General features: G+C 64.3%; 50 protein-coding genes and 2 tRNA genes (2 of these 52 cut by a window edge). 29 read left to right on the plus strand and 23 right to left on the minus strand.

Annotated features, from left to right (window positions below):
- The 3 genes in view from HCZ97_RS04210 to HCZ97_RS04220 are tightly spaced (at most 4 nt apart) and all read right to left on the minus strand, a layout consistent with a single transcriptional unit that may run on beyond the window.
- Positions 1-157, minus strand: the 5' end (the start) of a protein-coding gene (locus tag HCZ97_RS04210) for an ABC transporter ATP-binding protein (RefSeq protein ID WP_167687428.1). 779 nt of this gene lie to the left of the window's left edge; the window shows 157 of its 936 coding nt (coding positions 1-157); it begins with the start codon at positions 155-157; its stop codon lies beyond the left edge, outside the window.
- Positions 154-1,344, minus strand: a complete 1,191-nt coding sequence (locus tag HCZ97_RS04215) for an ABC transporter permease (protein WP_254871337.1) — start codon at positions 1,342-1,344, stop codon at positions 154-156. The genes HCZ97_RS04210 and HCZ97_RS04215 overlap by 4 nt, the downstream gene beginning before the upstream one ends.
- A gap of 4 nt (positions 1,345-1,348) precedes the next feature.
- A complete protein-coding gene (locus tag HCZ97_RS04220) occupies positions 1,349-2,260 on the minus strand; it encodes an ABC transporter substrate-binding protein (RefSeq protein WP_368484318.1) in 912 nt (303 codons plus the stop codon).
- Between the two features lie 694 nt (positions 2,261-2,954).
- On the opposite strand from HCZ97_RS04220, the gene HCZ97_RS04225 reads away from it, so the two are divergent.
- The 5 genes from HCZ97_RS04225 to HCZ97_RS04245 all read left to right on the plus strand — a co-directional run bounded on the left by HCZ97_RS04225 (position 2,955) and on the right by HCZ97_RS04245 (position 9,141).
- Positions 2,955-4,256: an integrase arm-type DNA-binding domain-containing protein gene (locus HCZ97_RS04225; RefSeq protein WP_167687430.1), complete on the plus strand. Its 1,302-nt coding sequence runs from the start codon at positions 2,955-2,957 to the stop codon at positions 4,254-4,256.
- Between the two features lie 218 nt (positions 4,257-4,474).
- Positions 4,475-4,774 (plus strand): AlpA family transcriptional regulator, encoded by a 300-nt coding sequence (locus tag HCZ97_RS04230; RefSeq protein ID WP_217701724.1) that lies wholly within the window; start codon positions 4,475-4,477, stop codon positions 4,772-4,774.
- Complete coding sequence (locus HCZ97_RS04235; RefSeq protein WP_217701725.1) at positions 4,771-7,458, plus strand: hypothetical protein; 2,688 nt, start codon at positions 4,771-4,773, stop codon at positions 7,456-7,458. Before HCZ97_RS04230 ends, HCZ97_RS04235 begins: the two co-directional genes overlap by 4 nt.
- Before the next feature lie 604 nt (positions 7,459-8,062).
- Positions 8,063-8,662 carry a recombinase family protein gene (locus HCZ97_RS04240; RefSeq protein WP_167687433.1) on the plus strand — a complete coding sequence of 200 codons (600 nt, stop codon included), beginning with the start codon at positions 8,063-8,065 and terminating at the stop codon, positions 8,660-8,662.
- Positions 8,659-9,141, plus strand: a complete 483-nt coding sequence (locus HCZ97_RS04245; RefSeq protein WP_167687434.1) for a hypothetical protein — start codon at positions 8,659-8,661, stop codon at positions 9,139-9,141. Before HCZ97_RS04240 ends, HCZ97_RS04245 begins: the two co-directional genes overlap by 4 nt.
- Here HCZ97_RS04245 and HCZ97_RS04250 read toward each other — a convergent pair.
- Entirely contained in the window at positions 9,132-10,052 is a 921-nt protein-coding gene (locus HCZ97_RS04250) for a hypothetical protein (RefSeq protein ID WP_167687435.1), read from the minus strand. The two genes, HCZ97_RS04245 and HCZ97_RS04250, sit on opposite strands and share 10 nt — an antisense overlap.
- Positions 10,053-10,419: 367 nt before the next feature.
- On the opposite strand from HCZ97_RS04250, the gene HCZ97_RS04255 reads away from it, so the two are divergent.
- The 3 genes from HCZ97_RS04255 to HCZ97_RS04265 are packed head-to-tail and all read left to right on the plus strand — an operon-like array spanning position 10,420 to position 11,773.
- Entirely contained in the window at positions 10,420-11,145 is a 726-nt protein-coding gene (locus HCZ97_RS04255; RefSeq protein WP_167687436.1) for a hypothetical protein, read from the plus strand.
- Positions 11,145-11,405, plus strand: a complete 261-nt coding sequence (locus HCZ97_RS04260) for a hypothetical protein (RefSeq protein ID WP_167687437.1) — start codon at positions 11,145-11,147, stop codon at positions 11,403-11,405. Before HCZ97_RS04255 ends, HCZ97_RS04260 begins: the two co-directional genes overlap by 1 nt.
- Complete coding sequence (locus HCZ97_RS04265) at positions 11,405-11,773, plus strand: hypothetical protein (protein WP_167687438.1); 369 nt, start codon at positions 11,405-11,407, stop codon at positions 11,771-11,773. The genes HCZ97_RS04260 and HCZ97_RS04265 overlap by 1 nt, the downstream gene beginning before the upstream one ends.
- A 20-nt stretch (positions 11,774-11,793) precedes the next feature.
- On the opposite strand, the gene HCZ97_RS04270 is transcribed toward HCZ97_RS04265, so the two are convergent.
- Together HCZ97_RS04270 and HCZ97_RS04275 are read right to left on the minus strand one after the other, a co-directional pair.
- Complete coding sequence (locus tag HCZ97_RS04270) at positions 11,794-12,696, minus strand: hypothetical protein (RefSeq protein ID WP_167687439.1); 903 nt, start codon at positions 12,694-12,696, stop codon at positions 11,794-11,796.
- 182 nt (positions 12,697-12,878) lie between these two features.
- A complete protein-coding gene (locus tag HCZ97_RS04275; protein WP_167687440.1) occupies positions 12,879-13,568 on the minus strand; it encodes a hypothetical protein in 690 nt (229 codons plus the stop codon).
- A gap of 644 nt (positions 13,569-14,212) precedes the next feature.
- On the opposite strand from HCZ97_RS04275, the gene HCZ97_RS04280 reads away from it, so the two are divergent.
- Positions 14,213-15,688 carry a reverse transcriptase domain-containing protein gene (locus HCZ97_RS04280; RefSeq protein ID WP_167687441.1) on the plus strand — a complete coding sequence of 492 codons (1,476 nt, stop codon included), beginning with the start codon at positions 14,213-14,215 and terminating at the stop codon, positions 15,686-15,688.
- Positions 15,689-15,789: 101 nt separating this feature from the next.
- Here HCZ97_RS04280 and HCZ97_RS04285 read toward each other — a convergent pair.
- Both HCZ97_RS04285 and HCZ97_RS04290 read right to left on the minus strand, forming a co-directional pair.
- Positions 15,790-15,864 (minus strand) — tRNA-Asn (locus HCZ97_RS04285).
- A 135-nt stretch (positions 15,865-15,999) separates the two neighbouring features.
- Positions 16,000-16,911: an MBL fold metallo-hydrolase gene (locus tag HCZ97_RS04290; RefSeq protein WP_167687442.1), complete on the minus strand. Its 912-nt coding sequence runs from the start codon at positions 16,909-16,911 to the stop codon at positions 16,000-16,002.
- Positions 16,912-16,950: 39 nt separating this feature from the next.
- On the opposite strand from HCZ97_RS04290, the gene HCZ97_RS04295 reads away from it, so the two are divergent.
- Complete coding sequence (locus HCZ97_RS04295; RefSeq protein WP_167687443.1) at positions 16,951-18,246, plus strand: ATP-binding protein; 1,296 nt, start codon at positions 16,951-16,953, stop codon at positions 18,244-18,246.
- A 33-nt stretch (positions 18,247-18,279) separates the two neighbouring features.
- Here the strand turns inward: HCZ97_RS04295 and HCZ97_RS04300 are convergent.
- Positions 18,280-18,355: transfer RNA gene (locus HCZ97_RS04300), tRNA-Ile, on the minus strand.
- A 294-nt stretch (positions 18,356-18,649) separates the two neighbouring features.
- Between HCZ97_RS04300 and purM the strand changes: the two genes are divergently transcribed.
- Positions 18,650-19,693, plus strand: coding sequence for a phosphoribosylformylglycinamidine cyclo-ligase (gene purM / locus HCZ97_RS04305; protein WP_167687444.1), 1,044 nt, complete (start codon positions 18,650-18,652; stop codon positions 19,691-19,693).
- Positions 19,690-20,259, plus strand: coding sequence for a phosphoribosylglycinamide formyltransferase (purN, locus tag HCZ97_RS04310; RefSeq protein WP_167687445.1), 570 nt, complete (start codon positions 19,690-19,692; stop codon positions 20,257-20,259). The genes purM and purN overlap by 4 nt, the downstream gene beginning before the upstream one ends.
- Before the next feature lie 270 nt (positions 20,260-20,529).
- On the opposite strand, the gene HCZ97_RS04315 is transcribed toward purN, so the two are convergent.
- The gene (locus tag HCZ97_RS04315) at positions 20,530-20,919 is read right to left on the minus strand and encodes a helix-turn-helix domain-containing protein (protein WP_167687446.1); all 390 of its coding nucleotides are present in this window, start codon (positions 20,917-20,919) and stop codon (positions 20,530-20,532) included.
- Between the two features lie 117 nt (positions 20,920-21,036).
- Between HCZ97_RS04315 and HCZ97_RS04320 the strand changes: the two genes are divergently transcribed.
- Both HCZ97_RS04320 and rnd read left to right on the plus strand, forming a co-directional pair.
- Positions 21,037-22,146 (plus strand): NADH:flavin oxidoreductase, encoded by a 1,110-nt coding sequence (locus HCZ97_RS04320; protein ID WP_167687447.1) that lies wholly within the window; start codon positions 21,037-21,039, stop codon positions 22,144-22,146.
- A gap of 176 nt (positions 22,147-22,322) precedes the next feature.
- A complete protein-coding gene (gene rnd, locus HCZ97_RS04325) occupies positions 22,323-23,480 on the plus strand; it encodes a ribonuclease D (protein WP_167687448.1) in 1,158 nt (385 codons plus the stop codon).
- Between the two features lie 101 nt (positions 23,481-23,581).
- Here the strand turns inward: rnd and HCZ97_RS04330 are convergent, their stop codons facing one another.
- Positions 23,582-24,049 (minus strand): hypothetical protein, encoded by a 468-nt coding sequence (locus HCZ97_RS04330; RefSeq protein WP_167687449.1) that lies wholly within the window; start codon positions 24,047-24,049, stop codon positions 23,582-23,584.
- Between the two features lie 168 nt (positions 24,050-24,217).
- Between HCZ97_RS04330 and HCZ97_RS04335 the strand changes: the two genes are divergently transcribed.
- Positions 24,218-24,622, plus strand: coding sequence for a SufE family protein (locus HCZ97_RS04335; RefSeq protein WP_167687450.1), 405 nt, complete (start codon positions 24,218-24,220; stop codon positions 24,620-24,622).
- A 33-nt stretch (positions 24,623-24,655) separates the two neighbouring features.
- Here HCZ97_RS04335 and HCZ97_RS04340 read toward each other — a convergent pair whose 3' ends face one another.
- The 3 genes from HCZ97_RS04340 to HCZ97_RS04350 all read right to left on the minus strand — a co-directional run bounded on the left by HCZ97_RS04340 (position 24,656) and on the right by HCZ97_RS04350 (position 26,609).
- Positions 24,656-25,153, minus strand: coding sequence for a hypothetical protein (locus tag HCZ97_RS04340; protein ID WP_167687451.1), 498 nt, complete (start codon positions 25,151-25,153; stop codon positions 24,656-24,658).
- Positions 25,153-25,794: a DUF1638 domain-containing protein gene (locus HCZ97_RS04345; RefSeq protein ID WP_167687452.1), complete on the minus strand. Its 642-nt coding sequence runs from the start codon at positions 25,792-25,794 to the stop codon at positions 25,153-25,155. The genes HCZ97_RS04340 and HCZ97_RS04345 overlap by 1 nt, the downstream gene beginning before the upstream one ends.
- Positions 25,795-25,901: 107 nt before the next feature.
- On the minus strand, positions 25,902-26,609 hold the full coding sequence (locus HCZ97_RS04350; RefSeq protein ID WP_167687453.1) for a B12-binding domain-containing protein: 708 nt from the start codon (positions 26,607-26,609) through the stop codon (positions 25,902-25,904).
- 177 nt (positions 26,610-26,786) lie between these two features.
- On the opposite strand from HCZ97_RS04350, the gene HCZ97_RS04355 reads away from it, so the two are divergent.
- Positions 26,787-27,875: a PA0069 family radical SAM protein gene (locus HCZ97_RS04355; RefSeq protein ID WP_167687454.1), complete on the plus strand. Its 1,089-nt coding sequence runs from the start codon at positions 26,787-26,789 to the stop codon at positions 27,873-27,875.
- A gap of 177 nt (positions 27,876-28,052) precedes the next feature.
- Here the strand turns inward: HCZ97_RS04355 and bmt are convergent, their stop codons facing one another.
- From bmt to HCZ97_RS04370, 3 genes are all read right to left on the minus strand, one after another.
- Complete coding sequence (gene bmt / locus HCZ97_RS04360; RefSeq protein ID WP_167687455.1) at positions 28,053-29,069, minus strand: betaine--homocysteine S-methyltransferase; 1,017 nt, start codon at positions 29,067-29,069, stop codon at positions 28,053-28,055.
- A gap of 34 nt (positions 29,070-29,103) precedes the next feature.
- Positions 29,104-30,975, minus strand: coding sequence for a phosphatidylglycerol lysyltransferase domain-containing protein (locus HCZ97_RS04365; protein ID WP_254871349.1), 1,872 nt, complete (start codon positions 30,973-30,975; stop codon positions 29,104-29,106).
- A 233-nt stretch (positions 30,976-31,208) separates the two neighbouring features.
- Positions 31,209-31,520 carry a DUF1476 domain-containing protein gene (locus tag HCZ97_RS04370; protein WP_167687457.1) on the minus strand — a complete coding sequence of 104 codons (312 nt, stop codon included), beginning with the start codon at positions 31,518-31,520 and terminating at the stop codon, positions 31,209-31,211.
- 179 nt (positions 31,521-31,699) lie between these two features.
- Here HCZ97_RS04370 and purC point away from each other — a divergent pair, with 179 nt between their 5' ends.
- The 7 genes from purC (at position 31,700) to HCZ97_RS04405 (ending at position 41,954) form a co-directional block, all read left to right on the plus strand.
- The gene (gene purC, locus HCZ97_RS04375; RefSeq protein ID WP_167687458.1) at positions 31,700-32,458 is read left to right on the plus strand and encodes a phosphoribosylaminoimidazolesuccinocarboxamide synthase; all 759 of its coding nucleotides are present in this window, start codon (positions 31,700-31,702) and stop codon (positions 32,456-32,458) included.
- Between the two features lie 11 nt (positions 32,459-32,469).
- Positions 32,470-32,700, plus strand: coding sequence for a phosphoribosylformylglycinamidine synthase subunit PurS (gene purS, locus HCZ97_RS04380; RefSeq protein ID WP_167687459.1), 231 nt, complete (start codon positions 32,470-32,472; stop codon positions 32,698-32,700).
- 383 nt (positions 32,701-33,083) lie between these two features.
- Entirely contained in the window at positions 33,084-33,752 is a 669-nt protein-coding gene (gene purQ / locus HCZ97_RS04385) for a phosphoribosylformylglycinamidine synthase subunit PurQ (protein ID WP_167687460.1), read from the plus strand.
- Between the two features lie 318 nt (positions 33,753-34,070).
- Positions 34,071-35,162 (plus strand): hypothetical protein, encoded by a 1,092-nt coding sequence (locus tag HCZ97_RS04390; protein WP_167687461.1) that lies wholly within the window; start codon positions 34,071-34,073, stop codon positions 35,160-35,162.
- A gap of 140 nt (positions 35,163-35,302) precedes the next feature.
- Entirely contained in the window at positions 35,303-37,081 is a 1,779-nt protein-coding gene (locus HCZ97_RS04395; protein WP_167687462.1) for an ATP-binding protein, read from the plus strand.
- A gap of 31 nt (positions 37,082-37,112) precedes the next feature.
- Entirely contained in the window at positions 37,113-38,447 is a 1,335-nt protein-coding gene (locus HCZ97_RS04400) for a sigma-54 dependent transcriptional regulator (protein WP_167687463.1), read from the plus strand.
- A 765-nt stretch (positions 38,448-39,212) separates the two neighbouring features.
- Complete coding sequence (locus HCZ97_RS04405) at positions 39,213-41,954, plus strand: ribonuclease E/G (RefSeq protein ID WP_303048691.1); 2,742 nt, start codon at positions 39,213-39,215, stop codon at positions 41,952-41,954.
- A gap of 119 nt (positions 41,955-42,073) precedes the next feature.
- Here the strand turns inward: HCZ97_RS04405 and HCZ97_RS04410 are convergent, their stop codons facing one another.
- Together HCZ97_RS04410 and katG are read right to left on the minus strand one after the other, a co-directional pair.
- A complete protein-coding gene (locus HCZ97_RS04410) occupies positions 42,074-42,304 on the minus strand; it encodes a sulfurtransferase TusA family protein (protein WP_167687465.1) in 231 nt (76 codons plus the stop codon).
- A gap of 113 nt (positions 42,305-42,417) precedes the next feature.
- Entirely contained in the window at positions 42,418-44,583 is a 2,166-nt protein-coding gene (gene katG, locus HCZ97_RS04415) for a catalase/peroxidase HPI (protein ID WP_167687466.1), read from the minus strand.
- 389 nt (positions 44,584-44,972) lie between these two features.
- Between katG and HCZ97_RS04420 the strand changes: the two genes are divergently transcribed.
- The 4 genes from HCZ97_RS04420 to HCZ97_RS04435 all read left to right on the plus strand — a co-directional run bounded on the left by HCZ97_RS04420 (position 44,973) and on the right by HCZ97_RS04435 (position 49,729).
- Entirely contained in the window at positions 44,973-45,722 is a 750-nt protein-coding gene (locus tag HCZ97_RS04420; protein ID WP_167687467.1) for a cytochrome c biogenesis CcdA family protein, read from the plus strand.
- Between the two features lie 88 nt (positions 45,723-45,810).
- Positions 45,811-47,010 (plus strand): hypothetical protein, encoded by a 1,200-nt coding sequence (locus HCZ97_RS04425; RefSeq protein WP_368484319.1) that lies wholly within the window; start codon positions 45,811-45,813, stop codon positions 47,008-47,010.
- A complete protein-coding gene (locus HCZ97_RS04430; RefSeq protein WP_167687469.1) occupies positions 47,007-48,368 on the plus strand; it encodes a cytochrome P450 in 1,362 nt (453 codons plus the stop codon). Before HCZ97_RS04425 ends, HCZ97_RS04430 begins: the two co-directional genes overlap by 4 nt.
- A 170-nt stretch (positions 48,369-48,538) precedes the next feature.
- Positions 48,539-49,729 (plus strand): DUF2254 domain-containing protein, encoded by a 1,191-nt coding sequence (locus HCZ97_RS04435; protein ID WP_167687470.1) that lies wholly within the window; start codon positions 48,539-48,541, stop codon positions 49,727-49,729.
- Between the two features lie 349 nt (positions 49,730-50,078).
- Here the strand turns inward: HCZ97_RS04435 and HCZ97_RS04440 are convergent, their stop codons facing one another.
- The 4 genes from HCZ97_RS04440 to HCZ97_RS04455 form a co-directional block, all read right to left on the minus strand.
- On the minus strand, positions 50,079-51,395 hold the full coding sequence (locus HCZ97_RS04440) for an HlyC/CorC family transporter (RefSeq protein WP_167687471.1): 1,317 nt from the start codon (positions 51,393-51,395) through the stop codon (positions 50,079-50,081).
- A 78-nt stretch (positions 51,396-51,473) separates the two neighbouring features.
- Positions 51,474-52,487, minus strand: coding sequence for a tyrosine recombinase (locus HCZ97_RS04445; RefSeq protein ID WP_167687472.1), 1,014 nt, complete (start codon positions 52,485-52,487; stop codon positions 51,474-51,476).
- Positions 52,487-54,358: a hypothetical protein gene (locus tag HCZ97_RS04450; protein ID WP_167687473.1), complete on the minus strand. Its 1,872-nt coding sequence runs from the start codon at positions 54,356-54,358 to the stop codon at positions 52,487-52,489. Before HCZ97_RS04450 ends, HCZ97_RS04445 begins: the two co-directional genes overlap by 1 nt.
- Positions 54,348-54,536 carry a hypothetical protein gene (locus HCZ97_RS04455; protein ID WP_167687384.1) on the minus strand — a complete coding sequence of 63 codons (189 nt, stop codon included), beginning with the start codon at positions 54,534-54,536 and terminating at the stop codon, positions 54,348-54,350. Before HCZ97_RS04455 ends, HCZ97_RS04450 begins: the two co-directional genes overlap by 11 nt.
- A gap of 29 nt (positions 54,537-54,565) precedes the next feature.
- On the opposite strand from HCZ97_RS04455, the gene HCZ97_RS04460 reads away from it, so the two are divergent.
- Together HCZ97_RS04460 and aroB are read left to right on the plus strand one after the other, a co-directional pair.
- A complete protein-coding gene (locus tag HCZ97_RS04460; protein WP_368484322.1) occupies positions 54,566-55,171 on the plus strand; it encodes a shikimate kinase in 606 nt (201 codons plus the stop codon).
- Positions 55,168-55,850, plus strand: partial view of a 3-dehydroquinate synthase gene (gene aroB, locus HCZ97_RS04465; RefSeq protein ID WP_167687475.1) — the 5' portion only. It continues 451 nt past the right edge of the window; 683 of the gene's 1,134 nt are visible here — the first part of the coding sequence; it begins with the start codon at positions 55,168-55,170; its stop codon lies beyond the right edge, outside the window. The genes HCZ97_RS04460 and aroB overlap by 4 nt, the downstream gene beginning before the upstream one ends.

Raw genomic sequence — 55,850 nt, forward strand, 5'->3', positions numbered from 1 at the left:
GTTCTTCAAGCCGGTTGATCATGCGCAAAAGCGTCGTCTTTCCCGATCCCGAGGTACCGACGATGACGGTGATCGTGCCCGTTTCGGCCGTCATGGTCACGCCATCGACGGCATCCGTGTCGCCGTAGGTCTTGGTCAGGGTATCAATCTCGATCATGGGGTGTCCTTCGGGATCGGTCGGGCCAGTTCGACGAGGATGTCCATGACAATGGCCGAGGTCAGCGCCAGCGCGACCGTCGGCAGCGCGCCCAGCAGGATCAGGTCGGTGGCTGTCTGGTTGAGCCCCTGGAAGACGAATGTACCCAGGCCGCCGCCACCGATCAGGCCTGCAATCACCGCAAGGCCGATGTTCTGCACCAGGACGATGCGCAGACCGGTGAGAATGACGGGAAGGCCAAGAGGCAACTCGATCTTCAGAAGGCGCTGCGTCGGCGTCATGCCCATCCCGCGCGCGGCGTCGCGGGCGGCGGCCGGAGCCGAGGCCAGGCCAGCGACCGTGTTCCCGACGACCGGCAGAAGCGAATAGAGGACCAGCGCCAGGAAGGCGGGGGCGAAGCCGATCCCGGCGATGCCGATCGCCTGCGCCCCGGGCAGGCTGTCGCCGACCCAGCCGAGGATGGGGATCATCAGGCCGAACATGGCGAGCGACGGAATGGTCTGCAGCAGGCTGAGCACCGGCAGCACGCTGCCGCGCAGCCGCGCGCGGCGGTGACACAGGATGCCGATGGGGAAGCCGATGACGGCGGCCGTGGCGAGCGAGCCGAAAGCCAAAGCCAGATGGCGCAGCATCGCGTCGGCGAATTGCGCGCGGCGGCTGGCGTATTCCTGGAAGATCGACAGCGGCGCAAGCGCGCCCGACCAGAGGATCAGCGCCAAAGAGCACAGCACCGCGGCCAGCAGTCCGGCGCGGGCCAGCGGCCCCGGTGCCAGTTGTGTCAGCGCGTCAGCCATCATCAGCGTCAGGATCAAAAGGAGGCACCAGAAGCCCATGGCGGGGGAGACGCGGGCATAGGTGCTGTCGGCACTGTCCAGCAACGCCGGGCCGCCCTGCATCAACAGCCACAGAATGCCTGCCAGGCCAAGAAGCGCGCCACTGAGCCGCAGGTAGTGCCGCCCGGCCGGGATGCCGAGCACGAGGCCCAGTGCGACCGCAGCAACGCCAGGCAGGGTCTCGGCAGGGCTAGCGATGCGCCAGGCCATCACGCTTTCGCCCGCCACGATGCGGTTCGCGGCGATGGTCATGAACGGGATCAGCAACGCGGCCATCCCGAGGACAGCAAAGAAGACGCCTGGCGGGTAGAACCCCCGCCAGGCCTTCGATGTGGATTGTCCTGCGGCGATCAAGCGATCAATCCAGCACGCCACTTTGCGTCAGGTAATCGCGCGCCACGGCCTCGGCCGGCTCACCGCCGACCTGGATGCGGCCGTTGAGCTCCTGCAAGGTCTTCATGTCGAGGGCGCCGAAGATCGGGTTCAGCACCTCCGGGATTCCCGGATATTCTTCCAGCACCTCGGCGCGGACGATGGGTGTCGGCTCGTAGACTGGCTGCACGCCCTTGTCGTCCTCCATGACGACAAGGCCCGTCGCTCCGATGCCGCCATCGGTGCCGTAAACCATCGCGGCGTTGACGCCCGACGTGCCGCGCGCGGCGGCCTGGATCGTCGCCGCCGTGTCACCGCCCGACAGGATCACGGTCTGGTCTTCCGACAGATCGAAGCCGTAGGTTTCCTGCATGGCGGGCAGAACAGCCGGGGAGGAGACGAACTCGGTCGAGGCGGCCAGCTTCACATCGCCGCCGTTCGAAATCCAGGCGCCGAAATCGGACATGGTGGACAGGTCGTTCTCTTCCGCCAGCGGGCCCGTGACGGCGATCGCCCACGTGTTGTTGGCCGGCGCGCTGTCCAGCCAGGTGACGTCGTTGGCTTCGGCGTCAAGCTCCGCGGCGCGGTCGTGCGCTTCCTGCGGGTTCTTCCAGACATCGCTGTCGGCTTCATTGAAGAAGAAGGCCGCGTTGCCGGTGTATTCCGGGTAGATGTCGATTTGCCCGGCCAGAAGAGCTTCGCGGACAACCTGCGTGCCGCCCAGCTGGAGCCGCCGCTCGACGGGCATTCCGGCATCTTCCAGCGCGAGGGCTATGATGTTTCCAAGGAGGCCACCCTCTGTGTCGATCTTGGAAGAGACGGTGATATCGGTCTGAGCCTGAGCGGTGGCAGCAAAGGCTGCGAACAGTCCTGCGGCGGGGATGAGGAGTTTCTTCACGGATAAGTTCCTTCCGGTGGGATAAGGGCATGATGCCATTCGGCGGGAGTTCTTAAGGGATGATAGCTTACGTAAGCCGCCTGCCAACCTCTTAGGCATCAGTTCAATGGCTTGGACTGCTCTTCAGGGTGTTCCGGCAGTGTGGGAAACAGAATGCGTAAGGCCAAGAGCTTCAGTGGGCGGTTCAATCGAGAGCGATAGGGGGATCGAGAGCGATAGGGGGAGGCTCTGGGCGCCCAATGATCTCGGTGCATGCGCCGTCGAGGGCTTTCGCTGCACGGGCCCGCGCATGCTCAAGGCTTGAAGCTAAAGGACACATCGACGCGAGCTTCAGGCGTGCCGCGCTGTAGGAGACAAGGAGTGGTCAACAAGATCCGGCCTCCAAGACTGGAGACGAGCGGCCCGCATTTCAGAAAAGTGTGTTACAGTGCCGTGTGACAATGCACTTGCTAAATTCAGCAAATACCATGGTTCGCATTGATATAATTGGTGAAATGGCTCCGGCGGTAGGGATCGAACCTACGACCAATTGATTAACAGTTCTTAGGGCTAGACGACTGTTGGGCGGCTTAGGTAGTCTATATGCAAGCAAAACAAGAACTTGAGACGTTCACCCACTAGCATAGACGGGCGCGAAAAGATACTCGGTGGCGCGCCGAGCCTTACGTCAGCCTTACGTCAGACCGGAGAGCCCATGTCAATTTACCCCTCCAAGGTGCGCCTGACCGACCTCATGGCCGCCCGTTTCCCCTTCCTGCCGTCTGGGCAGAAGTTCATCGCAGACACCGACCAGCCGGGCCTCTACCTGAAGGTTGGCAAGACGGCCAAGAGCTGGGTTGTCCAGACTGAGGTGCGGGTTCTGGACGAAAAGCTCAAGAAGAAGCGCAAGACGGTGCGCCGCGCCTTCGGGGGCTTTCCCGAAATCGGCGTGAAGGAGGCCCGGGGGCTGGCGAAGGGCGAGCTGGCAGCGATCCTTGAAGGCGAGGGGCTGACCAAGCCGGATGCGGGCGTGACCCTCGGCAGGGCATGGGACCTCTACCGCGCGCACCTTGAGAAGACCGGCAAGAGCCCGGCGACGGTCTACAGCTACCGCAACGCGATCGAGGCTGAGCACCTTCTGGGCATCTGGCAAGATACCCCTTTGGGCGAGCTTGCCACGGCAGAGGGTGCGGCCCGGGTCGCGGCGCGGCATGACGCAATCAGCCGCCGAGAGACTGACCCGAAACATGGAGGCACCTACGCGGCAAACGGGGCGATGCGGACCCTGCGTGTGATCTACAACTGGGCACTGGAACGGGGATATGTGAAGCCAGACCCGGACGGCTGGACCCCGACGCGGCAGGTCACGTTCAACCGTGAGGAAGCCCGCGAGAGCGCGATGAGCCGCCGGGATTTGCCGGACTGGTGGAAGGCCTACCTCGGGCTGGACAACCGTGTGCGCGCCGAGTTCCAGCTTTTCCTGCTGCTCTCCGGCAGCCGGGCGGGTGCCATCGCGACGGCTCGCTGGGAACACGTCGATGTAGCGGGCCGGAAACTCCACATCCCGACGCCCAAGGGCGGCAAGGCGAAGGCATACGACATTCCGCTGACCCGGCCTATGATGGCCTGCCTCGCCCGTGCGCGCCGCGCTGCCCGCATCTTCCAGCCCATCCACGCCCGTGAGTGGATCTTCCCCGGCGACCCGTCAAAGGTGAAGCGCGGTGGCGGGGCCTTCGCCGGGCACATGTCGCTCTATGCCACGACCGAGAAGAAGTTGCCTTGCAGCGGGCACGGCCTGCGGCACACCTACCGCAACGCATGTATCTGGGCTGGGGTGGAGGAGGCGCTTTCCAAGAAGCTGATGAACCACAGCCAGCGGGGCGATATTCACTCTGGCACCTATGGCAGCCGAGAGGGCGTCTGGCCGGACCTCCTTGATGCCCAGGAACGGATCAGCGCGACCGTGATGGAGTTGCTTCGGCAACAAGAAACTGCAACTAGACGCAAAGCCGCTTAGACGGCTATAACCTACCTATCAAACGCCGACGCTCACACAGATGAAGGCGCTGTGTGCGTGTCGAGGATGAAGGGCAACTCAGCCCCTACAGCGTGACCCCCGTGGTTTGGCCGCCTAAGGCAGAGGGGAGCGTTGATTGGGGTAGAAGCGGCGCCAAGCCTTTCTCCAAACGGCGACAACCCCGAAGCGGGGCTGTCGCATCTTGTCTGCGCAGCTCCGTGCCGCTGGAGAAGTCGCAGATGGAAAACCCTTCTGAATTCGCTAAGCTGATTGCGCGCGAGGTGGCCGCCGAATTGGCGGACGGCTACGCAACCGGGCGCTATGCACCGCCCTCTGAATACCTCAACACATCGCAGGCCGCCGCCTTCCTCGGGCTCACCGAGGCGGGAATGGAGACCATGCGCAAGGAGGGGCGTGGCCCGAGCTTCGTGCGCGCATCGCAGAAGCTCGTGCGCTACCGGGTTCAAGACCTCCGCCACTGGATGGAGCAGCACCTCATCGAGCATGGGGGGCAGTGATGAAAGATCAGAAAATGGAAACCCCCGGTGCAGGGCAGCACACCGGGGGCAAAGGTCAGGACAGGTCCGTCAACCACACCATCAACGGGGATAGTATAGCCCCGAATGTACCCGGAGCCGACCCCGAAGGTTTGTTGCCTAACCGGGACAAGGTGCTTGAGGCTCTGCGCTTCCTGCACCGTGGCGAAGCAGTCATGCTCAACGCGAAGACGGCGCAGGGAATGTCAGGCCGCCTCCATGCCGACCTTGCCGAGGCTGCTGACTGGGCCGTTGAACGGAATGGTGCCGGCGGGCTGAATGTCTATGTGAGCGCGGCCCGCATCCGCGACGGCTTCTCTGGCCGGAAGGCAGGGGACGCGGATGTGGTGGGCTCGCGGTGGCTCTGGGCTGACCTTGACCCGGACAAGAAGGACCCGAGGCCCATTGAGGTGAAGCGGGCGGAGCTGCTGGACAGGCTGACGGTGAAGCGCCCGGCGGGGGTGCCCGCGCCCACGGCAGTCATCGACAGCGGGGGCGGGTTCTGGGGCCTGTGGCTTCTGGACGAGGAGCTGCCGCCGGATGCCATCCGCGCACGCCTGCACTGGCTGGCGAAGAAACTGGGCGGAGACCATACCACCGACCCGTCGCGGATCATGCGCCTGCCCGGAACGGTCAACTGGCCCGACGATGCCAAGCGAGCCGCCGGTCAAGTTCCGGCTCTGGCTGCGTTCAAGTCGAGGTCTGGTGCCGCGCACCCGGCCAGCGCCTTCGGAACGGTAGAGGAAGGCGACATGCCCCCTTGGGATGCCGAGATGCCTGATGTGGACTGGGACCGCCTTCCGCGCTTCGACAGCCCGGCGGACATTCCGGGCGTGTCCGACAACATCCGCGCCCTGATCGCGCGGGGCGAGGACCCCGACGAACCCGGCAAGCACCCCTCCCGGTCTGAGGTCCTCTTTGCAGCCCTCTGTGCGATGGTCCGTGCTGGCCTGTCCGACGATGTGATTGCCGGGGTGGCAACGGACCCGTCCTTTGAGGTCTGTGCCCACCTCTATGACCCGAAGGGGCGGCAGCTTTCGCCCGACCAGAGACGGCTCACGGCGAAGGTCAAGAAGGACGTTCTGCGTCAGATCGCCAACGCCCGGGCGAAGGTCGGGGCGGGCGACGCAGGGCTGGTTCGGCCTGACGTGCTGGTGGACTACAACCGGCTGCACGAGATGCTCGACAATGCGGAGGCCGCGCTCCTTGCCTCTGGCCTGCCGCTCTACCAGAGCGCGGGCGGTGTTGTGACCCCCGTGCGCCACAACGGCGGAGCCCTGCGCCTCCGTGCGGTCGAGGCGACGGCCATGCGCGAGTACATGACGCGGGCGGCCAATTTCTATGAACCCAGAAAGGGGCCGGACGGCGAGCCCCGCAAGAAGCCCGCCGCGCCGAACGCTGGCTTCACGCAGGCCTATGTCGCGCGGGCCGGGCTCGGCACCTGCCGCCTGCCTGTCTGTCGTGGGCTTGTTGGTCACCCGACCATCCGCGCGGACGGTTCGCTGCTCTGGGATGAAGGCTGGGACCCGGCCACCGGCTTGATCGTGGACCACGGCGGGGTGTCGTTCCCGGCGGTGCCGGACGCGCCGACGCGTGAACAGGCCGCGCAGGCGCTCGAAACCTTGAAGGAAGTCATCAAGGGCTTCCCGTTCGTTGACGCGCCGTCCCGGTCTGTTGCCCTCGCGGCGATGCTGACAGCTGTCTGCCGCCGATCCCTGGACTTCGCGCCGGTCCATGCCTTCAATGCGCCGTCGCCCGAAACCGGCAAGAGCTTGCTCAGTGACATCCCGTCCATGATGGCAACCGGCGAACCAGCCGCGAAGCACACGCAGGACCGGAACCCAGAGGAGGACAAGAAGACCCTCCTTGGGGTCCTTCAGCAGGGCGACCCGGTTCTGGTGATGGACAACGTCGAACGCGCGGTGGAGGGCTCCACTTGGTGCCTGATCCTGACTTCGCCGGAATGGGAGGCGCGCTGGCTTGGCGCGAACGAACAGCGCCGCGTCCTGACGAACGTGCTGTTCATCTTCAACGGCAACAACATCGAGTTCCGGGGCGACATGGCGACCCGCGCTGTGATGGCGACCATCGACGCCGGGGTGGAGGAACCCGCCGCGCGGACCTTCGACGTGGACCTGCGCAAGGACGTGCCGCGCCGCCGGGGCGAATTGGTTTCGGCGGCCCTGACGGTCCTGCGTGGCCATGCCGCCGCAGGGATGCCGGGGGCGAGGTCGGACACCCGCTTCTTAGGGTGGTCGCGCCTTGTGCGCGGCGCGCTCCTCTGGCTGGGCGAGGCTGACCCTTGGGAGACCCGCCACGCCGTTCGCGGCGGTGACTCCGCGCGTGACGAGGCGGTGCGCCTGATGGATGCCCTTGAAGCCAACTTCGGGCGTGAGCCGTTCTCCGCGCGTGACGTGTGCAGAGAGGGCGGGCGCTGGTCCGACGAGGCGACCGACATTCAAGCCGCCCTCGGGGCCGCGTTGGAGGAGCGGCAGCCGTCTGTCATGGATGCGCGGGGTGCGCCTAGTTCGCTGAAGGTCGGCAAGGCCCTCGTGAAGATGTGCGGGCGGATCGTCCGGGGGCGGACCATCGCGGCGGTCGGCCGCGACCGGCTGCGTGGGAACCTGTTCATGGTAACGAATGGGGGGCCTGAGGCCGGGCGCTGAACGTGTAGCTCGGGCGTGCGAGCAAAGCGCGAGATGATCGGAGAAGATAGCGAGATGATTTGGAGGTGAATCATCTCGCCATTTCCGCCCAGAAGATCAGGGGCTTATCAGCCCGCGAGATGATCGAGATGATTCAGGCCATATCGCCTATACGCGGGCGTGCGCGTTCCCCTCCCGGAGCCCTAGTTTCTGCATTTCCCCCGCGCGCTAAGATTTAAGAAAATCATCTCTATCATCTCGGGACAGGCTAACCCTCTGAAACGGTGGCGGGAAAGTGGGAGATGATTTCGCGGTAAATCATCTCGGATCATCTCGGATCATCTCGCGGTGTGCCGGGGGCGTTGCCCCTCTGGGTTAGAATGAAGCACCTCCACGTCTTGTGCTTCTGGAAAAAGGGACCAACACCCGCCCGCTGCCGCCGATCTGGGTCGGCGGCAGCCACCCCGAAAAGGCCATCCCGGAATGGCCCGGCGGAAGCCAGCGCCGATGGGCTCGCAGGACCCGGCCCGAGGCAACCCCCTAGCCGAACGTTTACGGGGTAGACCGCCCAACAGCGTACACGGTACGTTCTACATGTGGGCAGAATGAACGGGGGAACCACAACATGAAGCGCCGCGCCGCGATCTACGCCCGGGTGAGCACCGGAGGCCAGACGCCTGACAACCAGCTTCTAAGGCTCCGGGATGTGGCGGAAAGGGCCGGTTTCCAGATCGTGGAAGAGTATGTGGACACCGCGTCCGGGGCCAGCCCCTCGCGCAGCGGGATGGACCGGATGATGAAGGATGCCGCCCGCCGCCGGTTCGACATCCTGCTTGCTTGGGACGTGTCGCGCCTTGGGCGGTCCCTGACGCAGCTCGTCGCACTGTTCGACACCCTACGCGCCCTCGGGGTGGACCTGATCCTTGAACAGCAGGGCGTGGACACATCGACCCCGGCGGGCCGGGCGCTGATGCAGATGAGCGCCGTGTTCGCTGAGTTCGAGCGGGCCATGATCGTAGAGCGCACCAAGGCGGGGATAGAGCGTGCCCGGGCGCGTGGCTCGCAGATCGGGCGTCCCCCGGCGTCTGACGCCCTGATTACCTCCATCCGGGCGCTTCGGGCTCGAGGCATGGGGATGGACAAAATCGCCCGAGAGCTTCGCTGCGGCAAGGGCCTCAGCCAGCGCATTTGCAAAGAGTACGACAAGGAGGCTGCCGAGCCATGACCGACAACAGAGACCTTCCCGCCCGCCTCGTGCCGCCCGGCTCCGGGGAGTTGGGCCGATCCCACTGGCACGTGACCGAGCTTGGCCTAGCCGTGGTCGAGGAGATGGCCGGGCGCGGCTGCCACGTCGCCACGATTGCCCGTGCCCTCGGCATGAGCAAGGATGCCTTCAAGTCCTGCCGCGACCGCCAGCCCGAGGTTGACGAGGCGTACCACCGGGGCCTCGCCCGCGAGCATGACCAGCTCGTGAGCAACCTCCGCGCCGCCGCCGATGACGGCAACATTGTCGCCAACATCTTCCTCCTGAAGGCCCGCCACCAGTACCGCGAGGGCGAGGCGCTTGAGGCGAACCTGAACCTGAGCGTGAACACCGGCGGCGTTTTGGTTGTGCCACAAAAGCAATCAGTACAGGATTTTCTTGACGGCATCGAAGACCAAGAGGCTCTCGCCAAAAATCCGCAGAAGTCGCTTCAAACATAGAATATGTACTCCGGCATCCTATATTCAGCAATTACCTGAAGCCGCTCGTCATCGTGCGTCAAAGCACCGAAACCTTCCCGGATATGCTCGGGAAGAATTTCGCCCCACGGCGTCGGAATATACACGTTTGGAGTATAAGGGTTTTGACTTAGATCGAACATGTGCCTGCGATCATCTGGCAAAGACCGCTCCGCAAGCGCTTCTTGGAAAACATTCATTTGTCTGGCGCAAACCACCGCATCGATAAAATCGTAGACGACCGCCTCTCCGCCTTCTCGGTGAAATGAGTTGGGCGTCAATAGCCCTGCGAACTCTGACAGTAAACTTCCGATAGGCTCATAAATGAAATCATCCCAAACAATGACTAGGATATTTCCACCTGGGCCACGAGGAAATCCAGAGAATTTCTCGTTTGCACTCACCAGGAAGTCTTTTACAGGATTGTCTCTTGGAAGCAGCGCGTCAGGGTTTTTCAACTGCACGCTAGCTGTAAATTCCTTCGTGATGCGGACAGGCAACTGGACACTAGAAGATCCTCTTCGGCGTTGGTGCAATAACAGGCTCGGCGACTTAACCTCAAAGTTGTAGATTCGCTCCCCGTCTACAACTTGGAACTCCGGTCGCAAACCGTTTTTCCCTCTTGGCTCAAAATGAAAGTGCGCGCAACTACTCCAAGGCATTAGCAGAATCCTATTGATTGCATAGACTTCTGCAAAAAGCTGGAGCATCTGCTGGTACTGAAGCTCATCGCGTTCCCTACCACCAAGTCGAGCCAACTCAGTGATGTACCGAACCCCGAGGCCGGGAACTACGCGCTCGGCGGATGCGCATAGCTGAGCAAACTTCCAAAGATCTTTGTTGACGATGGGAATAGAGTACAAATACCCAAGCCAGTGCCAATCCTTGGCCAAGACGCCATCCTGCGCTGCAAGGTAAAAGGCAACGGCGTCCGGGCACTGGGCAGCGACGTGCGGGACCGGAGGAGAGATTTGGGCTCTCCGGTTGTCGAAATAGTACGGCCTAAGAAACTCGTGCAAACATTACACTCCCCCGAAATCGCGCTTCCGCGCCAAAATAAACGAGCAGGTACTACCAAGATGTAATATGGAGTGCCGTCTCAGTGAAGCACTTACCAAATCCAACCTCTCAGCAACAACGAATAGCGCTCTGAGCCGCATGGGGCTCAAGATATAGTCTCCCTAGGACAAACGCCGCCCGCTGGAGGGCGCGCACCGAGCAAGGCGCTCAGGCACGGCGGCGACCACCATAGGAGACCCCATGCCCGAGCCCGCACACATCCCCGAAGGCACCGCAATCCCCGATCTGACCGCACCCCCGATGGGCAAGGCGGAGGTGATCGACTTCGCAGCAGTCGTGAGCCGCCGCACTGAGAAGTTCGGCCAGACCATTGGCACCCTCTCCGCTGGCATCGCCACGCGGGGCCGCGAGGCTGCCGAGAGCCTCGCCCGGGCTGACTTCCCGCCGGAGGCGCAGGCAGAGGCCGCGCGCAAGGCGGAGGCCAAGGCCCGCAAGGAGGTTGTGACCAACAGCACCGACCGCCGGTGGGAGATGCTGAAGGAGCTGAAGGCGGCGGAGGACACCACCCGCACCACCGCCGCGCTCTTTGCCTCGCCACAGGCCGTCCTCGCCCGGGCCGGTCTGGGCACCACCGAACGCACCAACTTTGAGGCGCAGCTCGCAGGCTCCGGCCCGGCGCAGCTGATGAACCTCGCCACGTTCGCCGTCGCCACCAAGAATGCGGTCCTCGGGGCCGCCCTCTGCGCGGTGTGCGAGCGGATGCCCCGGCGTGACCGTCCCTTCTCCCCTGCTGACTTGGCCGACCGCCTCGTGGGCGAGGAGACCCGGGCCGTGCAGGCAGCCGTCGAGGCCATCCGCAATGCCGCCCAGCGCGCAATCGTCGCAAACCGCGAATTTGAGCGCGGGCGGGTGAACCCGCTGGACCGCGTGAAGGTCGCACTCAAGAGCCAGAAGGAGGCCAACTGATGCCGCTCTACCTTGTAAGCCGCCCGAAGGGGGCGGACCACCTGAAGAACCCCGCCGGGATGCACGGCGCTCTGGTCGAGGCCGCAGACGCCGCCGCCGCCATCGCCGCTGCCAACGCCCTTGCGCCTCGGATGAACACGCCCTTCGCCGGGTACGATGCGACCGAGGTGGCGACCGCCGCCGCCGGAGGCTTTGCACCGGCGCTGATCCAAGGGGCGGTCGTGGGCGATGCCTACAGCGGCCCGGCTCGGGGGGCGTGATGAACCCCGAGACCATCGCCGCCGCATACCCTGACCTGTTCCCCCGCCGGGTCCAGCGCGCCCACATGGCGCTGCTGACTTGGGCGGAGGAGGCGAACCCCGACCGCTGGCCGACCCCGCCTGACGTGTGCCGGTTCGCCCGCCTCTACAGCGTCCCGCGCGCCACCTTGGGCGCGCTCGTGGGGATGCTCTCCATGCGTCACGACAGCCAGACCCGCGAGACGTGGGTGGACGCTGTGCGCAACCCGGAGGACGCCCCGCCGCGCCTGATCCAGCGCCACTCCCGGGACGTGATCCGGGCCTTCGGCTGGTTCTGCGCAACCACGGACCTCGGGTGGCTCCGCCTCCCGAGCCCCACCATCCATTGAATAATGGGAGGCGGCAGGCGTCAGCCGCCTCCGAGCAGCTTAAGAAGACCGCCCACCAGCGCGATAGCCCCCTCTGCGGTGAGATTGCCAGCCGCTCCGGTCAAAGCAGTCCGCACATCCTGAACCAATCCCCTAAGGGCAGTCCTGTTTGGTGCTGGTTTCTCTGTTTCAACGATTACCGCGTCGATGGTCTCCGCAAGGTCCGAGCGAGCCCCGGCATCCACTAATTGCGGGGCGGCATCGCGCAGCTGTTGCATCGTATTGCGCACTTCGGAAACACTTGCATCTGTCAGAGCGATGTCACCCGAGGTGTTGCCTTCACCCATGTTGCCAGCGAAGTTTCCTATTCTACCGATGTTAAAAGTTGTCATGACGGTCTTCGCACTTTCCATCTCAGTGGCGTTGAAGGTAAATCCCTCCCCCAAGACGCCGTTTCGCTCCATCTCGATAGACCAATCAAGGACCTTGTTTCGTACAAAATCCACAATGCCGACAATTCCCCCTCTGGGAATTTGAACAACCATTCTCGCCGTCTGGAAATTCGTCATTTTGTTGATTTCGATCACTATCTCGGGCGGGATAGGAAAGTGATAGAGACCGTTACCTTCTCGCGACACTAGATCACGAAGACTTCCGATGGACTGAGCCACACGAGCAGTGCTCAAGAGTTCCGTCATAAATTCGTCGGCAGTCTGAATGGGAATCCATCCGTTGTAAGGATTCCAGGCGGCTGGCTGGCCATGGAGCTTCCGGTGATCCGGAAGTTCACCGGATGTGTACCCGTTTAGCTCGCTGTCGACCCAAGTTTCGAGCTGCCCTAGCCCAAGCTTTGTCGCAGCTAATTTAACCCGCCGAAGGAGTGACTCGACAGAAATGTTGTCATCGAGGCAGCCGCGCTGAATTTCATTAATTAGTCCGTTCAATCGCTCACTCCCAATCCAACTTGCCCAACCGACCACTTAGATATGTGCTGGCAAAGCGTGATGCACAAGCGGACCGATTACCCCGAAACCGACCGTCCAGAGGGTGGCGCTCCCGGTGACCGGAAGCGCCTTGCCCCGTGGACTGCGCCGGATGGCCCGGGCGTGACCTTTTCGGGGTGGTGTCAGGAGGCTTCAGCTAGGTGAGACCGGAGAGCCTCAAGTGCCTGCTCTGCATCCTTTACGAGTTCCAGTGCCACCGGGTCATCCCCAGAAGGACAGAGGCGCTCCCATGACAGGTAGCCTTGGACATGGCTCAAGACGGCTTGGGAGCCAGCCGTCCATTCGTCGTCTTCCTCCGCCGCACGGGCCGCGACCGCGACCAGAGTGCCGAAGTTGCGCAGGATGTTTTCCACCCACATGCAGCCGCCCCATTCGGCCCACCATCCTTCTTCAGTCAGGGCCTCAAGCTGGTTTAGGTGGAACGCTATCTTGTGGAAGTCCGGTTCTGATCCCCCATCGGGCGAGGATGGCATTACTTCGATTACCCGCCGAGCGTGCGCGGCGGCCTGCTTGACTCCCTCAAGGGCTTCCGCCGCAGGGCGTTCCTCCGGCTCAAAATATTCCAAAGACAGCTCGCCTGCCCAATTGGCGACGGCTTCCAACATGACCGGGTAGAGGTTCTGGTCGCGTGACTGGACGGCAAGGCCCAGCTCCACCTCTCGGGCAACCAAGGTCCCGAAGTGGCGCAGCAGGTTATTGAGACCGATGCAATCCAGCGCGGGTTCGGCGGACAGTCCCTTTAGATCGGCCATCAATTCGCGGATTGCGGCGCGGTCGTCAGCGTTTAGGCCGTTGTGGTCAATGTTGCTCATGTGAAGCACTCCTTTGTTTGGAGCGCTGGCATCGAATGTGATGGATCATGCCGACACACTAACGCCAGCACCCGATTGTGGGTGTTGATGTTAAAGTGGTCGGCGCCATGTTCGGTCCCGGTCTGCCGGATCGGCAGCCTGCCTTATGGTTGGATGGAGGGGTGGCCTCCCGCCGGTCTTGCCCCCGGGCCGTATACCGGACTCTGGCGTGGCCCGTCGCCGGGCGCTCCTATCACAAGACATGACGATGGTGACTCAGGCGCGCAGCGGTTGCAATGCAATCTTTTCCCTGAGCAAGGGTGTCAAATGCTGCGAAAGAACGAAAAAAGAACTTAGCAGGTCTTGTGCCGCTGCGGCAGCGACCCCATATTGATGGTATGGCGCCCAATTGGGGGCGTTCCAGTCACGTGTTTAAACTGTCAAGGCCAGTTTCGCAGCCGGTGCAAGACGCGAGTTCGATCATTCGGGCTCCTCTCGCCAGCCACGCGGGCGGCTTTGCGGCAATCCGGCAATACCACATTGCCAGGTGCTTCACAGTATACACGACCACGTCGAAGACGAACGCACACCGCAGAACGGCGGGGGCGGAGATGTTAAGGGTCGGTGCGTTGACCCGAAGCTCTTGCCCCCTCTCGCGGAGGCCGATGGAAGACGAGTTCGATTTCACCGCCAAAGACCTAAAGCACTATCCGCATTTCGATGCGCCGATCACGCTGAAGGAAATTCGCCGCCTCGTCACAGACCCGAAGAGGGTGGCATCCAACTCCTTCTACCCCTTTTTCCTGTACGAAGAGTCATGGCAACCGTACCGCTCCACGGATGCGGCCAAGCCTGACAAGAAGACGCGACCGATCCGATACGGCGCGCGGCGAGACGCCTACATCTTTGCCTTCTACCGCCGGAAACTCTCCCGCCTCTATGAGGCGCGCCTCCGGGAGATGGGCATTGAAGATTGCCCAATTGCCTACCGGCAGGTGTTGAAGCCGGGGCGGGGTGGCGGGAAATGCAACATCGACTTCGCCAAGGACGCCTTCGATGAAATCGACCGGCTCGGGGATTGCGTGGCGGTTGCGCTCGACGTCAAAGGCTACTTTGAGAACTTGGACCACAAGCGGATCAAGCGCATTTGGTGCGACCTTCTGGGTGTTGCAGAACTTCCGCCGGACCACTACGCGGTCTTCAGGAACATCACCAAGTACAGATATGTCGATCAGCGCTCTGTCTATTCGCGGCTTGGCTATTTCGGGATGCGAGAGCGCAACGGGCACATGATCCCGGGCTTTCTGATGCCCTTCCGCGACATGCCCAAGCAGCTATGTTCCAACGCAGACTTCCGCGCCAAGATTTGCGGCGGTGATCCGAAGCACGGTCCCTCGCTCGTCCAGAAGAACGTTCTACCGCATGGTGTCCCGCAAGGTGCGCCAATCTCAGACCTGATCGCGAACTTCTACATGTTGGAGTTTGACGCAGTGATGGCTGAGTTCGCCAGAGCTGGGGGCGGGCGCTACATGCGTTACTCAGATGACATTTTGCTGATACTGCCCGGGGGGAGCCCTGAAGCACGGGCCGCAATCGACTTCGCCACGGCTGAGATGCGCAAGCATGGGCCGGAGTTGCGAATCAAAGACGCTAAGACCTGTGTTGCGCAGTTCCAGCAAGCGCCGGGCGGGCTGCGGTTCCACCATTTGAAACAGAGGCCCGACGAGGCAGCGAAGAACGGCTTTGAGTACTTGGGCTTCCGGTACGATGGGCGGCGGGTCTATGTGCGCGACAGCACCATATCCCGGTTCTACGGCAAAGTGGCAGGGGCGGCGAAACGTGAAGGGCGGCGTCACGTCGAGAGCAACCCGGCGATGGACGCTGGGACTTTGATTGGCAGCTTCGACTATCCGCTGTTCTCCCAGCGCTTCAGCAAGGTCAAGAAGTCCAACCTGACCAGCGACTACCGCAGCTGGACGTTTTACTCATACCTCAAGCGGTCTGCCGAGGCGTTCGGCCCAAAGGGAGACCGCATCCTGCGGCAGGCGCGCGGCTTCGATGAATTCATGAAGGATCGCGTAAGGTTGGCCATCGTCTCGGGCGTCGCAAAGCGTAAGCCGCCGGTGCCGGAGACCAGTTGAGCCTGACTGCCGAGCCTTACGCGGACCTTACTTTTCAGCCTTACGCGAGAAAATCCGGAAAAAGAAAAACCCTCTAAGTCACTGACCTAGAGGGCTTATCTTGGCTCCGGCGGTAGGGATCGAACCTACGACCAATTGATTAACAGTCAACTGCTCTACCGCTGAGCTACGCCGGAACACTGGGCTTCGGACTTTAGCGCGTTGCGCTGCTGTCCTGCGGTGTGTGGGCGATATAGCAATGTGATTCAGGGGCCGCAAGAGGCATTTCGACATGAGTTCGTCATTTTTTCCGCGACCCCACGGAAAGCGGCTCAGATCAACCGGAACAAGGCCCGGGCATGCAGGTCTCCTTCGGGGGAGATCCGCTTTCTTGAAGTAAGATCAATGAGATGGGCGAGAACGTTTCGCTCGGCCGCAGGCATTAGCTGTGGTTCGATATCCGTGTAAACCCGTTCGGCCAGAGCCCTTGGCGTGGCCGCGCCGTGCCCAAGCTCCAGCAAAAGCGCTTCTTCGCGCCGCAACCGATGTTGAAGCAACCAGTCCAGGCGTTCATGCGGTTCATGGATCGCCGGACCATGGCCCGGCAGGTAGATCCGGGCGGGCAGGGCGCGCAGGCGGCGGCAGGAGGCCATGAACTGCGTCAGGTCCCCATCGGGCGGTGACACGAGCGAGGTGGACCAACCCATGACAAGGTCGCCGGTAAAGATCGTGCCCTGCCAGTCGAAGCACAGGTGATTACCGAAATGCCCCGGCGTCCAGAGGGCGCGGATCTGCCAGTCCTCGGACTCGATCAGCTCTTCATCTTTCACTAGGACATCGGGCTGAAAGGCCTCGTCGACCCCTTCACCGCCGCCGATGTCGGAGACGTTGGCGAGATGCTCCATTACCTCAGACCGCCCGGCGCGGGCATCGCCGAACCCATGCACGGGCGCGCCGGTCACATCGGACAGGGACCGGGCGAGCGGCGAATGATCAAGGTGCGCATGGGTGACCAGGATATGGCTGATGCGCTGCTCCGGGCCAAGCGCGCCAAGGATGGCGTTCATGTGCACGGCATTTTCCGGTCCGGGATCGATGACGGCGACCTGGCGTTCCCCCAGCAGGAAGGTATTGGTGCCCGGCCCGGTAAAGGGAGAAGGGTTTGGGGCCAGAATCCGCCGCACGCCCGGACTCACCTCTTCGACCTGCCCGGCCAGGGGGCTCATGGCCTGTGTCATGTTCATCCTGCTTTTCTCTGCTCTGCACAGCGCCTAGGTTAGCGCATGTCTTTCGAATGGCTCAAACACTATGTCCCCCGCGGAATCTACGGCCGCGCCGCGCTCATCCTGATCCTGCCGGTGGTCACGATGCAGCTCGTGGTTTCCGTCGTCTTCATCCAGCGCCATTTTGAAGGGGTGACCGTGCAGATGACGGATGCGGTCAGCCGGGAACTGCGGCTGGTGCTCTCGCCGCCCCTTGGCGTGCCCCGCGATGACCTGGCCGAAGCGCTGGAGATCGGGCTGGGCGCCGTTGCGCTGGAGGATGTGCCGACCTCCGATTATGCCCGGTGGTATGACCTGTCGGGAAGGGTGGTGATCAGCAGCCTGAACGAACGCCTGCCTGGTGTCGCCGCGGTAGAGCTTCCGGGCGATCACGTGGTGCACCTTTACGTCGAACGCGGCGGCCAGGCCTTCCGGCTCAGCTTTGCCCGTGCGCGGGTGTCCGCGTCGAACCCGCACCAGCTGCTTGTGAACATGGTGGTCTTCGGCGTCTTCATGACGATCATCGCCTTCATCTACCTGCGCAATCAGCTGCGCCCCATCACCCGGCTTGCCGACGCGGCGGAGGCCTTTGGCCGGGGCCGCCACGTGCCTTATCGCCCCGGTGGCGCGGTCGAAGTGCGCGCGGCCGGAAATGCCTTCCTGGACATGCGCGCCCGGATCGAACGCCAGATCGAGCAGCGCACGCTCATGCTCTCCGGGGTCAGTCATGACTTGCGGACGCCCTTGACGCGGTTGCGGCTGGCGGTGTCGCTGCTGGAAGATGACGATCGCGTGCCGATGGAAAAGGACATCGACGAGATGCAACGGATGCTGGATGAATTCCTGTCCTTCGCCCGTGGCACCACCGAAGAGGTCGCTCAGGAGGTCGATCCGGTCAGCCTTGTTCATGCCATCGTCGAGGATGCCCGCCGCTCAGGTCTGGACGTGACGCTGACCCATTGCAACGGCGCAGGTGAGATGCCCTTGCGCCCCCTGGCGGTGCGCCGCGCGCTGGAGAACCTGATCGGCAACGCCGTGCGCTACGGAACACGGGCCGAGGTCAGCGTTGATCTTGCGCCGAAATCCCTGCGTATCCGGGTGGAAGACGATGGCCCCGGCATTCCCGCGGACAAACACGCCGAGGCGCTGAAACCCTTCACCCGGCTTGAGCCCTCGCGCAACCAGAACCGGGGCTCCGGTGTGGGCCTGGGCCTGTCGATCACCAACGATATCGCGCGTGCGCACGGTGGAACGTTGCGCCTGGGGCAGAGCGAAACCCTTGGCGGTTTGCAGGCCGATCTGATCATCGCGCGCTGATCCGCGGCGGCTTGGCGGGAAGGGAAGGGTGGTTGGTAGGCCCGGCAGGATTCGAACCCGCAACCAAAGCGTTATGAGCGCTCTGCTCTAACCGTTGAGCTACAGGCCCACCTTGGCCGATGTGGTAGTCAGCGCGGTCTCTGTCGTCAAGACTTGCCGAGAGGAAGCAAAGCCTCCGTCCGCCGATTGCAGTTGAAGGTCTCCGGTTTGCGCCAAGGTCATGTCCTGACCGATGAACATGACACGCGCCGGCTTGCAGGACCATAGCAAGGGGTAAGCCGGGATCCGTCGGAATCCAGCCATGGGGGGCTTTCGCGTTGCGTGACCCCCTCAGATCGGCTACCGGGTGCCGCAATGTTATCGCGCTGCCCGCGATGGAGGCCGCGCCATGAGGGAGCCTGCCATGACCGAGCGCAAGAATGGTATCAGCTATGCGGATGCGGGAGTTGATATCCAGGCCGGGAACGCCCTGGTTGAGCGGATCAAGCCCGCAGCCAAGCGGACCAGCCGCCCCGGCACCATGTCCGGCCTCGGCGGCTTCGGCGCGCTTTTCGATCTGAAGGCCGCCGGGTACACGGATCCGATCCTTGTTGCTGCCACCGATGGCGTGGGCACCAAACTGCGTATCGCGATCGACACGGGCCATGTCTCCACCATCGGGGTGGATCTTGTGGCCATGTGCGTCAACGATCTGGTCTGCCAGGGCGCAGAGCCGCTGTTCTTCCTAGACTACTTCGCCACCGGCCATCTTGAGGTCGATCAGGCCGCGTCCATCGTCGAAGGCATCGCCGCCGGGTGCGAGGCCTCTGGCTGCGCGTTGATCGGGGGTGAGACGGCGGAAATGCCCGGCATGTACCATGACGGCGACTTCGATCTTGCCGGCTTCGCCGTGGGCGCGATGGAGCGCGGTGCCGACCTGCCGAAGAATGTGGCTGCGGGCGATGTGCTGTTGGGCCTTGCCTCTGACGGTGTACACTCCAACGGCTATTCGCTGGTGCGCAAACTGGTCGATGTCTCCGGACTTGGCTGGGATGCAGACTGCCCCTGGGCAGAGGGCACCCTGGGCCAGGCGCTTCTGACCCCGACGCGTCTTTACGTCACTCAATGCCTTGCAGCCGTGCGGGCAGGGAGCGTGCATGGCCTTGCCCATATCACCGGCGGCGGCCTGACGGAAAACCTGCCCCGCGTTCTTGGCGGTCTGGGCGCCAAGGTCGACCTGGGCGCCTGGGAACTGCCGGGCGTCTTCAAGTGGCTGCAACAGGTTGGCGGTACCTCGATCGAAGATATGCTGCTGACCTTCAACTGCGGCATCGGAATGGTTCTGGCCGTGGCCCCGGAAGAGGCAGAGGCCATCGCACAGCTACTGACAGAGGAAGGCGAAACCGTCTACCGCATCGGGGAAGTGACCGAGCAGGCGGGCATGGTCTACGAAGGCAAGCTCACTTGAAACGGGTTGCCATTCTGATCTCCGGCGGCGGGTCCAACATGGTCCGCCTGCTGGAAAGCATGACCGGTGACCATCCGGCGCGGCCCGTCCTGGTGCTGTCGAACGATCCGGAAGCGGGCGGCCTGAAGAAAGCCGGCGACATGGGCGTGCCCGTGGCCGCCGTGGATCACAAGCCCTTCGGCAAGGATCGCGCCACCTTCGAGGCGAAGCTGCTGGAGCATCTGGATGCCGCCAAGCCCGACATCCTGTGCCTGGCCGGGTTCATGCGGATCCTCACACCGGATTTCATTCGCCACTTCGAAGGGCGGATGCTGAACATCCACCCCTCCCTGTTGCCGAAGTACAAGGGCCTGCACACCCATGCACGGGCGCTTGAAGCTGGCGACAGCGAAGCGGGCTGCACCGTGCACGAGGTGACGGCAGAGCTCGATTCCGGCCGAATCCTGGGGCAGGCGCGGGTGCCTGTGGTCGCGGGCGACACGCCCGGTACCCTGGCCGCGCGGGTCCTGCATGAGGAACACAGGCTCTACCCCGAAGTCCTCAGGAGCTTCGCGGAAGCGCTTTAACGCAGCGCTTCCGGGCGTCCGGAATTCCCGCGCCACGCCATGTCAGCGGAGACCTCTGAGGGGGGGAAGACAGCCGACCCCGCCAGAAGCAGAACGACGAAGGCCCCGACCGTCAAGGTCTTTACGGGAAGCCGCAAATGCGGCGCGGAGTGCAGTGCAATGGGCTGTGCCATGACAGGTCCTTTCGAGGAAAGTTGACCCGGTCATAGCACCGCCCAAAACGTCAAGAAAATGAATGATTTAGAGGGCCCGCGTCACGAATACTGATGATCAGCCCGCGCGGGTATCATAACTGCTGCGCGCAGCCTCCACCTGATCCAGGTTCTCTTTCGTCCACTGGTAGAGCGCGCGGAAGGGCGGCAGCACGGAATGTCCCAGAGGGCTCAGGTCGTATTGAACGGCTACCGGGGCGGTATCCACGACCTCCCGCGTGATGATGCCGTTACGCTCCAGTTTGCGCAGGGTCTGGCTGAGGCTCTTCTGCGAAATCCCCTCAAGCCGCCGCTTGAGCGCGTTGAACCGCGTCGGCCCATTGGCCAGGACGGTCAGCACCATCATGGACCATTTGTCCGAAAGCTCACCAAACAACACCCGGTGCGGACAATCGACCGAGAACTGCTCAGCCGCGCAGGACGAGTAATCGTGGCTCTGGTCCTCCATGCGGTTCCCTCCTGGTGACTTGGTGGCGGTTTGGTGACGTAGTGAAACTCAGGTGCGCAATTGACACCAGGTTTCCTGAATATACCTAGGGCGAGACCAAAGGAAAAGGAACTTCCCATGTCTCATCCCAACGATGTTCTCTTCCGTCCCTTCAAGCTGAAGGGTCTGGAGCTGAAGAACCGCATCGTCATGGCCCCGATGACCCGTGGCATGGCGCCCGAAGGCCAGCCCGGTGAACCCAACGCCGCCTATTACCGCCGTCGCGCGGAAAACGAAGTCGGTCTCATCCTGTCCGAAGGCACGGTGATCGACCGCCCCGCCTCTCGCAACCTGCCGGGCATCCCCTTCTTCCACGGTGACGCGCTGGATGGCTGGAAACAGGTCATCGACGGCGTGCACGAGGCCGGCGGCAAGATGGGCCCGCAGATCTGGCACACCGGCTCTACCCGGGCCAGCAAGTGGGAACCTGAGGCGCCGGTGGAAAGCCCCTCTGGCCTGATTGGCCCCGATGATCCCCGCGGCGTCGCAATGACCGAAGCGGATATCGAGGCAACCATCGCCGCCTTCGCCAGCGCCGCGGCGGATGCCAAGCGCCTTGGCTTCGACGTGGCAGAGCTGCACGGGGCCCATGGCTACCTGATCGATCAGTTCTTCTGGGACGGCACCAACCTGCGGGACGACGCCTGGGGCGGCAAGACGATCCAGGAGCGCTCCCGCTTCGCAGTCGAGGTGGTCAAGGCCGTGCGCGCCGCCGTTGGGCCGGACTTCCCGGTCATCCTGCGCCTCAGCCAGTGGAAACAGCAGGATTACAAGGTCAAGCTGACCTCGACCCCGCAAGAGATGGAAGACTGGCTTGGCCCGCTTTCTGATGCCGGCGTCGATATCTTCCACTGCTCGCAGCGTCGCTTCTGGGAACCCGAGTTCGCGGAGATCGACGGGGAAGAGGGGCTGAACTTTGCAGGCTGGGCCAAGAAGATCACGGGCAAGCCGACGATTTCTGTCGGCTCGGTTGGGCTGTCCGGCGAATTCTTCTCTGCCTTCAAGGGCGAAGGATCCCAGGCGACCTCGCTCGACAAGCTGACCGCGCGGATGGAGAAGGACGAATTCGACCTGATCGCCGTGGGGCGCGCGCTGATCTCCGATCCGGCCTGGGCCGCCAAGGTGCATCGCGCCGCCTCGGACGAGCTGACCGGCTTCAACGCAGAGGACCTGGCCGAACTGGTCTGATCCTCGGGCTGAATTCAGGTCTGAAATTCAGGCAGGGCGCCCCCGGGGTGCCCTGCCTTTTTACTGCCTGACGCCCAGCCGATCGCCTTGCGTCACCCATGGTCTTTCATTTGGCCCAAGAGCGATATATGACAGGCGGTTGAAGCGGGATGAGCCCGTGACAACGAAAGAGCGACATGCAGACGATTACCAGTACCGATGGCCTGGCGGCCTTTTGCGAAAAGGCCAGCAATCACCCTTATGTCACCGTCGATACGGAATTCCTGCGGGAACGGACATATTATTCCCAACTTTGCCTGATCCAGCTTGCCGTGCCCGGCGATGCAGAGGATGACGCGGTTCTGGTCGATCCGCTGGTCGAGGGTCTGTCGCTGGAACCGCTTTACGCGCTGTTCCGCAACCCCGACGTGGTCAAGGTCTTCCATGCCGCACGGCAGGATCTTGAGATCTTCTTCGTCGATGCCGGCGTCATTCCGCAGCCGCTCTTTGATACGCAGATCGCTGCCATGGTCTGTGGCTTCGGCGAGCAGGTCGGCTATGAGACACTTGTGCGCAAGATCGCCAAGCAGGCGCTCGACAAGTCGTCGCGCTTTACGGATTGGTCGCGCCGCCCGCTGACCGATGCCCAGAAGCAATATGCCCTGGCCGATGTGACCCACCTGCGCCAGATCTATGAATACCTGGCCGCCCAGCTGAAGAAGCAGGGCCGAGAAAAATGGGTGACCGAGGAACTGGGCATCCTGCTCAACCCCGAAACCTACGTCGTGCGCCCCGAGGACGCCTGGCGCCGGGTGCGCACGCGCACGAACTCAGGCCGCTTTCTGGCGGTTCTGCGGGAACTCGCGCGGTTCCGTGAAAACTACGCCCAGACGCGCAACGTGCCGCGCAACCGGGTCTACAAGGACGACGCGCTGGTCGAGCTGGCCTCGACCAAGCCCAAGTCACACCAGGATCTTTCCCGCTCGCGCCTGTTGCTGCGCGAAGCCCGCAAGGGCGATATCGCGGATGGGATCCTGGCGGCTGTTCAGGCCGGGATCGATTGCCCGGATGCCGATCTGCCGCGCCCGGATAAGGAGGCCGAGAAGCTTCAGGTAAACCCCGCTCTGGCCGATCTGTTGCGGGTCCTCCTGAAAGCCAAGAGCGACACCGCAGGGGTTGCGGCCAAGCTGATCGCGGCCACCTCTGAACTGGACGCTCTTGCGGCGGGTCAGCGGGATGTCCCCTCGTTGCATGGCTGGCGTCATGACGTCTTCGGCGGCGATGCGCTGCGCCTGTGCGACGGTGAAATCGGTCTGGCCACCAAGGGCCAGAAGGTCATCACGGTCGAGCTTTAACAAAGCGACCACGGATGAACTTAGAAGGGCCCCGATAGGGGCCCTTTTTCGTGCGTCGCGAATGATTTACGGGCCACGCAAGCAGCCTGCAGCCAGCCGCGTTACGGGCGCAACGCCAAGACGTTGTCGCCGCCGGCCACCTCGATCCGGTCCATGGCGGAAAGCTCCATATCGTTGAACCGGGTAGCCGTGGTCACCGCGCGCGTGGCGGCACCGCCAACGACCGGGCCATCGCGACCGACCGCGATATTGGAAACCAGCGTGTAGCGCATCACGCCATCGACAGGCTCCACCGTGCTGGGGCGCAGCGCCAGATTGTAGGAGCCCTGCACGGCCGCCGTCGCATTGACCACCAGGACGGCCCCACCGGGAAAGCGCTCAAGACTGAGGGAATCGATATGCTGGACGGGCGGGCGGCGATCCGTCGTGGCCACCACAGCGTCGCCCGGCAGCAGCGGGTTCATGGGGTTGTTCGTTACCCCGCCACCGCCGCAGGCGGCCAGAACGGCCACGCCGGCAAGGGAAAGGGGCAGTCGGACAGCGCCCGCGCGGGGAAGAAATTTACGCATCGATCGGGAGCCTCCGAGACCTGCTCAATGTACCTCTCCCATCGTCTATCCCAGACGCGCCCCCTTGAAAAGGCGGTGCTTTGCGCCGGCGATCCGCGGGCAGGGGCTGGACGCCGCCCTCCCTGCGGCTTAGGTCACTCAGGCGCGCTTTTGGACAAGAGGAATGCAATGGCACAGGACGCTTTCGAGGACATCGTCGCGGATTTCGAATTCCTTGAGGATTGGGAGGACCGCTATCGGCACGTCATCGACCTGGGCAAGGCGATGGAACCGCTGCCCGATGCGCTGAAGGTGCCCGCCACCAAGGTTGACGGCTGCGCAAGCCAGGTCTGGCTGCATCCGCGCCCCGAAAACGGCACCTTCTACTTCGACGGGGAAAGCGATGCGATGATCGTGCAGGGCCTGATCGCCGTTCTGCGAGCGCTTTATAACGGCGTCCCGATGGAGGCGCTTGCAAAAGTCGATGCCCAGGCAGAGCTGAAACGGATCAGCCTTGAGGATCACCTGTCCGCGCAACGGTCCAACGGGCTGCGGGCGATGATCAAGCGGATCAAGGAACAGGCACCCGCCTGATCCACACTCGCCGGGCCCGGCGCGCTGCCCGACTCAGCGGGGCACGTACCTGCGCAGGCCATGGAAAAAGATGTCGATTTCCAGCGCCATGCCGACCTCGAAATCGTTCAGCTCAGGCCCGGACCAGTGGAACTGCTCCAGCCGCGCCAGGTAGTCGCGGCGGGTCTGTTCATCCGCCGGCTCCAGCGGCAGGGTCTCTGCGGCGCGCAGCAGGTCGATGCGCTTGTGGACCTCTCTCATGCCGGAGAAGGCTTCCATCATCGGGCGGGTCAGCTTGGGGTCGTCCTGCCAGGAGCGGCCTGCAAAGACCTCTTGCACGACGCGGTTGCCGGAGCCGAGGCAATCATACTTCACGCAACCCGGAAATCCTTTTTCTTCAAGACTTTCGTGGATGGAGCAAAGGTGATGCTTCAGGTTGGGGCAGGGCTGTCCGGGGTTCTTGTCAAAGGCAAAGTCGCGCCCCTTGTCAAAGGCCAGTGCCAGGCAGCAGAGCGCCGCGCATTGACTGCAGTCGGTCTTGAGTCGGTCCATCAGATATTCTCGGCCAGTACGGTGGCTAGTTCACCGTAGCCCGTGTAGCGCCTTTCAAAGGCAAGGCCCAGCCGGTCAGCGGCGGCCCGCGCACGGGTTGTCAGCTCTGCGTCTTCGGTCTGGGCCAGGTAGACGAGGGTCTCGTAATTGCCGAAGTACATGTCCCGCAGCTCTGGATGACGATCAAGGCCAAGGGGCTTCCAGATCACGCTTTCGAACTGCCGGGCCAGGAAATCGGTCAGGTAGAAGGCGGTCAGCTCTTCGCGGGCGGCAAAGGTGGCCAGGCCATCGAAGAAGGCATAGCAATGCGCGCCCGGGATCATCTGCACGCCCAGCCTCTGGCAGGTTGCCTCTAGCAGCCCGCCGGTGCCGCAATCGGCATAGGCGACAAAGGTCTGTTCGTAGTCCGCGCCCCGGCGGCTGACGGCCTCTTCCACGGCGGCGGGGATCCGGTCGGGGCGGTTGTGCAGCAAGGCCGGCAGGCAGTGCAGGTCGACGTGATCCCAGCCGTTCAACTCGATCAACGCCAGGATTTCCCGCGCGAGCGCGCCGCAGGCCAGCACCAGCACCCGGCCCGAGCGCGTTTCCGGCACGAAGCCGTCACGGGTCAACGTGGCATCATCTGGCAGCGTCAGGTCCATGATAGCCCCTTTGCGTCAATGGTTTGTCGGGCGCAGCCCGGCAAAAAGAAAGCGCCGCCCAGGATATGCCGGGGCGGCGTCTGGCCGGTCAGGCGATCTTAGCCGGGTCAGGCTTCCGCTGGCGGACGGTTGTGCTTGCGCGCCATGTAGGTCTTGGCGGTTTCCACCGCAACGGCGGCGTCCCGGCAATAGGCATCAGCCCCAATGGCCTTGCCGAATTCCTCGTTCAAGGGGGCGCCGCCCACCAGCACGATGTAATCCTCTCGGATGCCCTGTTCCTTCATCGTGTCGATCACGACCTTCATGTAGGGCATCGTGGTGGTCAGCAGGGCGGACATGCCGATGATATCGGCGCCTTCCTTGGCCGCGGCCTCAAGATAGCTTTCCACGGCATTGTTGATGCCAAGGTCCACGATCTCGAATCCAGCGCCTTCCATCATCATGGCAACCAGGTTCTTGCCGATGTCGTGAATGTCGCCCTTAACCGTGCCGATCACCATCTTGCCGATCGTCGGCGCGCCGGTTTCCACCAGCAGCGGCTTGAGGATGAACATCCCGCCCTTCATGGCGTTGGCGGCCAAAAGCACCTCTGGAACGAAGAGGATCCCGTCGCGGAAGTCCGCACCCACGATCGTCATGCCCCCGACCAGTGGCTTGGTCAGGATGTCGTAGGGGCCCCAACCACGGTCCAGCAGGATTCGGACGCCCTCTTCGATCTCTTCCTTGAGGCCGTCATAGAGGTCATCCATCATCTGCTGGACAAGTTCTTCGTCATCCAGTTCGGAGAGGATGATATCGTCTTCTTCGTCGGACATATGCGTTCCTGTATCTTTGCGACGCGCCTCTTTGGATCAGCCTCTCCCCGAACGGGAGACCTGACTGGTCGAAATGCGACAGATCGCGTCATTGTGCCGACTTATACTCCTCCGGTTGGAAAGAAATACTGAAAAAAATTCATGGAGATCATGGGGCGAAGGCAGTATGTTCCCCCTATGTTCCGAACCTATGCCCATCAGATTGACAGCGATGCCCGCAAAGGTCGCGGGGCGGCCAGCAATGCGCCCGGTCGCTTTGAGCGCCAGGAGCGCGCGCCGGAACATGACGGTTGGGAGATTGCCGAAGACATGCAGCAGATCCGCACGGAGGTGAGCGATGAGCACCCCAGGAGCCTGATCAACTACACGACGTCCCCGGATCTGCCTTTCGAGCGGACGATCAATCCTTACAGGGGGTGCGAACACGGCTGCATTTATTGTTTCGCGCGCCCGACCCATGGCTACCTGGGCCTGTCGGCAGGTCTGGACTTCGAGACCAAGCTTGTCGCGCGACCCGATGCGGCAGAGGTTCTGGCGCGGGAGTTGGGCCGGAAAAGTTACAAGGTGGCCCCGATTGCGATCGGCACCAATACCGACCCCTACCAACCGATCGAGCGCGACCGCAAGATCATGCGCAGCTGCCTTGAGGTGCTTGAGGTGCATCGCCATCCTGTGATGATCACCACGAAGGGGACGGGTATTCTGCGGGACCTGGATATTCTGAAACGGATGGCGCGGCTGGGGCTGGTGCAGGTGGGGATCTCCATCACCACGCTGGATCCGGAGATCGCGCGCCGGATGGAGCCGCGCGTGCCAAGGCCGGAGAAGCGGCTGGAGGTGGTCCGGGGGCTGGCCAGGGCCGGGGTGCCGGTGCGGGTCATGGTCTCTCCGGTGGTGCCCGGGCTGACGGAGGCAGAGATCGAGGCGATCCTGGCCGCAGCAAATACAGCCGGTGCCTCTTCGGCTAGCTGGATCATGCTGCGCTTGCCGCACGAGGTGTCACCGCTGTTCCAGGACTGGTTGGCAGAGCATTACCCGGCACGGGCCGCACGCGTAATGGCGCGGCTCAGGGAGATGCATGGAGGCAAGGAATACGAGGCCGAATGGTTCCGCCGCATGCGCGGGACGGGGCCATATGCGGCCATGATCGGGCAGAGGTTTCGCCTTGCGGTCAAGCGGTTGGGTCTGGATCAGGCGCAGCCGGAATTGCGCTGTGACCTGTTCCGGGTGCCGGTGAAACCGGGAGAGCAATTGTCGCTGTTCTGATGGCCTAGGTGCGAGCCAGGCGGTGCGGGCGGCGGGGGCTTTGCCCCCACGCTCCCTGACCCCTCGATGGGGTTAGGGAGCGTTCCCCCAGAGTTTTCCGGCAAGAAGAAATCAGGCGGGGCGGCGCGCGGATCTTGTTTAGGTTCGGCGCGCAGGCCTTTGATTTAAAACCAGAAATTAGCCGCGACGGCGGCGTGATTTGCGTGCGGGGACGGCGTTGGCGTCATCGCCGGTGCCATCGCTGGCCGAGGAGAAGCCACCGAGTTTCTCGGTGATCTGCTCGAGCGTCGGGCGCGGCCCGCGGGGGCGGCTTTCCAGCGCTTCGTGCATCTTCTCGAGGTGCTCGGCCATGGTGCCGCAGCAGCCGCCGATGATTGTGGCACCGCAATCGCGGGCCATAATGGCATATTCCGCCATGAGGTCCGGCGTGCCGTCATAGTGGATGTGGCCGTCTTCGTATTTCGGGATGCCGGCGTTGCCCTTGGCGATGATGGGCCGTTCGACACCGGAGGCGGAGAAGCCCAGCACCGTGCGCAGCAGGTCGGAGGCACCGACGCCGCAGTTTGCGCCATAGGCGATGGGGGGATTTTCCAGCTTTTCCACCATCTTGACCATGGCTTCGGAGGTGACGCCCATCATGGTGCGGCCCGCGGTGTCAAAGGACATGGTCCCGCACCAGGGCATATCGGCCAGTTTGAAGGCCTCGGCCGCGGCACGGTATTCCTCGGGCGCGGAGATGGTTTCGAGCCAGAGCACGTCTGCGCCACCGGCCTTCAGGCCCTCGGCCTGCTCATGGAAGATCTCGACCGCCAATTCGTGGGTGAGCGGGCCCATGGGCGCCATGATTTCGCCGGTGGGTCCGACGGAGCCTGCGACAACGACCGGGCGGCCGGCCTTGTCAGCTACGTCGCGGCCCAGCTCGGCGGAGATGCGGGAGAGCTCGCCCGCGCGCTTTTCGGCGCCGTGCAGCTTCAGGCGAGAGGCGTTGCCTCCGAAGGAATTGGTCAGGAAGAGGTCCGAGCCCGCATCCACGGCCAGGCTGTAGAGTTTCTTGATCCGGTCCGGATGTTCCTCATTCCACATTTCCGGCGCATCGCCGGAGCTGAGGCCCATGTTGAAGAGGTTGGTACCGGTTGCGCCATCGGCCATCAGCCAGTCACGTGTCTCCAGCAGGCGGGAGAGGGCATTGGTCATTTCGGACTCCTTGCGATTTCAGACGCCGGGCGGGTCAACTCCGCAGGGCGCAGGCTTTTGCCGTCTCCCCGTCATACGATGCCTGTTGGCGGGTGGAAAGGGGCTGGGCCCTTGGCGCCGGGCGGCGCATGGCCAGGGCCAGGTCCGCTGCTGCAAGGATCAGCGACAGGTGGCTGGGCGCGGTCATGTAGAGCGGTATGCGGCGCGGCGCGAAGCTGTCCTTGAAACGGATAAGGCCAGCGCCGCCGGACTGCCGGGCGATGCGATTGCGCAGGCGCGCCATCAGGGGATGTTCGCGCAGGTCGCGGGCGGGCATGGCGGCGAGGGAGAGGGGCAGGCCTTCTGCGCGGGCGTCTTGCAGCGCGGCCGTGATCAGCAGGTGCATGGTGCCGTCAGGCAGGTCCGCGCCATGGCGCATCAGGTCAAGGCAGAGCTGTTGGCGGTTCTCGTGGAAGGTGACGAAGGCCACCAGCTTTTCGCCCCGCCAGGCCAGGTAGCATCTTTGGTCGGCGACGTAATCCGGGTCATAGCGCCCGGTGGAAAGGCCGCGCGCCTGACCATGTTCTGCGCTCCAGGAGAGGTCCAGCGCCGCCATCTGATCAAAGGGCAGCTGGCGCGCGCGGGTGACCGAGATCCCTGCCTTCTCTGCATTGCGAAGCTTGCGGCGCAATTGACGGAAGCGAGACCCTTCAAGGGTGAAATCCTGAGGCATGACAATGGCTTCATCGGCGACCCTGAGGCATTTCCAGCCCAAATCCCGGGCCCCGACCGCGTTGCGGGCCGAGCATTTGTAGGCCACCGCGATCCGGTTGGAAGACCGCGCGGCTGCGGCCAGTCGTGGCAGCAACGGCTTCAGCGGCCCACAGAGGGGATCGAAGAGCAGCGTGAGGCTTTGCGGCGTGTCGATGACAAGCGCGCTGTTATGGCTAGTGCCCAGCATGCGGGCACCGTTCTGTCGGGCCAGTCCACATTCACTTCGGGGCGCAAGGTCCAGCAAGAGCTCGGGGATGTCGCGGGGGACATGACGGCGCGGCACGTGGTCTTCCCAGTGGCGCGCGCGATGCAGGCCCTGGGCCATGGCGTAGCCAAGCGCGATTGTGGCGGGGGCGGCGTAGTAGACCAGGCGGAAGGCCAGGATGGTGGCCATAAGCTCTGCCTCTGCCACTTGCGGCAGGAGGGCCAGTAAGGTCAGCTCGAACGGGCCGACACCGCCGGGGGTGCTACCGAAAAGGCCAGCGCCGAGGGCCAGCAGGAAGCAGGGCAGCAGCAGGGTGAAGGGCACGGCACCGGGCAGCAGGACATGCAGAGCGACGGCCGCGGCGAAGGTGTCTATGACCGCGAAAAAGGCAATGGCGGCAATAGCATGGAGGGAGGGGATGCGCAGGCGCCAGCGACCGAGGCGCAGTTGCGGGACGAAGAGGCTGAGTGCCGGAAGGCCCAGCCCGAGGAAGAGCGCCATAAGCGCCAGCCCGACGGGCAGCAGCCCCGGCGCCAGAACTAGGCAGGCCAGTCCTGTGACCACGGCCCAGGCCAGCAGGAAGGACAGGGAGACGGCGGCGGTCACCTGCGCGGCCCGCATGGCCCCGAGGCCGGGCACCAGTTTCCAGCGCGCCAGAGTGCCTGTGACCACGCCCAGCCCCAGCACCTGGGCAAAAGCGATGGCGGACGCGCCGGAAACCTGTGCCTCCGTATCGGAAACGCCTGTGCGCAGGTGGCGGTGCATGACGGCATCGTACCGACCAAGCGCCCAGAAGCTGAGCGCGGTGGCGGCGACGGCGGCAGCCCATTGGGGCGCCTGAACCGCGCGGAAGGCATCCCAGAGATGCGCGGGCTCAAGCGAAGAAAGACGCCCGGCCAGAAGCCAGAGGCAGACCGCGCCGATTGTCAGGGGAAGGGCAAGGCGCATCACTCCACGGCGCCCACGCCGGGGCGCGCCACTGGCCATTGTCATTACAGGTCCTCTCCACTCACTCCGCGAGAAGGACTAGGGCCTGCGCCTTGCCAGAAGCTTAAACGCCCGGTCCGAAACCCTGTGAATTTGACCTGTTGGCATCGCAGAGCAACCTTCACGCACAACGTAAGGGGCGGCTGAAAATCAAGCGGTTCCAGAAGCTTGCCTGCCGGGCTTGATCTGATGGGTCAGGCGGCCTCGGGGTCTTCCGCGGCCTGGACCAGGTAATCGGCCATGCGTTCGGCGATCTGGGCTTCCGTGGCATATCCGGTCAGATCCTGCGTCAGGCGTGCCAGCACGCCCTGGCCTGACGTGCCCGCCAGCCCTGCCTGCACGTTGGACTGAGCATAGGTTTCGGCCTCTGCTTCGGGCAGTCGCAGGATCCCTGCGGCCCAAAGCCCGACCAGCCTGTCGCGGCGGGCGCGGATGGCGAAGAGACGATCCTGGTCGAGTGCGAACTTGGCCTCATAGGCGCGTTCGCGTTCGTCGAAGGTCCTCATGGCTTTCTCCCGCGTTATGCCCTTGTATCATGCCACGAAAGGGTCGATTTCCCAAGCGGAAGCGACAGGACGGTGGCGCGGGGGACCGCAGCCGCGCGGCTCTCTTGCGGGCGAGGCAGGCTTGCACTAAGAGGTCGCAACGGCGAGACTCTTCTCCCTGCTATTGAGAGGCCCAGGCCATGGCGCGACGCAAAAAAATCTATGAAGGCAAGGCCAAGATTCTCTATGAAGGCCCGGAGCCCGGCACCATCGTCCAGTATTTCAAGGACGACGCCACGGCCTTCAACGCCGAGAAGAAAGCGACGATCGAGGGGAAGGGTGTCTTGAACAACCGTCTCAGCGAGTTCTTCATGACCGGCCTCAACGGCATCGGCGTTCCCACGCACTTCATCCGTCGCCTGAACATGCGCGAACAGCTGTGCCGCAGCTGCGAGATCATCCCGCTGGAGATCATCGTGCGCAACGTGGCCGCCGGCAGCCTGTCCAAGCGCCTTGGCATCGAGGAAGGCACGCCGCTGCCGCGCCCGATCGTCGAGTATTGCTTCAAGGATGATGCGCTTGGCGATCCCATGGTCAGCGAAGAGCATATCGCCGCCTTCGGCTGGGCCAGCCAGCAGGACATGGACGATATCCTGCATCTTGCGCTGCGCGTGAACGATTTCCTGTCCGGCGTCATGCTGGCCGCCGGCATCCGGCTGGTGGACTTCAAGATCGAGGTCGGCCGCGTGTTTGAAGGTGACTTCCAACGTCTTGTGGTTGCTGATGAAATCAGCCCCGACAGCTGCCGCCTTTGGGATATCGAAAGCGGTCAGCACCTGGACAAGGATGTCTTCCGCCGTGACCTGGGCAGCCTGACGGATGCCTATACAGAGGTCGCCCGCCGCCTGGGCGTGATGCCCAAGACCAGCGGCCCGAGCAAACCCACGCTGATCAACTGAGGAGCCCGCCGATGAAAGCCCGTGTCCATGTCATGCTGAAGAACGGCGTTCTGGATCCCCAGGGCGAGGCCGTGCGCCATGCGCTCGGCAGCCTGGGGTTCGACGGGGTCGAAGGGGTCCGCCAGGGCAAGGTCATCGAGCTTGACCTGGCAGAGGGCACCACGGAAGCGACCGTCACCGAGATGTGCGAAAAGCTGCTCGCCAATACGGTGATCGAAAGCTACTCCGTCGAGATCGGCTGAAAGTCTCTGAAAGATTAACGCGGTCTTCACGAAGACCGTGCGGAGCGCACCGACAGGACTGTCGGTGCGCTTTTTCGCGCCAGGCCATCGATTCACCGGTAAACGGTCTGAAATCCGGCGATTTTCCCATGTCTGTTTCACGTCCGTATCACGTCGGTATTACGTCGGTGCGCGTGTCGGTAATTGGCCGGGTTAAGAGAGCGCGCGTTGCGTCGGGCCGTGATCGGGGCGCGGGATTCCGCGGCGGCGCTTCACAGGGCGCGCAAATGGCCCGCAAAGCCGGGACGGGTGGTCGGAAAGGCTTGCCTTCGCTGCCGCTTGGGACGTAAGAGGCAGCCAAGCCGGAACACCCATCCACATCCAACCCCGCGAGGTGCCTGCCGATGAAAGCCGCTGTCCTTGTTTTCCCCGGATCCAACTGCGATCGGGATCTGAAAGTGGCCTTCGAGGCCGTGGGCGCGGAGGTGACCATGGTCTGGCACAAGGAAAGCACCTTGCCGGACGGCGTGGACATCGTGGGCGTGCCGGGCGGCTTTTCCTACGGCGATTACCTGCGCTGCGGGGCCATCGCGGCCAATTCCCCGATCTGCACCGAGCTCAAGCGCCACGTCGATCGCGGCGGCTATGCCCTGGGCATCTGCAACGGCTTCCAGATCCTGACGGAAACCCGCATCCTGCCGGGCGCGCTGATCCGCAATGCCGGGCTGAAGTACATCTGCAAGCATGTGCCGCTGACGGTCACCACCTCTGACAGCGTGTTCACCCAAGGGTACAACGCGGGCAGCACGGTCTCTATCCCGATTGCGCACCACGATGGCAACTACCAGGCCGATGACGCGCTGCGGGCGGCGCTGGCGGATGCGGACCGGATCGCCTTTACCTATGAAGACAACCCCAATGGCTCTGCCGGGGATATCGCCGGCGTGCTGAGCGAGAACCGCCGCGTGCTTGGCATGATGCCGCACCCGGAGCGGGCCGCGGACGAGGGCCACGGCGGCACCGATGGCGCGGCGCTGTTCACCGGCATCGCCGGGGCGCTTGTCGCCGCCTGAGCGCGCAAAGCTCCCGCTCTGCCACGGGCGGGACTGGTTTCAGAGATCACCCAAGATTGCGCTGTCGCACCATGCGGCAGCGCATTTTGCTTTGCGGGGCACGTTCCAGGCCGCCGCGCCGCAGCAGGCACCAGCCCACAAGTTGTAACGTTTTTGAGTGAACGCTGCGCCACGCTTGCAAGCTTGCGTTGATAGAGGCAGAAGCAACGGGCCTTGGCCCGCCATCGGTGCGCGGGGCGTTCAGGCGTTGCGCGGCGCTCAATTGCCGTGGCTTGAAGGGACTGGGCTTTGAAGGGACTGGGCTTTGAAGGACCTGGAATGACCATTCTGCTCTGCCGGCCCCGGGGTGGGTTCAACGATTGCCTTGTGCAGGTCGAGCTGGCCCGACGCTACGCACAGTCCCACGGACGGCGCCTGGTTCTGGACACCCGGCGATCGGGGCTGCACGCCCAGTTGACAGAGTATTTCCGCCCCGGTCCCGAGCTGCGCCCGGCGCCTGAGGACCTCACACCGGACCTGCTGGCCGCGCTTGACGCCGAAGACAGCCTGCGGCCAAGCGAAGTCGCGCACCGGCTCTCGAGTTATGTCCCCGAATATCGGGACGGCCACCACCGGGATGCCATGACCGGCGCGGTGCTGAGCTTCGACATGGGCAAGGACCATCCCGAAAAGGTGCTGCTGCGTGAGACCAGCGGCGGCGGTTACGAGAGCTTGCTGCTGCTGAGCCACCTCCAGCTGCATCCGCAGATCGCCTCTGAGATTGGCGGGCGCATCCTGGAGCTGGGCCCGGAGCATGACGCGGTGCATGTGCGTCACAGCGATTACCGAAGCGATTACAAGGCCTTCCTGACCCGTCTTGCACCGGCTCTGAAGCGCCGCCCGGTGCTGTTGTGCACAGACAGCCGAGAGGTGCAGGAGGTCGCGCCGGGACTGCTGCCCGGCATCGACCGCCTGCTAATGCTGGCCGAGGTCCCGGAGACCGACGGCAAGCCCCTGCACGTGCTGGCGGAGGGGGATGTTTCGGCGCGCAATATAGAGATGCTGACGGATCTCTTCGCCCTGGCATTCGCCCGCAGGCTCTGGTTCGGCTCCGTTCAAATCGGGGACGATCCCGGGCAGGTCTCCGGTTTCTCGCTGCTGGCCGAAGCGCTCAGGCGGCATCCGAAGGTGCTGAGCGGCCTCTTTGCCGGGGCCGCGCCAGAGGTGCGCGCGGGACTGGAGGCACGGGTGGCCGGGCGTGGGCGGGCGCGGCTTTCGCCGAGCCTGCGGATGGCGGCGCTGCGGATAAGACTGACCCGCAGGCGGTGGGACCCTGTCCTGGACGCCAAGATCTACCAGCTGGGGCGGACGTGCTGGCGCTTCGGAAAGGCCGGGCTGATTGAGACCTCTCCAGTCCCGCCGCTTTTCTGACCGTCGCAGGCGGGGGCGACACCGCGCCTTGGGTCGCGCACCAAGCGCTTTTCCCGCAAGGGTTTGCCATAGGCGGCGCCTTGCCCATCCGAGCGCCGCGCTCTCTTGAGCGGCCCTGCGGCGCGGCGTAGTCTGGCGGGATGGAACCAAACGCGTCCGACCGGGCCCGAAAGACCGCACCAACCCGACCTCCCGCCCGCACGGTAAGCTGGCGGGCGCGGCTGGCGCTTGGCTTCTTCGTGGTGCTGGTCGTGGCCGTGGTGGTGGTGACCAATGCCTTCCTGATGGGGCGCTTCACGGAGACCACGCGCAACCGGGCAGAGCTGCGGCTGGCGCTTTTCGGGGCGAACCTGGTCAGCGAGTTGCGCCGCAACTCCATCGTGCCGCAACTGCTGGCCCGCGATCCGGAGCTGATCAATGCGCTGAACTCGGGCGATTTCTCGACCTCGTCGCAGCGGCTGATCTCTTTCGTGGATGAAATCGGCGCGGCCAGCCTGATGCTGCTGGACCGCGACGGGCGCACGGTGGCGGCGACGGATCGCAACCGGTTGGGCGAACAGCACCGCAACGACGGCTTCTTCGTTGAGGCGCAGCGGTCCAACGAAACCGTCTTTACCGTCATCCCGCGCGAGGCGCCGGGGTTCAACTTTGCCTATTCGCGCCGGCTGGAAAGCCAGGGCCAGCTGATCGGCGTGATCGTCGTGGAAGTGGACCTGCAGAAGTTCGAGCGCAGTTGGGCGGGGATTTCCGATGCGCTGCTGGTGATGGACAGCCAGGGGCAGATCATCCTGTCGACGGAGCCGCGCTGGCGCGGGCTGACCGAGCCCGAGGCGGTGGCGCGCGAGACGCCCAGCTCTGCCATCCGACGCGCGCTTCAGGTCACGGCCGACTGGGCCTCTGACGTGGATGGCTATTACCTGGAGGGCGAGGCGGTGATGCGGGTCAGCAACCGCATTCCCTTCCGCGGCTGGACCGTGGCCAGCTACACCACATACGCCAGCGTTCGCGAAAAGGTGAACGGGGTCCTGGCGCTCGAGATCATGGGCTTTGCCATCCTGCTGGCGCTGGCCTTCTATGCGCTCAGCCGCAAGACCATGCTGCGGATGGATATCTTCCGCCGCGACGCCGCCGACCTGCGCGCGCTGAACGAACGCCTGCAACGCGAGATCGCGGAGCGCGAGCGGATGGAGAAAAGCCTTGAGGTGGCCGAGCAGACCCTGGCGCAAAGCCAGAAGCTGGCGGCCCTGGGCGAGATGTCCGCTGCCGTCAGCCATGAGCTGAACCAGCCGCTGGCCGCGATGAAGACCTACCTGGCGGGTGCCAAGCTGCTGCTGCGGCGCAACCGCACGGAAGAGGCGCTGTCAAGCTTCGGGCGGATCGACGACCTGATCAACCGCATGGGCCAGATCACGCGGCAGCTGAAAAGCTTTGCCTCAAAGGGCGGAGAGACCTTCCAGCCGGTGAACATGGGCGACAGCCTGGCCTCGGCCCTGGCGATGATGGAACCCCAGCTGCGCCAGCGCAAGGTGCGCATCACGCGCGCCGTCCCGGACCGCCCCGTGCGGGTCATGGCCGACCGCGTGCGGCTGGAGCAGGTGATGATCAACCTGCTGCGCAACGCGCTGGACGCGACCTCCAACACCGCGGAGGCCCATATCGACATCCTGCTCAGCGCCGGGGAAACCGCCACGCTGACCGTGCGTGACAATGGCACCGGCATCCAGGACCTGGATGCGCTGTTCGAACCTTTCTACACGACGAAGCAACCCGGAGACGGCACCGGCCTTGGGCTGGCGATCTCTACCGGGATCGTCAATGACCTTGGCGGGCGGCTCACCGCGCGCAACGCCGAGGCGGGTGGGGCTGTTTTTGAAGTACAGCTGCCTATCTTATCAGATGAAGTTGAAGCCGCAGAATAACATTCGCCAATAAGCGAGACCGGAGAACACGATGCAAAAAGCCATGAAGATCGCGATTGTCGATGACGAGCAGGACATGCGTCAGTCGATCAGCCAGTGGCTTGCCCTGTCGGGCTATGACACGGAAACCTTCCCGAGCGCGGAAGAGGCATTGAAGAAACTTGGCCCGGATTATCCGGGTATCGTCATTTCCGACATCAAGATGCCGGGCATGGACGGGATGGCCTTCCTGAAGAAGCTGATGGGCAGCGACAGCTCTTTGCCGGTGATCATGATCACCGGGCATGGCGATGTGCCCATGGCGGTCGAGGCGATGCGCCTTGGGGCCTTCGATTTCCTTGAAAAGCCCTTTAACCCCGACAAGATGACGGCGCTGGCCAAGAAGGCCGCCAATGCGCGCCGCCTGACCATGGACAACCGCCAGCTGCGCAAGGAACTGTCGGACGGCGGCCAGATCATGAAGAAGCTGATCGGCACCTCCCCGGTGATGGAGCGCCTGCGCGAGGATATCCTGGACCTGGGCCAGGCTGACGGTCACGTGCTGATCGACGGCGAAACCGGCACCGGCAAGACCCTTGTCGCCCATGCGCTGCATGCGGTGGGGGCCCGGGCTGGCAAGAAGTTCGTCCTGATCTCCTGCGCGGCGCTGGAAGAGGATGCGCTGGCCAAGCGCCTGTTCGGCCCAATGCAGCCCGAGGACAGCCAGCTTCCCGCCATCGAGGAAGCGCGCGGCGGCACGCTGGTGCTGGAAGATGTCGAGGCGCTGTCCGACAGCCTTCAGGCGCGGCTGCTGAACGCGATCAATGAGCAGGGGATGCCCGGCGAGACGCGCATCGTGGCGATCTCCAACCTGCAGGAGCAGGACCGCACCTGCGAGGACGTGCTGCGCCCGGACCTGTTCTACCGCCTGGCCGCGCTGCGCATCACCGTGCCGCCGCTGCGCCAGCGGGGCGAGGATATCCTGACGCTCTTCACCCGTCTGGGTGAGCAATTCGCCGATGAATACGGCTGCGAGGCGCCGCAGGTCACCGCACAGGAGGCCGCGCAGCTTCTGCAGGCCCCCTGGCCAGGCAACGTGCGCCAGCTGATCAACGTGGCGGAGCGGGCCGTGCTGCAATCGCGCCGTGGCTCCGGCACCATCGCCAGCCTTCTGATGAGCGATCACGAGGAAATGCAGCCCGTGATGACCACGGAGGGCAAGCCTCTGAAGGAATACGTGGAAGCCTTCGAGCGGATGCTGATCGACAACACGATGCGCCGCCACAAGGGCTCCATCGCCAGCGTGATGGAAGAGCTGTGCCTGCCGCGCCGGACCTTGAACGAGAAGATGGCGAAATACGGGCTGCAACGCGCAGATTACCTGTAAGCCATTCTGCCAGATGATCACCGGCCCGCGGAACTCTCCGTGGGCCGGTTTGCTTTTTGCAATTCGCGCCACGCAAATCACCGCGCCGGCTGGCGGCAGGGCCGCTTCAACGTGCACGATGGGGCCGGATTGGGCGCGCTGCGGGGGCTATTTGGTGGCGGACAGGCCGAATTGCCTGAAAGTTCCACATTCTTTTCAGTGGGCGCCAGCGCCCAAAAACTGAGAAAACTCAGGCAAATCGCAGACAAAGCTCTGTCAAATCGCCGTATGGGCGCGAAAAACAGGGCCGCATCGCGGAAAGATGAATTTTCGCCATTGTCAGCGCTGCCGTATGCACCTTATGTTCATAAGACGGTCCCTATGAAGGATCGAGAGAGTTTTACCGGATCCGGGTTGGCCCATAGAGGCCCTTGGCTTCGGACCTATTGAACCCGTTTACGGGTTTCGCACTTGCCGGACATTCCCGTGGCACACAGCTTCGAAATGGACCGGTTTGAAATGGGCGGGCGACCGTACCGGACAGGACCCGAAAAGGGTCCACCGGGCGGGTACAGCACCGTCGGAGAAGAAACGCGATGAGGCGTGCGAGGATCGAGACAGCCACGGGAGGCGCCGGAAGCGGCGCCCGCGACGCTGCCATATCCGCCGCACTCATCGCCCCTGACAGTCGCGTCATGAAATCCCTCGCTCCACCGGGCGGGCCCCCTGGGTCACTCCGGGGACGGGGGCGTTCATGCCGCGCAATTGGTTATCATGGCAAAGAAAATGCTTATCGATGCGACCCATGCGGAAGAAACCCGCGTGGTCGTCGTGGACGGAAACAAGGTCGAGGAGTTCGACTTTGAATCAGAAAACCGGCGCCAGCTTGCCGGCAATATCTACCTTGCAAAGGTCACGCGGGTAGAACCTTCGCTTCAGGCGGCTTTCGTCGATTACGGCGGCAATCGCCACGGCTTCCTGGCCTTTTCGGAAATCCATCCCGATTACTACCAGATCCCCGTCGCGGACCGTGAGGCCCTGATGGAGGAAGAGCGCGCCTATGCCGAGGCCATGAAGGCCAAGGACGAGGAAGACGAGAAACCCAAGCCCAAGCGGCGGTCCCGTTCGCGGGCCAAGCCCAAGGCGCAGGAGACCTCTTCCGAGGATGCGGTCGTCACTCAGGAGGTTCCTGAAGGAGGCGAGGCGCAGGCCAAGGACGCCAAGCAGATCGACGGCATGGAGACCATCGACCTGGACGAGGGCGATGACGTCGAAGAGGGCAGCTCTCCGATGGAGACGGTGCGCGATACGCCCGTGGAAGAGCCCGGTGCCTCTGGCGATGACGCCATGGACAGCTCGGACGACGATGAGTCCGACGAGGACGAGGACGACACCCCCAAGCGGCGCGACGCCAAGTCCAAGGACAGCGAGATCGAATCTGTTGCGGATGACGATGACCACGAAGACATCCGCCCGCCGCGCAAGCCCCGGCCCAAGCGCTACCGGATCCAGGAAGTCATCAAGGTGCGCCAGATCCTTCTGGTGCAGGTCGTCAAGGAAGAGCGCGGCAACAAGGGCGCGGCCTTGACCACCTACCTCAGCCTGGCCGGTCGTTACTGCGTGCTGATGCCCAACACCGCACGCGGTGGCGGCATCTCCCGCAAGATCACCAATGCCGCGGACCGCAAGAAGCTGAAAGAGATCGCCAACGAGATCGACGTGCCCTCGGGCGCCGGTCTGATCGTGCGGACGGCCGGCGCACAGCGCACAAAGTCCGAGATCAAGCGCGACTACGAATACCTGCAGCGCCTCTGGGAACAGATCCGCGAGCTGACGCTGAAAAGCATTGCGCCCGCGAAGATCTATGAAGAGGGCGACCTGATCAAACGCTCGATCCGCGACCTTTACAGCCGCGAGATCGACGAAGTTCTGGTGGAAGGCGAACGCGGTTACCGCAACGCCAAGGACTTCATGAAGATGATCATGCCGTCCCACGCCAAGAACGTGAAGCATTACACCGAGCAGCTGCCGCTCTTCGCGCGCTTCCAGGTGGAAAGCTACCTGTCGGGCATGTTCAACCCGACCGTGCAGCTGAAATCGGGTGGCTACATCGTCATCGGGATCACCGAGGCGCTGGTTGCGATCGACGTGAACTCCGGCCGGGCGACCAAGGAAGGCTCCATCGAGGAGACCGCGACCAAGACCAACCTGGAGGCCGCCGAAGAGGTGGCGCGCCAGCTGCGTCTGCGTGACCTTGCCGGTCTGATCGTCATCGACTTCATCGACATGGACGAGCGCAAGAACAACCTGGCCGTTGAAAAACGGATGAAGGACAAGCTGAAGACCGACCGCGCGCGCATCCAGGTTGGCCGTATCTCCGGCTTCGGCCTGATGGAGATGTCGCGCCAGCGTCTGCGTCCGGGCATGTTGGAAGCCACGACCCAGCCCTGTCAGCATTGCCATGGCACGGGCCTGATCCGGTCCGACGACAACGTCGCGCTGAACATCCTGCGCCAGATCGAGGAAGAGGGCACCCGCCGTCGGACCCGTGAAGTGCTGATCAAGGCGCCGGTGGCCATCGCCAACTACCTGATGAACCAGAAGCGCGAACATGTCGCCCAGATCGAGGCCCGCTACGGCATGGCCGTGCGGATCGAGGGTGAGCCGCATATCGTGTCGCCGGACTTCGAGATGGAGAAGTTCAAGACCGCGACGCGCCGCGTTTCCGAAGCCGCTCCGGTGGTTTCGGTCGATGCATCGCTGATGGAAGACATCGACGACGAGGTCCAGGACGCCACCCCCGAGGTCGAGGAGAGCCGGGAAGAGGCGAAATCCGAAACCCGGTCCGAGCCCCAGGGCCAGTCCGAGCGCAACGACGACCAGCCCAAGCCGAAGCGGCGTCGCCGCCGGCGGCGGCGGAAGAAGGGCGGATCGGGCGATGACAACATGTCCGACAACGGTTCTGGCGACGATTCGATGAACGGGTCCGATCACTCCTCGGACAGCGATGCGGCGGAGGAGAAATCTTCCAAGGCTGACGCGCCGAAGGAGGCCCAGAAGGTCGCAGCAGAAGCGGCTGCGCCGGAAGCGGCCAAGGCAGAGGCCCCGGCAGACGCCAAAGCCGACGCGCCCAAGGCAGAGCCCGCAGCTGAAGAGGCCAAGGCCGAGCAGCCCGCGAAAGAAATGCCTGCTCCGGTAGAGGCCGCGGCACAAACGCCGGCCGAGGAAACCCAGGTCGCGGAAACACCGGTCGCGGAGGCCAAGGAAGAGGCCCCCGCAGTCGCCGAGGTCGCAACGCCTGCCGAAGAGCCGAAAGCGGAAGCCCCCGCAGCCGAGCAAACGCCGGTTGCAGCGCAAGCCGAGGCAGAGCCCGAAGCCGCCCAGGCGGAAGCGGTGGCCGAAGAAAAGCCGGAGCCGAAGCCTGAACCCAAGCCGGAGCCGCAGCCTGCCATGGCAGACACCGCGCCGGCGCAGGAGAGCGAGCCGGACGACAAGCCCAAGCGGCGCGGCTGGTGGTCGCGCGGCTAAGGCCGCAGCCACGGCAAAGCCCGGAGCCTGAGAAACAAAAGAACGCGCCTTCGGGACCTTCCCGGGGGCGCGTTTTTCTTTGGGGCGCGCGGTGGCTCGAACGGCGCGCGCGAAAAGGCTCAGGCGGGTTTGCGGATCAAGAAGACATGGGTGGCGCCGTCCTGTTGCGAGGACAGCAGCTCATGACCGCTTTCGTGGCAGAAATGGGGCAGGTCGATCTGCGCCATCGGATCATCGGCCAGCAGGCGCAGGCAAGTGCCCGGCGCAAGGTCGCGCAGGCGCTTCTGGGCGCGCAGCACCGGCAGGGGGCAGCGCAATCCGCGCGCGTCAATCTCTTCCGTGATCTTCATGAGGCAAGGCATAGGGCAGGCGGGCCGGGCCTGTCCAGCCCAAGTGCGCGGCAAGTGAAAAGGGGCCCCGTGGGGCCCCTTCTTGTCTGTCGGATTGTCCGGGGTTGCCGGGATCAGAACAGATCGGCTTCCATCACCTTGGTCCAGGCCGCCGCGAAATCGAGAACGAATTTCGCGGTATTGTCGTCCTGAGCGTAGACCTCGGAATAGGCGCGCAACACGGAGTTGGAGCCGAAGACCAGGTCGACGCGGCTGGCCGTGTACTTCACCGTGCCGCTGGTGCGGTCCTTGATGTCGTAGCTGTTGCGGCCCGTGGGCACCCAGCTGTTGGCCATGTCCGTCAGGGTGACGAAGAAGTCCTGCGTCAGGGCGCCCGGGGTGTCGGTGAAGACGCCCTTGGCGCTGCCGTCGTAGTTCGCGCCCATGGCCCGCATGCCACCGACCAGCACGGTCATTTCCGCCGCCGTCAGACCCAGAAGCTGCGCGCGATCCAGCAGCATTTCCTCCGGGCTGACCACGTAGTCCTTCTTCTGGTAGTTGCGGAAGCCATCGGCCACCGGTTCCAGGACGTCGAAGCTGTCCGCATCGGTCATCTCATCCGTGGCGTCGCCCCGGCCCGGGGTGAAGGGGAGGATGATCTCGAACCCGGCTTCGCGGGCCGCCATCTCCACGCCGACGTTGCCGGCCAGCACGATGGTGTCGGCCACGGAGGCCCCTGCATTGGCCGCCAGCGGCTCCAGCACGGAAAGCACCTTGGCCAGACGGGCGGGCTCATTGGCCTCCCAGTCCTTTTGCGGCGCCAGGCGAATACGGGCACCATTGGCCCCGCCGCGCATGTCAGAGCCACGGAAGGTGCGCGCGCTGTCCCAGGCGGTAGAGACCAGCTCTGCCACGGACAGGCCGGAGTCGGCGATGCGCGCCTTGAGGTTGCCGATATCGTAGTTCTCCGGGCCCTCGGGCACCGGATCCTGCCAGATCAGGTCCTCTTGCGGGACATCAGGGCCGATGTAGCGCGCCTTGGGGCCCATGTCGCGGTGGGTCAGCTTGAACCAGGCCCGCGCGAAGGTGTCCGAGAAATACTCCGGATCGGCCATGAACTTCTGGCAGATAGCGTTGTAGGCCGGATCGACCTTCATCGCCATGTCGGCATCGGTCATCATCGGCATGCACTTGATCGACGGGTCTTCCACGTCGACGGGCATGTCCTCTTCCTTGATGTCGACGGGCTTCCACTGGTTGGCCCCGGCGGGCGAGGTCGTCAGCTCCCATTCATGGCCGAAGAGCATGTCGAACCAGCCCATGTCCCACTTGGTGGGGTGCTTGGTCCAGGCACCTTCGATGCCGGAGACCACGGTGTCACGGCCCACGCCGCGCCCCTTGGTGTTCATCCAGCCGATGCCCTGGAATTCCAGGTCCGCGCCTTCGGGATCGGCGGACAGATCATCCGCATTGCCGTTGCCGTGGCTCTTGCCGATGGTATGGCCACCGGCGGTCAGGGCGGCGGTTTCCTCGTCATTCATGGCCATGCGGGCGAAGGTTTCGCGGATCATGGCCGCGGTCTTCATCGGGTCCGGCTTGCCGTTCACCCCTTCGGGGTTCACGTAGATCAGGCCCATCTGCACGGCAGAGAGCGGATTTTCGAGGGACTCGGGGCTGTCCACGTCGTCGTAGCGTTCGTCAGAGGGCGCCAGCCATTCCTTTTCCGCGCCCCAGTAGACGTCCTTTTCGGGATGCCAGATGTCTTCGCGACCGAAGGCGAAGCCAAAGGTCTTCAGGCCCGCGACCTCATAGGCGATGGTGCCAGAGAGGATCATCAGGTCCGCCCAGGAAATCGCGTTGCCGTATTTCTTCTTGATCGGCCAGAGCAGGCGGCGGCCCTTGTCGGTGTTGACGTTGTCGGGCCAGGAGTTCAGCGGCGCGAAGCGCTGGTTGCCGGTGCCGGCGCCACCGCGGCCATCGGCCAGCCGGTAGGACCCCGCCGCATGCCAAGCGACGCGGGCAAACATGCCCACGTAGGAACCCCAGTCGGCCGGCCACCAGTCCTGGCTGGTGGTCATCAGCTCACGCAGGTCGGCCTTCAGCGCCTCCACATCCAGGGTCTTGAGCGCCTCGCGGTAATCGAAGTCGGGGCCCATCGGATTGGTCTTGGTGTCCTGCTGGTGCAGGATGTCGAGGTTGAGCCCGTTGGGCCACCAGCTGGTCACGGAGGATCCCGTGCTGGTCATGCCACCGTGCATCACTGGGCATTTGCCCCCATTGTCCATGTCGTTTCCGTCCATCTTGTCCTCCCGGTGGTTGATGCGTTGATCTGTCCTGGACGGGCGACAAAGCCGCCGGGGCCTATCCTGTGCCCCCGGTCTGCCGCGTCCTTGTAATGGTTCTAACAAAGGCTTCGCATAGAAAGAAATTCAAAATTCAGAAGAATTCCATAAGGCAAGGTTATCGAAATCCCCCTTGATGCGATTGTGCCCCGAACCCGTAGCGACTCAGAGTTGTTTCGATCCTGCCACGGGACCGGGCCTTCTGTCTTGGCGGGACGGGTTTCGCGGCGTTTTCCTGCCGCCGGCGCGGACCGCAGGCGTGGCAGGCAAGGGTCACACGCGGCTGTGAAAGCCCTGTGACAGCCTTACCCGGTGACGGCGCGGGCGGCGGCGTATATGGCTTGGCCATGTTTGGAATCGAGATCATGGATGCGGCGCTTCTGCCCGCGATGTTGGTGGCGGCCCTGGCCGGTGTCATTTCATTCCTCAGCCCCTGCGTGCTGCCCATCGTGCCGCCTTACCTGGCCTATATGTCCGGGGTCAGCATGGCGGACTTGGGGCGCAGCGGGTCACGCGGCAAGGCGCTGCTGCCGGCGGTCTTCTTCGTGCTGGGGCTGTCGACGGTCTTCCTGCTGCTGGGGTTCGCGGCCTCTGCGCTTGGCGCCGTCTTCCTGAGCTACCAGGGCTGGTTCAACACCATCGCCGGGATCGTCGTGATGGTCTTCGGGCTGCATTTCCTGGGCATCCTGCGCATCAGCTTCCTGAACAGAGAGGCCCGGCTGGACGCGGGCGACCAGGGCGGCACCGCCTTTGGCGCCTATATCCTGGGGCTGGCCTTCGCCTTTGGCTGGACGCCCTGCATCGGCCCGCAACTGGGCGCGATCCTGTCGCTGGCAGCTTCTGAAGCCTCGGTCAGCCGGGGCATGCTGCTGCTGGCGGTCTACGCGGCAGGACTGGGCATTCCCTTCCTGCTGGTCGCGGCCTTCCTGCCGCGCCTCACCGGCACCATGTCCTGGATCAAGCGCCACATGGAAGCGATCGAGCGGCTCATGGGCCTCTTGCTCTGGACCATCGGCCTGCTGATGCTGACCGGCGGGTTCTCTCGCTTCTCCTACTGGTTGCTGGAAAGCTTCCCCGGCCTCGCCGTGCTTGGATAGTGCTTAACCTTCGGGTGGTTAGCCTTTACCCTGCTATGACCGAAAAACGGAGGTGCAGGTGAGCGCGGAGAGTCAGGCCCAGAGGACAGTGGCACGCCGTAAGGTGTTCTACATTCCCGGCTTTGATCCGATCCATCCGCGCCGCTACCGCGAGCTTTTCCGCAAGGAGGCCGCCGCGCAGGCGGCGATCAGCGGGTACGAGGTCACCCTGGCCGGAAAACCCGCTGCAAAAGGGCAGGACGACCCGTATGGCTGGCGCCTCACGGGCCGGATGGAGGGGGCAGAGGTCGCAGCCGATGTCTCTGTCCTGGTCTGGACCGACATCGTGCGCGACAGCATGGGCTCCTCCATCGCGGCGACCTACCTGGCGCTGTGCCGCACGGCCTGGGTCTATATCGCCAGTGGTGCGCTGTTCCGGCTGATGCGCCTGCGCAAGGGGCCGGTGATCGCCGCCCTTTACCCGGTGGGCTTCCTGCTGGGGCAGTTGGCACTGGCGCTTGGCCTCGGCTGGGCCGCGGGGGCAGGGGCGGCGGCGGTGATCGGCTGGCCCGGTTGGCTGGCGGCGCTGGCGGTCATCCCGGCAGTGCTGACCTGGTTCCGCAAGCGTGACAACCGCTGGTTCGCCTATTACCTGATGCATGATTACAGCTTCTCGGCGCAGGCGCGCGGGGGCAACCCGCCGGCGCTGGAGCAGCGCATGACCGAGTTCCGCGCCCTCATCGCAGAGGCGCTGACACAGGACTGGGATGAGGTGCTGGTGGTCGGCCACAGCTCCGGCGCGCATCTTGCGATCTCTGTCCTGTCCGATCTTCTTCGCGCCGATCAGCTGCCCGAAACCGGGCCGGAGCTGTCCTTCCTGTCGCTGGGGCAGGTGGTGCCGATGGTCTCTTTCCTGCCCAAGGCCGGACGGCTGCGGGCGGACCTGGCCTATCTGTCCGCGCAGAGGCGGATCTTCTGGCTGGACGTCAGCGCGCCGGGCGATGGCTGCGCCTTTGCGCTGTGTGACCCCGCAGGCGTCAGCGGCGTCGCTACGGAAGGGCAATGCGCCCCGCTGATCCTGTCGGCGGCCTTCACCCAGACCCTCAGCCCGGAGCGCTGGAAGGCCCTGCGCTGGCGCTTCTTCCGGCTGCATTTCCAGTACCTCTGCGCCTTCGACCGGCCCGGCGCCTATGATTACTTCCGCGTCACGGCAGGGCCGCAGAGCCTGCGCGCGCGGTTCGCAGGACTTGCGCCGTCCAAGAGCCGGATCACCCGCCCAGTGAACCGCCATACCTCGGTGCGCCCATGACACCGCCGAAACCGCCAAGCCGCGAAGGGCGGGTAGGGCTTCTGCGCTATGCCCGGCTGTTCCGGCGCGATATCCTGTCGGCCCAGCCGGAGCGGCTCTACCGCGCCTGGATGGCAGAGTTCCGCACGCCCTTCTTCCGCTCCTACCTGGTCAACCAGCCCGACCTGGTGCAGCTGGTGCTGAAGCAACGCCCACAGGATTTTCCCAAGTCCGACCGGGTCAGCGAAGGCCTGCGGCCGTTGCTGGGCCAAAGCGTCTTCGTCACCAACGGCGCGCAATGGCAGCGCCAGCGGCGCATCATCGATCCCGCCTTCGAAGGCGGGCGCCTGCGAGAGAGCTTCCCGGCCATGCAGGCCGCCGCGGCGGAGTGCGTGGCCCGCCTGTCCCCGGGCGTCACGGAGATCGAGGAGGAGATGAGCCATGCCACGGCGGACGTGATCTTTCGCACGCTGTTCTCGATCCCGATCACCGATGACCTTGCCCGCGATGTCTTCCAGTCCTTCCGCGCCTACCAGCGCAGCCAGCCGATCCTGAACCTCGCCGCCCTGCTGCCACTGCCGCGGATCTTTCCGCGCCTGTTCCGGCGAGAGACCCGCGCCAATGCCCGCCGCATCCGCGACCTGCTGACCCGGCTCACCGAAGACCGCCAGGCGCGCATTGCCGCCGGCACGGCGCCCAATGACCTGGCGACCAAGATCATGACCACCGCGGACCCCGAAACAGGCGCGCTCTTCGACTCCCCCGAGATGGTGGACCAGGTGGCGATCTTCTTCCTTGCGGGGCATGAGACCAGCGCTTCCTCCCTGTCCTGGGCGCTTTACCTGCTGGCCACCCATCCCGACTGGCAGGAGAAATGTGCAGCAGAGGCCGCAGGGCCGGTCGATTTCGCAGCCCTCTCCCGCCTGCGCCTGATCCGCGATGTCTACCGCGAGGCGCTGCGCCTCTATCCGCCGGTGCCGATGATGGTGCGTGAAACCACCCGCGCGGAAACCTTCCGCAAGCGCGCCATCCGGAAGGGCGCGCAGATCGTGCTGAGCCCCTGGCACCTGCATCGCCACGGCAAGCTCTGGGACAACCCCGATGGCTTCGACCCCGCCCGCTGGCAGACCGACAACGGCCGCCAGTGCCAGCGAGAGGCTTACATGCCCTTCTCCGCGGGCCCCCGCGTCTGCCCCGGCGCGGGCTTTGCCATGATCGAAGGCGTGCTGATCCTGGCCGCAATCCTGAGAGACTATCGGCTGGAGGCGATACCCGATGACATCCCGCGCCCTGTGGCCCACCTGACGGTGCGCAGCGAAAACGGCATCCGGCTGCGCCTGGTCCGCAGGGCAGAGGGGGCGCTGCCCCCGCCTCGCTGACGCGAGGCTCCCCCGGAGTTTGCCGGCAAGAAGAAGGGGACCGGTCCTGCTTTCTTCTTGCCGAAAAACTCCCGCCGGAGGCATTGGAAGGTTTAAGACGGCAAGAGGGTCGGAATGCCTTGGCCGGGCGGCAAAATGGGTTAGGTTCAGGCGCCTGAAGGAGAACGCCCATGCTGCCGTCACTATTGCGAAAAATCCATGAATTCTCGCGCCGGCTCGTGGTGCGGGTGCTGCTGATCGCGGCGCTGGCGGTGCTGGCGGTGGGGCTGACCAAGCTGATGGGCCAGCTCATTCCCATCGGTCTTGACGGGCTGGTGGGGGCAGAGGCCGTGGATCGCATCCTATCCGTCATCGCCAACTCCATGCTGGCGGTAACCACCTTTTCGCTGACCGCGATGACGGCAGCGCATCGCAATGTCATGTCCCTCTGGACGCCGCGCGCCCACCAGGTTCTGCTGGAGGACACCACGACCCACACGGTCCTGGCGACCTTCGTGGGGGCCTACCTCTACGCGCTTCTGGCGATCATCCTGCGCGAGATGGACCTGTTCGACACCACCGGGATCGTGGTGCTGTTCGCCATGACGATCCTGGTCGTCCTGCTGATTGTCGCCGCGATCATCCGTTGGATTTCCCATCTTGAGCTTTTCGGCAGCCTGATCGGTACGGCGGAGACGCTGGAGGGGCGCACGCAGACCGCTTTTCATATCCGGGCCCGTTACCCCTCGCTCGGGGCGCATCCGCTGAAGCCGGCAGAGGTCCCCGATCAATGTATCGACGTGGCGGCCACCGATACCGGCTATGTCACCCAGATTTACCAGGACCTGCTGCAGGATGCCGCGAAGAAGGCCGGGGGTCACATCTGGCTGATGCAGCCTGTCGGTGCTTTCGTGGTGCGCGGCCAGCTGCTGGCGCGGATAGACAGCCAGAACGAGGATTTGCTGCGCGCCCTGCGCGAGAACATCGAGATCAGCGAGCTGCGCAATTTCACCCAGGATCCGGAATTCGGCTTCATCAGCCTGTCCGAGATCGGCGTGCGGGCGCTGTCGCCTTCGGTCAACGATCCCGGTACGGCGGTCGACATGCTGCGCCGCATGACCCGTGTGCTCATGAGCTTCGACGAGCCGATGGACGGGCGGGGGCATGAGCTTCAGCATGACCGTCTTTACGTGCCGGCCCTGGACCGGGAGGAGATGATCCGGCGGGCCTTTGCGCCCCTGCTGCGTGATGGTGCGGGGATGCTGGAGCTTCAGACGCCTGTGGCCGAGGTCATGGGGGCCTTGTCACACCATCCCGATCCAGTCATTGCCGCCGCGACACGGGCGCTGCATGCCAGCTGGAAGGAAGGTGAGGCGGCCTGACCGACTTGGGGGGCCGCCAAGTGATCAATTGCTGAGGGGCACGGGTTCCGAACGCTGACGTATGGAACAGGTCGGCGTGGAACGGCGACTAACTCCATTCGCTCTGGTATGGTTTGAAACCACGAAAGGCGTAAACCGAGGCTTCTTCGTGGAGAACTGCTCGGCGCCGGTTGGGTGAGGACGGTTCGCTCTGCCCGTTTGAGCAGGATTCCATCTCGCGAGCTTGCCGAGGCTAGGTTGCGAAACCGGGGCGACCGACCGACTCTAGGCCGTCGTCGCCTAGCTTACCATACGTCAGCGCATTGCGATCCCAACCCGATCGCTGGGAAAGTCAGCCCCAGCCCCTCGCTTACAGCAGGGGCGGCGGCAGAGGGCGGATCTTCAGGCGGGTGATGCGGTTGTCCTTGCGCGCCGTGACCTCGAAGCGGAAGCCGTGGAAGGCAAAGACCTGGCCCACGGTGGGGATCATCTGGGCCTCGTGGATCACAAGGCCGGCGATGGTATTGGCCTCTTCATCCGGCAGGGTCCATTCCATCGCCCGGTTGAGGTCGCGGATCGTCATCGCGCCATCGACGATGTACTGGCCATCCGATCCCTTGCGCACGATCTCCTCGGGTGCGGCGGGGTCGTGTTCATCGGTGATCTCGCCCACGATCTCTTCCAGGATGTCTTCCAGGGTGATCAGACCCTGGAGTGAGCCATATTCATCCACCACCAGCGCGAAGTGCGTCTTCAGCCTCAGGAACTGGCGCATCTGTTCGTCCAGCGTCGTGGTTTCGGGCACGAAGTAGGGCTGCATCATCACGTCGGAAAGCTTGAAATCCTTCAGCGCCTCGCTGCGCGGCGTATCCACCTGGCGCAGGGAATAGATCGAGCGCAGCAGGTCCTTGGCGTGCAGGATGCCGATGATGTTCTCCGGCTCGTCCTGGAAGACGGGGATGCGGGTGTGGTTCGATTTCAGGCAGTGGGTCAGGATGTCCTGCGGGCTGTCATCGGCATTGATCGTCTCGATCCGGGAGCGGTGCAGCATGATCTCTTCGACGGTCCGGTCGCTCAGGTCCAGCGCACCCAGGATGCGGTCGCGGTCTTCCTTTTCCACGATCCCCTCGGAATGGCCCAGGTGGAGCGCGCCGGCGATTTCCTCTCGCACGGCCAGGATGTGGCTGTCCGGGTCGATCCGCACGCCGAAGACGCGCAGCACCGCGCGCACCAGAAGGCGCACTGCCGAGACGACAGGAGAGAAGACGCGAATGCAGATGGCGATGGGTGCTGCCACGGAAGAGGCCGCGGCCTCGGCATTGGTAATCGCGTATGTCTTGGGCAGCACTTCCGCGAAGATCAGCACCAGCAGCGTCATGACCAGCGTCGCCAGGGCCACGCCGCTGTCCCCGAACAGCGCCGTGAACAGGGAGGTGGTGAGCGAGGTCGCCAGGATGTTGACCAGGTTGTTGCCCAGCAGGACGGAGCCGATCAGGCGTTCGTTGTCCTCTGTAATCGTCAGCGCGCGCTGTGCGCCGCGCGATCCCTTGTCCGCCAGCGCGCGCAGTTTCCCACGCGAGGCCGCCGTCAGCGCGGTTTCGGAGCCCGAGAAGAAGGCAGAGCAGACCAGAAGTAACAGGATCGCCCCGGCGGTGATCCAGAATGTCAGTTCGATACCGGAGTCCATATGCCTTCAGGCCCTCTTGATTGGCGGGCCGGAAAGGCCCCTGTGTTCCAGCGGTTATGGGGTCAGCCCCGGCGGGTTTCAAGCCTTGCCATGGTCCGGCGCAGGGGGGTTCACGGCGCCGTCATCGGGGTCCGGCGCGGGGATGTCCTGCGGCGGGGGGCGGTTGAGCGGGTGGTTGTCTTCCACCAGCTCCTTCAGGCGGTCTTCCAGCACATGAGTGTAGATTTCCGTGGTGGTGAGGTCCGCGTGCCCCAGCAGGGTCTGGATGGCGCGCAGATCGGCGCCGTTGGCCAGCAGGTGGGTGGCGAAGGCATGGCGCAGACGGTGCGGCGTCACCCGGTCCGGAGAGACGCCCGCGGCTAGCGCGATTTCCTTGATCAGCAGGTAAAAGCGATGCCGGGTCAGGTGCCCTTCGCGCGAGCGCGAGGGGAAGAGAAAGCGCGAAGGCGGCTTGCCGGCAAGGCGCGCCACCTCCTGGGCCGCGTCGCGTTCGGCCAACCAGGACGCCAGCGCATCCTGTGCCGGCATCGACAGCGGCACCAGCCGTTCGCGCCCGCCCTTGCCCTGCACCAGCAGCATCTCTGGCCGGCCACGGGCGGCGGAGACGGGCAGGGTGACCAGCTCTGTCACCCGCATTCCGGTAGCATAGAGCAGCTCGACAAGGCAGGTGTTGCGCAGCTGGTCGGCAGGCGTGCGCCCGATGTCGCGGGCCGCCGTCAACAGGCGGTCGACCTCGTCCGTGGTGAGGGTCTGGGGCAGGCTGCGCGCGCGGCCCGGTCCCTTGATGCGGATGGCCGGGTTGTCGTCACGCCAGCCCTCCTCGAAGGCGAAGCGGTAGAGCTGGCGGATGGCCGAAAGGCGCCGCGCACGGGTGGCGCGGGACAGCCCCTGGGCATCGCAGAAGACCAGGTAGCCCTCCACATCGCCCTGGGTGGCGGTCTGCCAGCCCTTGCCCTTGCCCGTCAGCCAGTCGCGTGTGTCCTTCAGGTCGCGGCCATAGGCCAGCAGGGTGTTGCGCGCCGCGCCGGCCTCTGCCGCCTGGGCATCCAGGAAAGCGGGCAGCCAGCGGTCTTCGGGCACCGGATCGGCCATCAGCCGCGCCGTTCCAGCAGCAGCAGTTGCAGCGCGCCACGGCGGGCCGTTTCCTCAAGCCCCATGGCGCGGAAACCGGCCAGGGCGGCCTCTGCATCCTTCATCTCGCCCTCCATGGCATTGCCGTAAAGGCGCATGGCGACCAGGATCGCCTCTCCCAAACGGCCCTCGTTGAGAAGCGAGAGGATGCGCGCGGGCGGCCGGGTGGAGGGATCAAAGCCCCGCGCCACCGCATCCGAGGCGCGGTTGTAGGGCCGGGCGTCCTGCGGTTTGCCGGCGGCGAGCGCCAGGAGGAAGGCGCCTTCGGCCCCGCGTGGGGCAAGCGTGTCTGCCTGGATCGCGGGTTCGGGCGCCAGGAGGGCGGCGCGGAAGGCGATGTTGCCGGCCGTGCCCGGGGCGTCGGCGAACTCTGCCAGCCGTTCGCCGTAGATCTGGGCAAAGGGCACTTCAAGCTCGACCTCCGTGGCGGCCTGCCAGGCGCCCGGAAGGGCCTTCAGGACGGCCGCGCGGCGATCGCCCGGCGCATTCAGCGCCCGGTCCAGGGTCTGGATCGCATCGACCCGGTCCCAGATCCCGCCAGAGGCCGCCCGGCGTCCCTCTGAATAGATGCCAAGAAGCCGGTTGCCGGAGATCGCGCCGGTGGCGGCCAGCCGTTCGGCGGCCTCTAGCTGGGCCTTCCAGCCGCTGAGGCCGCGCAGGTCAGAGACCGCGAAGGCGCGGGGCAGCGAAGAGGTGGGCAGCGGTTCCCCGATCCCTTCGGACAGGCGGAACAGAAGCGGCGTGACCACGGGTGGCGGCGGCATGGGGACGGCGCCGTCATCCAGGTCATCCAGCATGAAGCGGGTCAGCAGGCGTTCCTGGTCCGGCCCGAAGCCGCCAAGCGCGGTCGCCGTGTCCAGGATCAGCGCCGCCGTGGCCCAGTCCTGTGCCCGCGCCAGGCAGAAGATCCGCGACGCGTGATCCGGTGCCAGCTCAGGCCGGTCGATCATCACCTCGCAGGCGTCGGTTTCATCCCCGGCGATCAGCGACAGGTCGAACCAGTCCGAAAACAGCGCCTTGCTGCGGTCCGGCCCGGCCAGGGTGATCAGCGCCAGCGCGGGATCCACGGCCCCCAGGGCGCGCAACTTGGCGATCCGGGCGCGCAGCAGCCGGTCTTCGCCGTCCGAGGCGGGCGGCTCTGCCTCGGCCAGAAGCAGCATGAAGAGCAGCTCCTGCATGGCGGGCGCACTATCCACGTCCAGCGCGGTGATCTGGCGCGCCAGCTCGCGGCTGTCAGCCCCTTGCCAGAGCGTGACGGGCAGGCCGGTGACGGTGGTGGGCAGCAGGCCGACGGTGGTGGCCCCGGCCTCTTCGAGGCGGCGGGTGCTCACCTGGGGGATGCCCGCACTGTTGGTGACGGGGGGCTCTTCGGGCGCCGGTGCGCGGCGGCCGGGATCGTAGTTCGGCAGACCAACGGAGAGCGGGGCGGAGCCCTGCGGCGCGCCGGGGGCGATGCCAGGTGCAATCACCCGATCCGAGGGGCGACTGTCCAGCCATTCGATGGCCGAGAGCGGCTTTGCCGCCGCCGGAACATCAGAGGAGCGCACCTGCCGCGCGGCTGGTGCGTTGCCGGCGGGCCGGCGTACCGCATTGGAAGACGGTGCGGCCTGTCGCGGGGGCGACACCTGCGCGATTGCCCCGGAGTTTTCGCCTGGCGTCCCTGCGCCGTCGCGCCGGTCCATCAGTCCCGTGCCGGGCAGAAGCTCCAGCCCGCCGGACAATCCGCGCAAGTCAGGGCCGTCGTCCTGCGCAAGAGCGGGCAGGGCGGGCAGCGCCGCAAGGACGCTCGCCGCGCAGAGGCGGCGCAGGAGGTTCAGCCTGTCATTCGACATCAAGTGTCAGCGGCGTGGTGATTTCCTGGGTGGGCGGGGCGAAATCCACACCAAGGAATGGACCGACATATGCATAGGCGACCAGCGCGATTCCGGCGAGGATCAGCAGATATACCAGCCACTTGATTATGCTCAGCATGAAGATGTCGCCCCATTTCCTTTTGGTTTTGCCCATCATATAGCTGGCCTTTCACGCAAGATCACGTCATTCAGACGAGAAATTCGGGAAAAGGCAGGCAGGCGCCGAGGGCCGCGACAACGATGAGCTGGAACCTCAAGAAAACGATCGTCCTCGTGGGCATGATGGGCGCGGGCAAGAGTGCCGTGGGCCGGGCCCTGGCCCAGGTCCTGCACGTGCCCTTCCGCGATTCCGATGCAGAGATCGAAAAGGCCGCGAACATGTCCGTGGCCGAGATCTTTTCCCGCGATGGAGAGGCCTTTTTTCGCCAGAAGGAATACCAGGTCATCGGCCGCCTGCTGGACGGTCAGCCCTGCGTGCTGTCCACGGGGGGCGGGGCCTTCATGAATGCCGATAATCGCCAAATCATCCATGACCGGGGGCTCTCCGTCTGGCTGGACGCGGACCTGGACCTGTTGTGGAACCGGGTGCGCCACCGCGATACCCGGCCGCTGCTGCGCACGCCTGACCCCTATGGCACGCTGAAGGCGCTCTATGAAAAGCGGGTGCCGGTCTATGCGCTGGCCGATGTGGGTGTGCCCTCTGAACCGGGATGCAGCATCCACGAGATGGCCAAGAGAGTGGCCGCCTCTCTGTTGACCCGCCCCGATGTGCTGGAAAAGGAAGAAGCATGACCGAAGTCCTGGATCAGCCGCGCGAGTCCCTGCGCGTCGAACTGGGCGCGCGCGCCTATGACATTCTGATCGGTCCCGGCCTGCTGGCCGAGGCAGGCCGCCACATGGCCCCCCTGTTGCGGCGCAAGCGCGTGGCGGTGCTGACCGATGAAACCGTGGCGCAGCTGCACCTGTCCACGCTGGAGCAGGGCCTGGCCGCCGAGGGGATCGAAATGGTCTCCCTCGCACTGCCCGCCGGCGAAGCCACCAAGGGCTGGCCGCAGTTCACCCGCGCGGTGGAATGGCTGCTGGAACAGAAGGTCGAACGATCTGACGTCATCGTCGCCCTGGGTGGCGGCGTGATCGGGGACCTGGCCGGCTTTGCCGCCGCCGTGCTCCGCCGGGGCGTGCGCTTCGTGCAGATCCCCACCACGCTGCTGGCGCAGGTCGACAGCTCTGTCGGGGGCAAGACCGGCATCAACGCGCCCCAGGGCAAGAACCTGATCGGCGCCTTCCATCAGCCCAGCCTGGTGCTGGCCGATACCGGCATCCTGGCCACCCTTGCGCCGCGCGATTTCCTGGCCGGCTATGGAGAGGTCGTCAAATACGGGATGCTGGGCGATATCCTGTTCTTTGAATGGCTAGAGGCCATGGGTCCGAAACTGGCGGCGGGCGACATGCATGCCCGGGTCATGGCCGT

Source organism: Pseudooceanicola sp. HF7, from assembly GCF_011806405.1.
GTDB lineage: Bacteria > Pseudomonadota > Alphaproteobacteria > Rhodobacterales > Rhodobacteraceae > Pseudooceanicola.

What these genes read in the sequence shown, in the direction of transcription:
- HCZ97_RS04225 (WP_167687430.1), top strand. Translation starts at nt 2,955, where the DNA reads ATGTCAATTTACCCCTCCAAGGTGCGCCTGACCGACCTCATGGCCGCC.
- HCZ97_RS04240 (WP_167687433.1), top strand. Translation starts at nt 8,063, where the DNA reads ATGAAGCGCCGCGCCGCGATCTACGCCCGGGTGAGCACCGGAGGCCAG.
- HCZ97_RS04245 (WP_167687434.1), top strand. Translation starts at nt 8,659, where the DNA reads ATGACCGACAACAGAGACCTTCCCGCCCGCCTCGTGCCGCCCGGCTCC.
- HCZ97_RS04255 (WP_167687436.1), top strand. Translation starts at nt 10,420, where the DNA reads ATGCCCGAGCCCGCACACATCCCCGAAGGCACCGCAATCCCCGATCTG.
- HCZ97_RS04260 (WP_167687437.1), top strand. Translation starts at nt 11,145, where the DNA reads ATGCCGCTCTACCTTGTAAGCCGCCCGAAGGGGGCGGACCACCTGAAG.
- HCZ97_RS04265 (WP_167687438.1), top strand. Translation starts at nt 11,405, where the DNA reads ATGAACCCCGAGACCATCGCCGCCGCATACCCTGACCTGTTCCCCCGC.
- HCZ97_RS04275 (WP_167687440.1), bottom strand. Translation starts at nt 13,568, where the DNA reads ATGAGCAACATTGACCACAACGGCCTAAACGCTGACGACCGCGCCGCA.
- HCZ97_RS04280 (WP_167687441.1), top strand. Translation starts at nt 14,213, where the DNA reads ATGGAAGACGAGTTCGATTTCACCGCCAAAGACCTAAAGCACTATCCG.
- HCZ97_RS04290 (WP_167687442.1), bottom strand. Translation starts at nt 16,911, where the DNA reads ATGAACATGACACAGGCCATGAGCCCCCTGGCCGGGCAGGTCGAAGAG.
- HCZ97_RS04295 (WP_167687443.1), top strand. Translation starts at nt 16,951, where the DNA reads ATGTCTTTCGAATGGCTCAAACACTATGTCCCCCGCGGAATCTACGGC.
- purM (WP_167687444.1), top strand. Translation starts at nt 18,650, where the DNA reads ATGACCGAGCGCAAGAATGGTATCAGCTATGCGGATGCGGGAGTTGAT.
- HCZ97_RS04315 (WP_167687446.1), bottom strand. Translation starts at nt 20,919, where the DNA reads ATGGAGGACCAGAGCCACGATTACTCGTCCTGCGCGGCTGAGCAGTTC.
- HCZ97_RS04320 (WP_167687447.1), top strand. Translation starts at nt 21,037, where the DNA reads ATGTCTCATCCCAACGATGTTCTCTTCCGTCCCTTCAAGCTGAAGGGT.
- rnd (WP_167687448.1), top strand. Translation starts at nt 22,323, where the DNA reads ATGCAGACGATTACCAGTACCGATGGCCTGGCGGCCTTTTGCGAAAAG.
- HCZ97_RS04330 (WP_167687449.1), bottom strand. Translation starts at nt 24,049, where the DNA reads ATGCGTAAATTTCTTCCCCGCGCGGGCGCTGTCCGACTGCCCCTTTCC.
- HCZ97_RS04335 (WP_167687450.1), top strand. Translation starts at nt 24,218, where the DNA reads ATGGCACAGGACGCTTTCGAGGACATCGTCGCGGATTTCGAATTCCTT.
- HCZ97_RS04340 (WP_167687451.1), bottom strand. Translation starts at nt 25,153, where the DNA reads ATGGACCGACTCAAGACCGACTGCAGTCAATGCGCGGCGCTCTGCTGC.
- HCZ97_RS04345 (WP_167687452.1), bottom strand. Translation starts at nt 25,794, where the DNA reads ATGGACCTGACGCTGCCAGATGATGCCACGTTGACCCGTGACGGCTTC.
- HCZ97_RS04350 (WP_167687453.1), bottom strand. Translation starts at nt 26,609, where the DNA reads ATGTCCGACGAAGAAGACGATATCATCCTCTCCGAACTGGATGACGAA.
- HCZ97_RS04355 (WP_167687454.1), top strand. Translation starts at nt 26,787, where the DNA reads ATGTTCCGAACCTATGCCCATCAGATTGACAGCGATGCCCGCAAAGGT.
- bmt (WP_167687455.1), bottom strand. Translation starts at nt 29,069, where the DNA reads ATGACCAATGCCCTCTCCCGCCTGCTGGAGACACGTGACTGGCTGATG.
- HCZ97_RS04365 (WP_254871349.1), bottom strand. Translation starts at nt 30,975, where the DNA reads ATGCGCCTTGCCCTTCCCCTGACAATCGGCGCGGTCTGCCTCTGGCTT.
- HCZ97_RS04370 (WP_167687457.1), bottom strand. Translation starts at nt 31,520, where the DNA reads ATGAGGACCTTCGACGAACGCGAACGCGCCTATGAGGCCAAGTTCGCA.
- purC (WP_167687458.1), top strand. Translation starts at nt 31,700, where the DNA reads ATGGCGCGACGCAAAAAAATCTATGAAGGCAAGGCCAAGATTCTCTAT.
- purS (WP_167687459.1), top strand. Translation starts at nt 32,470, where the DNA reads ATGAAAGCCCGTGTCCATGTCATGCTGAAGAACGGCGTTCTGGATCCC.
- purQ (WP_167687460.1), top strand. Translation starts at nt 33,084, where the DNA reads ATGAAAGCCGCTGTCCTTGTTTTCCCCGGATCCAACTGCGATCGGGAT.
- HCZ97_RS04390 (WP_167687461.1), top strand. Translation starts at nt 34,071, where the DNA reads ATGACCATTCTGCTCTGCCGGCCCCGGGGTGGGTTCAACGATTGCCTT.
- HCZ97_RS04395 (WP_167687462.1), top strand. Translation starts at nt 35,303, where the DNA reads ATGGAACCAAACGCGTCCGACCGGGCCCGAAAGACCGCACCAACCCGA.
- HCZ97_RS04400 (WP_167687463.1), top strand. Translation starts at nt 37,113, where the DNA reads ATGCAAAAAGCCATGAAGATCGCGATTGTCGATGACGAGCAGGACATG.
- HCZ97_RS04405 (WP_303048691.1), top strand. Translation starts at nt 39,213, where the DNA reads ATGCTTATCGATGCGACCCATGCGGAAGAAACCCGCGTGGTCGTCGTG.
- HCZ97_RS04410 (WP_167687465.1), bottom strand. Translation starts at nt 42,304, where the DNA reads ATGAAGATCACGGAAGAGATTGACGCGCGCGGATTGCGCTGCCCCCTG.
- katG (WP_167687466.1), bottom strand. Translation starts at nt 44,583, where the DNA reads ATGGACGGAAACGACATGGACAATGGGGGCAAATGCCCAGTGATGCAC.
- HCZ97_RS04420 (WP_167687467.1), top strand. Translation starts at nt 44,973, where the DNA reads ATGTTTGGAATCGAGATCATGGATGCGGCGCTTCTGCCCGCGATGTTG.
- HCZ97_RS04430 (WP_167687469.1), top strand. Translation starts at nt 47,007, where the DNA reads ATGACACCGCCGAAACCGCCAAGCCGCGAAGGGCGGGTAGGGCTTCTG.
- HCZ97_RS04435 (WP_167687470.1), top strand. Translation starts at nt 48,539, where the DNA reads ATGCTGCCGTCACTATTGCGAAAAATCCATGAATTCTCGCGCCGGCTC.
- HCZ97_RS04440 (WP_167687471.1), bottom strand. Translation starts at nt 51,395, where the DNA reads ATGGACTCCGGTATCGAACTGACATTCTGGATCACCGCCGGGGCGATC.
- HCZ97_RS04445 (WP_167687472.1), bottom strand. Translation starts at nt 52,487, where the DNA reads ATGGCCGATCCGGTGCCCGAAGACCGCTGGCTGCCCGCTTTCCTGGAT.
- HCZ97_RS04450 (WP_167687473.1), bottom strand. Translation starts at nt 54,358, where the DNA reads ATGTCGAATGACAGGCTGAACCTCCTGCGCCGCCTCTGCGCGGCGAGC.
- HCZ97_RS04455 (WP_167687384.1), bottom strand. Translation starts at nt 54,536, where the DNA reads ATGATGGGCAAAACCAAAAGGAAATGGGGCGACATCTTCATGCTGAGC.